General features: G+C 55.6%; 54 protein-coding genes, 4 tRNA genes and 1 rRNA gene (1 of these 59 running past the window's edge). 25 read left to right on the top strand and 34 right to left on the bottom strand.

What is annotated here, in order from left to right:
- Positions 1 to 327: the 5' end (the start) of an esterase gene (yjfP, locus tag ACNQ0T_RS14675; RefSeq protein WP_063148057.1), read on the bottom strand. 396 nt of this gene lie to the left of the window's left edge; the window shows 327 of its 723 coding nt (coding positions 1-327); its start codon is at positions 325 to 327; the stop codon falls past the left edge of the window.
- A gap of 137 nt (positions 328 to 464) precedes the next feature.
- Between yjfP and bsmA the strand changes: the two genes are divergently transcribed.
- The 3 genes from bsmA (at position 465) to ACNQ0T_RS14660 (ending at position 3320) form a co-directional block, all read left to right on the top strand.
- Positions 465 to 794 (top strand): biofilm peroxide resistance protein BsmA, encoded by a 330-nt coding sequence (gene bsmA / locus ACNQ0T_RS14670; protein ID WP_003856011.1) that lies wholly within the window; start codon positions 465 to 467, stop codon positions 792 to 794.
- A gap of 148 nt (positions 795 to 942) precedes the next feature.
- Positions 943 to 1218, top strand: a complete 276-nt coding sequence (yjfN, locus tag ACNQ0T_RS14665) for a DUF1471 family protease activator YjfN (protein ID WP_017694671.1) — start codon at positions 943 to 945, stop codon at positions 1216 to 1218.
- Between the two features lie 170 nt (positions 1219 to 1388).
- Positions 1389 to 3320, top strand: a complete 1932-nt coding sequence (locus ACNQ0T_RS14660; RefSeq protein WP_417930191.1) for a methyl-accepting chemotaxis protein — start codon at positions 1389 to 1391, stop codon at positions 3318 to 3320.
- Here the strand turns inward: ACNQ0T_RS14660 and ACNQ0T_RS14655 are convergent.
- Positions 3317 to 4939 (bottom strand): isovaleryl-CoA dehydrogenase, encoded by a 1623-nt coding sequence (locus tag ACNQ0T_RS14655; RefSeq protein ID WP_063148055.1) that lies wholly within the window; start codon positions 4937 to 4939, stop codon positions 3317 to 3319. The two genes, ACNQ0T_RS14660 and ACNQ0T_RS14655, sit on opposite strands and share 4 nt — an antisense overlap.
- Before the next feature lie 195 nt (positions 4940 to 5134).
- Between ACNQ0T_RS14655 and ACNQ0T_RS14650 the strand changes: the two genes are divergently transcribed.
- Positions 5135 to 6409: an MFS transporter gene (locus tag ACNQ0T_RS14650; RefSeq protein ID WP_023299137.1), complete on the top strand. Its 1275-nt coding sequence runs from the start codon at positions 5135 to 5137 to the stop codon at positions 6407 to 6409.
- A gap of 91 nt (positions 6410 to 6500) precedes the next feature.
- Here the strand turns inward: ACNQ0T_RS14650 and rlmB are convergent, their stop codons facing one another.
- From rlmB to nnr, 14 genes are all read right to left on the bottom strand, one after another.
- Positions 6501 to 7232 carry a 23S rRNA (guanosine(2251)-2'-O)-methyltransferase RlmB gene (rlmB, locus tag ACNQ0T_RS14645; RefSeq protein WP_003856001.1) on the bottom strand — a complete coding sequence of 244 codons (732 nt, stop codon included), beginning with the start codon at positions 7230 to 7232 and terminating at the stop codon, positions 6501 to 6503.
- Between the two features lie 64 nt (positions 7233 to 7296).
- Positions 7297 to 9738 (bottom strand): ribonuclease R, encoded by a 2442-nt coding sequence (gene rnr, locus ACNQ0T_RS14640; protein WP_023299135.1) that lies wholly within the window; start codon positions 9736 to 9738, stop codon positions 7297 to 7299.
- Between the two features lie 38 nt (positions 9739 to 9776).
- Complete coding sequence (gene nsrR, locus ACNQ0T_RS14635) at positions 9777 to 10202, bottom strand: nitric oxide-sensing transcriptional repressor NsrR (protein ID WP_003855998.1); 426 nt, start codon at positions 10200 to 10202, stop codon at positions 9777 to 9779.
- A 192-nt stretch (positions 10203 to 10394) separates the two neighbouring features.
- A complete protein-coding gene (locus ACNQ0T_RS14630; RefSeq protein WP_032621775.1) occupies positions 10395 to 11693 on the bottom strand; it encodes an adenylosuccinate synthase in 1299 nt (432 codons plus the stop codon).
- Between the two features lie 104 nt (positions 11694 to 11797).
- Positions 11798 to 11995, bottom strand: coding sequence for a DUF2065 domain-containing protein (locus ACNQ0T_RS14625; protein ID WP_003855996.1), 198 nt, complete (start codon positions 11993 to 11995; stop codon positions 11798 to 11800).
- Between the two features lie 71 nt (positions 11996 to 12066).
- On the bottom strand, positions 12067 to 13071 hold the full coding sequence (gene hflC / locus ACNQ0T_RS14620; RefSeq protein ID WP_022646821.1) for a protease modulator HflC: 1005 nt from the start codon (positions 13069 to 13071) through the stop codon (positions 12067 to 12069).
- 2 nt (positions 13072 to 13073) lie between these two features.
- Entirely contained in the window at positions 13074 to 14333 is a 1260-nt protein-coding gene (gene hflK, locus ACNQ0T_RS14615) for an FtsH protease activity modulator HflK (RefSeq protein WP_022646820.1), read from the bottom strand.
- A gap of 56 nt (positions 14334 to 14389) precedes the next feature.
- The gene (hflX, locus tag ACNQ0T_RS14610) at positions 14390 to 15670 is read right to left on the bottom strand and encodes a ribosome rescue GTPase HflX (protein WP_003855991.1); all 1281 of its coding nucleotides are present in this window, start codon (positions 15668 to 15670) and stop codon (positions 14390 to 14392) included.
- 74 nt (positions 15671 to 15744) lie between these two features.
- On the bottom strand, positions 15745 to 16056 hold the full coding sequence (gene hfq, locus ACNQ0T_RS14605) for an RNA chaperone Hfq (protein ID WP_006810391.1): 312 nt from the start codon (positions 16054 to 16056) through the stop codon (positions 15745 to 15747).
- A gap of 85 nt (positions 16057 to 16141) precedes the next feature.
- Positions 16142 to 17092 (bottom strand): tRNA (adenosine(37)-N6)-dimethylallyltransferase MiaA, encoded by a 951-nt coding sequence (gene miaA / locus ACNQ0T_RS14600; RefSeq protein ID WP_063163224.1) that lies wholly within the window; start codon positions 17090 to 17092, stop codon positions 16142 to 16144.
- Complete coding sequence (gene mutL / locus ACNQ0T_RS14595) at positions 17085 to 18929, bottom strand: DNA mismatch repair endonuclease MutL (RefSeq protein WP_417930189.1); 1845 nt, start codon at positions 18927 to 18929, stop codon at positions 17085 to 17087. The genes miaA and mutL overlap by 8 nt, the downstream gene beginning before the upstream one ends.
- 9 nt (positions 18930 to 18938) lie before the next feature.
- On the bottom strand, positions 18939 to 20279 hold the full coding sequence (amiB, locus tag ACNQ0T_RS14590; protein ID WP_022646817.1) for an N-acetylmuramoyl-L-alanine amidase AmiB: 1341 nt from the start codon (positions 20277 to 20279) through the stop codon (positions 18939 to 18941).
- Between the two features lie 16 nt (positions 20280 to 20295).
- Positions 20296 to 20757 carry a tRNA (adenosine(37)-N6)-threonylcarbamoyltransferase complex ATPase subunit type 1 TsaE gene (gene tsaE, locus ACNQ0T_RS14585; RefSeq protein ID WP_003855970.1) on the bottom strand — a complete coding sequence of 154 codons (462 nt, stop codon included), beginning with the start codon at positions 20755 to 20757 and terminating at the stop codon, positions 20296 to 20298.
- A complete protein-coding gene (nnr, locus tag ACNQ0T_RS14580; protein ID WP_038415132.1) occupies positions 20750 to 22273 on the bottom strand; it encodes a bifunctional ADP-dependent NAD(P)H-hydrate dehydratase/NAD(P)H-hydrate epimerase in 1524 nt (507 codons plus the stop codon). The genes tsaE and nnr overlap by 8 nt, the downstream gene beginning before the upstream one ends.
- Between nnr and queG the strand changes: the two genes are divergently transcribed.
- Entirely contained in the window at positions 22272 to 23411 is a 1140-nt protein-coding gene (gene queG / locus ACNQ0T_RS14575; protein ID WP_015572463.1) for a tRNA epoxyqueuosine(34) reductase QueG, read from the top strand. The two genes, nnr and queG, sit on opposite strands and share 2 nt — an antisense overlap.
- A gap of 270 nt (positions 23412 to 23681) precedes the next feature.
- Here the strand turns inward: queG and ACNQ0T_RS14570 are convergent.
- From ACNQ0T_RS14570 to orn, 4 genes are all read right to left on the bottom strand, one after another.
- Positions 23682 to 23757 (bottom strand) — tRNA-Gly (locus tag ACNQ0T_RS14570).
- 45 nt (positions 23758 to 23802) lie between these two features.
- Positions 23803 to 23878, bottom strand: a tRNA-Gly gene (locus ACNQ0T_RS14565).
- Between the two features lie 45 nt (positions 23879 to 23923).
- Positions 23924 to 23999: transfer RNA gene (locus tag ACNQ0T_RS14560), tRNA-Gly, on the bottom strand.
- Between the two features lie 196 nt (positions 24000 to 24195).
- Complete coding sequence (orn, locus tag ACNQ0T_RS14555; RefSeq protein ID WP_003855965.1) at positions 24196 to 24741, bottom strand: oligoribonuclease; 546 nt, start codon at positions 24739 to 24741, stop codon at positions 24196 to 24198.
- A 107-nt stretch (positions 24742 to 24848) separates the two neighbouring features.
- On the opposite strand from orn, the gene rsgA reads away from it, so the two are divergent.
- From rsgA to mscM, 3 genes are all read left to right on the top strand, one after another.
- Positions 24849 to 25901 (top strand): small ribosomal subunit biogenesis GTPase RsgA, encoded by a 1053-nt coding sequence (gene rsgA / locus ACNQ0T_RS14550; protein WP_072202591.1) that lies wholly within the window; start codon positions 24849 to 24851, stop codon positions 25899 to 25901.
- Positions 25902 to 25998: 97 nt separating this feature from the next.
- Positions 25999 to 26967, top strand: a complete 969-nt coding sequence (gene asd, locus ACNQ0T_RS14545; protein ID WP_022646813.1) for an archaetidylserine decarboxylase — start codon at positions 25999 to 26001, stop codon at positions 26965 to 26967.
- Positions 26968 to 26986: 19 nt separating this feature from the next.
- Complete coding sequence (mscM, locus tag ACNQ0T_RS14540; RefSeq protein ID WP_022646812.1) at positions 26987 to 30310, top strand: miniconductance mechanosensitive channel MscM; 3324 nt, start codon at positions 26987 to 26989, stop codon at positions 30308 to 30310.
- Between the two features lie 39 nt (positions 30311 to 30349).
- Here mscM and yjeM read toward each other — a convergent pair whose 3' ends face one another.
- Positions 30350 to 31849 (bottom strand): glutamate/gamma-aminobutyrate family transporter YjeM, encoded by a 1500-nt coding sequence (gene yjeM, locus ACNQ0T_RS14535; RefSeq protein ID WP_032625184.1) that lies wholly within the window; start codon positions 31847 to 31849, stop codon positions 30350 to 30352.
- A gap of 178 nt (positions 31850 to 32027) precedes the next feature.
- Positions 32028 to 33005: an elongation factor P--(R)-beta-lysine ligase gene (gene epmA, locus ACNQ0T_RS14530; protein WP_003855960.1), complete on the bottom strand. Its 978-nt coding sequence runs from the start codon at positions 33003 to 33005 to the stop codon at positions 32028 to 32030.
- A gap of 310 nt (positions 33006 to 33315) precedes the next feature.
- Between epmA and frdA the strand changes: the two genes are divergently transcribed.
- From frdA to frdD, 4 genes are read left to right on the top strand one after another with little or no spacing between them, the layout of a single operon-like run.
- Positions 33316 to 35106 (top strand): fumarate reductase (quinol) flavoprotein subunit, encoded by a 1791-nt coding sequence (frdA, locus tag ACNQ0T_RS14525; protein ID WP_023305293.1) that lies wholly within the window; start codon positions 33316 to 33318, stop codon positions 35104 to 35106.
- Positions 35099 to 35833: a succinate dehydrogenase/fumarate reductase iron-sulfur subunit gene (locus ACNQ0T_RS14520; RefSeq protein ID WP_022646809.1), complete on the top strand. Its 735-nt coding sequence runs from the start codon at positions 35099 to 35101 to the stop codon at positions 35831 to 35833. Before frdA ends, ACNQ0T_RS14520 begins: the two co-directional genes overlap by 8 nt.
- Positions 35834 to 35843: 10 nt before the next feature.
- The gene (gene frdC, locus ACNQ0T_RS14515) at positions 35844 to 36239 is read left to right on the top strand and encodes a fumarate reductase subunit FrdC (protein WP_003855953.1); all 396 of its coding nucleotides are present in this window, start codon (positions 35844 to 35846) and stop codon (positions 36237 to 36239) included.
- Positions 36240 to 36249: 10 nt separating this feature from the next.
- Positions 36250 to 36609 (top strand): fumarate reductase subunit FrdD, encoded by a 360-nt coding sequence (gene frdD, locus ACNQ0T_RS14510; RefSeq protein WP_000609653.1) that lies wholly within the window; start codon positions 36250 to 36252, stop codon positions 36607 to 36609.
- Positions 36610 to 36638: 29 nt separating this feature from the next.
- Here the strand turns inward: frdD and ampR are convergent, their stop codons facing one another.
- Positions 36639 to 37514: a LysR family transcriptional regulator AmpR gene (gene ampR, locus ACNQ0T_RS14505; protein ID WP_038415122.1), complete on the bottom strand. Its 876-nt coding sequence runs from the start codon at positions 37512 to 37514 to the stop codon at positions 36639 to 36641.
- 132 nt (positions 37515 to 37646) lie between these two features.
- On the opposite strand from ampR, the gene blaACT reads away from it, so the two are divergent.
- Positions 37647 to 38792 (top strand): ACT family cephalosporin-hydrolyzing class C beta-lactamase, encoded by a 1146-nt coding sequence (gene blaACT / locus ACNQ0T_RS14500; RefSeq protein WP_417930184.1) that lies wholly within the window; start codon positions 37647 to 37649, stop codon positions 38790 to 38792.
- 157 nt (positions 38793 to 38949) lie between these two features.
- Positions 38950 to 39480, top strand: coding sequence for a lipocalin family protein (locus tag ACNQ0T_RS14495; RefSeq protein ID WP_032625173.1), 531 nt, complete (start codon positions 38950 to 38952; stop codon positions 39478 to 39480).
- Here ACNQ0T_RS14495 and sugE read toward each other — a convergent pair.
- A complete protein-coding gene (gene sugE / locus ACNQ0T_RS14490) occupies positions 39477 to 39794 on the bottom strand; it encodes a quaternary ammonium compound efflux SMR transporter SugE (RefSeq protein WP_015572453.1) in 318 nt (105 codons plus the stop codon). The genes ACNQ0T_RS14495 and sugE overlap by 4 nt on opposite strands.
- A 262-nt stretch (positions 39795 to 40056) precedes the next feature.
- On the opposite strand from sugE, the gene ACNQ0T_RS14485 reads away from it, so the two are divergent.
- A complete protein-coding gene (locus tag ACNQ0T_RS14485) occupies positions 40057 to 40656 on the top strand; it encodes a helix-turn-helix transcriptional regulator (protein WP_023299123.1) in 600 nt (199 codons plus the stop codon).
- Positions 40657 to 40693: 37 nt separating this feature from the next.
- Here the strand turns inward: ACNQ0T_RS14485 and ecnB are convergent, their stop codons facing one another.
- The 3 genes from ecnB to efp form a co-directional block, all read right to left on the bottom strand.
- Positions 40694 to 40840, bottom strand: a complete 147-nt coding sequence (gene ecnB / locus ACNQ0T_RS14480; protein ID WP_006178941.1) for a lipoprotein toxin entericidin B — start codon at positions 40838 to 40840, stop codon at positions 40694 to 40696.
- Positions 40841 to 40948: 108 nt separating this feature from the next.
- Positions 40949 to 41080: an entericidin A/B family lipoprotein gene (locus ACNQ0T_RS14475; protein ID WP_006810410.1), complete on the bottom strand. Its 132-nt coding sequence runs from the start codon at positions 41078 to 41080 to the stop codon at positions 40949 to 40951.
- A gap of 57 nt (positions 41081 to 41137) precedes the next feature.
- Complete coding sequence (efp, locus tag ACNQ0T_RS14470; protein ID WP_003855940.1) at positions 41138 to 41704, bottom strand: elongation factor P; 567 nt, start codon at positions 41702 to 41704, stop codon at positions 41138 to 41140.
- Positions 41705 to 41744: 40 nt separating this feature from the next.
- On the opposite strand from efp, the gene epmB reads away from it, so the two are divergent.
- Positions 41745 to 42773, top strand: a complete 1029-nt coding sequence (gene epmB / locus ACNQ0T_RS14465) for an EF-P beta-lysylation protein EpmB (RefSeq protein ID WP_157508530.1) — start codon at positions 41745 to 41747, stop codon at positions 42771 to 42773.
- 65 nt (positions 42774 to 42838) lie between these two features.
- Here epmB and ACNQ0T_RS14460 read toward each other — a convergent pair whose 3' ends face one another.
- Entirely contained in the window at positions 42839 to 43192 is a 354-nt protein-coding gene (locus tag ACNQ0T_RS14460; protein WP_046620972.1) for a DUF4156 domain-containing protein, read from the bottom strand.
- A 234-nt stretch (positions 43193 to 43426) separates the two neighbouring features.
- Here ACNQ0T_RS14460 and ACNQ0T_RS14455 point away from each other — a divergent pair, with 234 nt between their 5' ends.
- Positions 43427 to 44074: a nucleoside recognition domain-containing protein gene (locus ACNQ0T_RS14455; protein ID WP_038415111.1), complete on the top strand. Its 648-nt coding sequence runs from the start codon at positions 43427 to 43429 to the stop codon at positions 44072 to 44074.
- The gene (locus ACNQ0T_RS14450) at positions 44071 to 44532 is read left to right on the top strand and encodes a YjiG family protein (RefSeq protein ID WP_022646800.1); all 462 of its coding nucleotides are present in this window, start codon (positions 44071 to 44073) and stop codon (positions 44530 to 44532) included. Before ACNQ0T_RS14455 ends, ACNQ0T_RS14450 begins: the two co-directional genes overlap by 4 nt.
- A gap of 141 nt (positions 44533 to 44673) precedes the next feature.
- On the opposite strand, the gene groL is transcribed toward ACNQ0T_RS14450, so the two are convergent.
- Both groL and ACNQ0T_RS14440 read right to left on the bottom strand, forming a co-directional pair.
- Positions 44674 to 46320 (bottom strand): chaperonin GroEL, encoded by a 1647-nt coding sequence (groL, locus tag ACNQ0T_RS14445; RefSeq protein ID WP_006810416.1) that lies wholly within the window; start codon positions 46318 to 46320, stop codon positions 44674 to 44676.
- A gap of 39 nt (positions 46321 to 46359) precedes the next feature.
- Positions 46360 to 46653, bottom strand: a complete 294-nt coding sequence (locus ACNQ0T_RS14440; RefSeq protein WP_003855929.1) for a co-chaperone GroES — start codon at positions 46651 to 46653, stop codon at positions 46360 to 46362.
- A 178-nt stretch (positions 46654 to 46831) separates the two neighbouring features.
- Here ACNQ0T_RS14440 and yjeH point away from each other — a divergent pair, with 178 nt between their 5' ends.
- The gene (yjeH, locus tag ACNQ0T_RS14435) at positions 46832 to 48079 is read left to right on the top strand and encodes an L-methionine/branched-chain amino acid transporter (RefSeq protein ID WP_023299120.1); all 1248 of its coding nucleotides are present in this window, start codon (positions 46832 to 46834) and stop codon (positions 48077 to 48079) included.
- 23 nt (positions 48080 to 48102) lie between these two features.
- Here the strand turns inward: yjeH and ACNQ0T_RS14430 are convergent, their stop codons facing one another.
- The gene (locus ACNQ0T_RS14430) at positions 48103 to 48567 is read right to left on the bottom strand and encodes an FxsA family protein (RefSeq protein ID WP_003855925.1); all 465 of its coding nucleotides are present in this window, start codon (positions 48565 to 48567) and stop codon (positions 48103 to 48105) included.
- Positions 48568 to 48902: 335 nt separating this feature from the next.
- On the opposite strand from ACNQ0T_RS14430, the gene aspA reads away from it, so the two are divergent.
- From aspA to ACNQ0T_RS14405, 5 genes are all read left to right on the top strand, one after another.
- Positions 48903 to 50339, top strand: coding sequence for an aspartate ammonia-lyase (aspA, locus tag ACNQ0T_RS14425; protein ID WP_003855923.1), 1437 nt, complete (start codon positions 48903 to 48905; stop codon positions 50337 to 50339).
- 116 nt (positions 50340 to 50455) lie between these two features.
- Positions 50456 to 51757 carry an anaerobic C4-dicarboxylate transporter gene (locus ACNQ0T_RS14420; protein ID WP_008502949.1) on the top strand — a complete coding sequence of 434 codons (1302 nt, stop codon included), beginning with the start codon at positions 50456 to 50458 and terminating at the stop codon, positions 51755 to 51757.
- A gap of 113 nt (positions 51758 to 51870) precedes the next feature.
- Positions 51871 to 52194: a divalent cation tolerance protein CutA gene (gene cutA, locus ACNQ0T_RS14415; RefSeq protein WP_003855908.1), complete on the top strand. Its 324-nt coding sequence runs from the start codon at positions 51871 to 51873 to the stop codon at positions 52192 to 52194.
- Positions 52170 to 53873 carry a protein-disulfide reductase DsbD gene (locus ACNQ0T_RS14410; protein ID WP_063841696.1) on the top strand — a complete coding sequence of 568 codons (1704 nt, stop codon included), beginning with the start codon at positions 52170 to 52172 and terminating at the stop codon, positions 53871 to 53873. The genes cutA and ACNQ0T_RS14410 overlap by 25 nt, the downstream gene beginning before the upstream one ends.
- Positions 53874 to 53922: 49 nt before the next feature.
- Positions 53923 to 54498: a transcriptional regulator gene (locus ACNQ0T_RS14405; protein ID WP_022646797.1), complete on the top strand. Its 576-nt coding sequence runs from the start codon at positions 53923 to 53925 to the stop codon at positions 54496 to 54498.
- Here ACNQ0T_RS14405 and ACNQ0T_RS14400 read toward each other — a convergent pair.
- Positions 54495 to 55085 (bottom strand): LysE family translocator, encoded by a 591-nt coding sequence (locus ACNQ0T_RS14400; RefSeq protein ID WP_023299118.1) that lies wholly within the window; start codon positions 55083 to 55085, stop codon positions 54495 to 54497. The genes ACNQ0T_RS14405 and ACNQ0T_RS14400 overlap by 4 nt on opposite strands.
- A 35-nt stretch (positions 55086 to 55120) precedes the next feature.
- A complete protein-coding gene (locus ACNQ0T_RS14395) occupies positions 55121 to 55966 on the bottom strand; it encodes an AraC family transcriptional regulator (RefSeq protein ID WP_046620959.1) in 846 nt (281 codons plus the stop codon).
- Between the two features lie 169 nt (positions 55967 to 56135).
- Between ACNQ0T_RS14395 and ACNQ0T_RS14390 the strand changes: the two genes are divergently transcribed.
- Positions 56136 to 56211, top strand: a tRNA-Phe gene (locus ACNQ0T_RS14390).
- A 244-nt stretch (positions 56212 to 56455) separates the two neighbouring features.
- Here the strand turns inward: ACNQ0T_RS14390 and rrf are convergent.
- Positions 56456 to 56549: ribosomal RNA gene (rrf, locus tag ACNQ0T_RS14385) — 5S ribosomal RNA — on the bottom strand; the annotation flags it as partial.

Raw genomic sequence — 56549 nt, 5'->3', positions numbered from 1 at the left:
CAGCCGTTTCCCCTCCACCAGCCCGGCCTGTAAAAGCGCGTCACGCAGCCCGGCGAACTCGGTCAGATTGCCGTGCAGCGTTTGCCAGAACAGCCCCAGCCGCGCCTGTTCATCGCCCGTAAAGCGTGCCCCATGATTCGGCGCATCAGGCATGACCACCCGGAAACCGGCCTGCGCCAGCGCGACGGAAAAATAGCTGTAGACCAGCTTTGAGGAGAGAAAGCCATGATAGAAAACTACCGTCGGCAGCGGCTGTTCACCTTTACCAGCCGGAAAAGCATGGATGATTTCATGCTCACTAAGCAGGCGAGTTTCAATTTCAATCATTGTCGATCCTGTGCTGATGAATGATTCATAATGTTGAGAGCTGGATTACGGTTTCACGATATTTTCATTCGAAATCTACGTCCCAGATAACACTTCGGGAACATTCCCCCAAAACTAAATTCGCAGACCACTACACTATGGCTATCAGGAAAAGAGACAGGTTTATGCGCAGGCTTACCGCTTTATTGCTGGTCTCACTGCTCAGCGGATGTTCCGTATTGCAGGGTACGCCAGAACCGGCACCGCCGGTTACCGATCATCCTCAGGAAATTCGTCGTAATCAGACGGAAGGATTACAACGCCTGGGAACCGTATCCGCGATGGTTCGCGGTTCACCGGATGATGCAGAAGACGCAATTGAAGCACAGGCCGTTGCCGCAAAAGCAGATTATTACGTCATCACGATGATTGATGAAACCATTATTACGGGACAGTGGTATGCACAAGGCATTTTGTACCGTAAGTGAGCATCATCATTTGAACGACCTTTACACTGCTTTGCGTCCGTAGACATTTTCCTGTCCACAATAAACTCCATGCCAGCAACAATGGAAATGAGTTTATTCGCGAAGGATTGCCCGGCGGATACCGGAGACACGTGAAAAGGAGCTGACGATGAAACGAACCCTTGCTTTAACGACGCTATTGCTTTCAGCGGGCCTGCTGAGCACCACGGCGCAGTCGGCTGAATTTGCCAGCGCGGATTGCGTCACGGGCCTGAATGAGATTGGTCAGATCTCCGTCAATAATATCACGGGGAGTCCGCAAGACGTTGAACGTGTCGTCGCCCTGAAGGCCGATGAACAGGGCGCATCCTGGTATCGCATCGTCCAGATGCAGGAAGATAACCATGTTAATCACTGGCGCGTGCAGGCTATTCTTTATGCATAATCCCCTCCGATAAAAGCCACTTAATTTTAGTGGCTTTTCACTTTTGCAAATTTTTTATCTCTCCCGAAACTCAATAAAAACAAACACGTAACATTCAGTTACATTAAACAGATAAACGTTCTCTCCGCTCTGCCGTTGAACAGCCATCACTTTTCAATAATGAGCAATATATGATCACCTTTTTCCGCCGGGCAGGACTGGGCACGAAGCTATCGCTGCTAACAGGTGTAAGTGTCGCTACGCTTTTTTTGCTGTTCACTTTCCTGTTGAGCCACAACGCCAGCCAGCAGCTTGAAGATCTTGCGGTTGAAGACCTGCATAACCAGTCCACCGGCATGGTGGATATGGTAGAGATGTTCAACACCAGCCTGAGCGAAGAGGTTGAAAGCTATACCCGTCTGTTCACCACCTTTTTGCCACAGCCATTAAACAGCGACAGCAGCCAGAGCCGGACCATAAATGGGCTTACCGTTCCTTTGCTGAAAGGCGGCGAAACGGAGTTGCATGAAAACAATACGCTTTCTGATGACTTCCTGAGCCGAACGGGAGCCATCTCGACGCTGTTTGTCCGCAGCGGTAACGATTTTGTCCGCGTGGCGACGTCGCTGCGCAAAGAGAATGGCGACCGCGCCATCGGAACCGTTCTTGATACCACCAGCCCGGCATTTGCCGCCGTCACTAAAGGGGAGGTCTATCGTGGCCTCGCGCTGCTGTTCGGCAAGCGCTATATCACGCAGTACCAGCCTGTTAAGAATGCGGAAGGCCAGGTTATCGGGATTATCTTTGTCGGCGTGGACATCACCCATTCGTGGAACGTCATGCGCGAGAAAATCCTTAACCGTCGTCTGGGCGAGAGCGGTCACTTCTTTGTACTGGATCGCAGTAGCGGCAAAACGCGCGGACAGTATCTGTTCCATGCCAGCGAAGAGGGCAAACTGCCTAACTGGGACACGGCGACACAGCAGCAGCTTCTGAGTGATAAAGCCGGCATGCTGGAACGCGTGAGCGCGGATGGCCGTACGCTCAAAGTTGCCTACACGCCGCTGCCGGGCTGGAACTGGACCATCGTGGGTGAAGTGGATAAAGCCGTACTGCTTTCAAGCGTCACCACACTGCGCGATCGCTTCCTGATGGCGGGCGTGGTGCTATCCGCTCTCTTCGCGGGCCTGTTCGTTATCCTCATTCGCCGGATGCTAACCCGCCCACTGCGCGAGGTGATCGCGCTTGCCCGGCAGTATGCCGCAGGCGATCTGCGCGCCAGCCTGCCGGTTACCCGCCAGGATGAAGTCGGCCAGCTGATTGACGCCATCAACGGGATCGGGGAAGGCCTGCAAAAAATTGTGTTGCAGGTCCGCGAGGCCGCAAGCGAGATCCATCTGGGGACTAACGCGCTGGCTTCAGACACCGGCGAGATCTCTGAACAGATCAACAAGCAGGCCAGCAGCGTTGAGGAGACCTCCGCCAGCATGGAGCAATTAGCCGCCACCGTGCAGCAAAATGCCGCCAACATGGAGCAAACGCAGCAGCTGGTGGGTGAAACCTCGCGCGCGGTGCATCAGGGTGGAGAGACGGTGACCCACGCAGTCTCCACCATGGATGATATTCGCGATGCATCGAAACGCATTGAAGACATCACCCGCGTGATTGAGTCCATCGCTTTCCAGACCAATATCCTGGCGCTCAATGCGGCGGTTGAGGCGGCGCGGGCGGGCGAGCACGGGAAAGGTTTCGCAGTGGTGGCGCAAGAGGTACGCGCCCTGGCCGCACGCAGCGCCAACGCGGTAAAAGAGATTGAACAGCTGATTGGGGATACGCTGAACAAGGTGAGCGAAGGCCATGCGCTGTCTGAGCAGACGCGTCTGGCGATGGATGCCATCATTGTTCATATCGATAACATCAGCCAGCTTGTCACCGAGATCAACCACGCCTCCCGCGAGCAGTCGGCGGGAATTGGCCAGGTGAATCTGGCGATGACGCACATCGGTGAGGCATCGCACATCAATGCCGATCGCATCTCACGCAGCGAGCAGACAGCACAGACGCTGCGCGAGAAGGGTTCACATCTCACCCGGCTGGTGAGCCTGTTCCAGCTGAAGGCTTAACCGACCCGGCCCGTGGCGCGCAGCAGCAGGTCGTTTTGCACCTGCTCGCTCATCAGCGTGCCGCCCCGGGTATCCAGCATCATGCGGCACCACGCCTGCGCCACGGGCGGCGATGCGTGCCGCAGCATTTGACTTCCGGCCCCGAGTAAAAAGAGCTGCTGCGCGATCTCCCTGCCCTGCGCTTCCTGCGGTTTCCGCAGCTTCTGCTGTAGCTGACGCCAGCTGCGATCGAAGTGCCTGTCCTGACCTTTGACCTGCGCGAAATCATCGGCGAGCAGGTCGAGAATGCCCGGCTGCTTCGCCAGCACGCGCAGTACATCCAGGCACATAATATTGCCAGAGCCTTCCCAGATGCTGTTGACGGGCATTTCACGGTACAACCGCGGAAGCTCACTCTCTTCGCAATAGCCTGCACCGCCCAGCACCTCCATTGCCTCTGCCACAAACGGTATGCCCGCTTTGCAGACGCTGTATTTTGCCGCCGGAGTGAAAAGCCGCGCCCATGCGGCTTCCTGTGGGTCGTTGCGGTTGTCCCACGCCCGGGCGAGTCGGAACAGCAGTGCCGTGTGTCCCTCCAGCACCAGCGCCATACGGCTTAGCACGTCGCGCATTAACGGCTGGTCGATCAGATTTTTGCCGAAGGTCTGCCGCTGATGGGCATGATAAAGCGCCACCGAGAGCGCACGGCGCATCAGTCCGTGACTGCCCAGCGCGCAGTCAAAGCGCGTCAGCCCGCCCATCTTCAGAATTTGCCGGACGCCTTCCCCCTCTTCGCCCAGCAGCCAGCCGGAAGCATCAAGAAATTCAGCCTCACTGCTGGCATTTGAGCGGTTGCCGAGCTTGTCCTTCAGACGCTCAAGGCGCACGGCATTACGTTGCCCGTCGGGTAAGAAACGCGGGACAAAAAAGCAGGACAACCCGCCCTTCGCCTGCGCTAGCACCAGATGCGCATCGCTCTGCGGCACGGAGAAAAACCATTTGTGCCCCACCAGCCGGTAACGGCCATCGCTGCATTTCTCTGCTTTGGTAGTATTACTGAGTACGTCCGAACCGCCCTGCTTTTCCGTCATCCCCATGCCGATCAGCAGGCCGCGCTTTTGCGCCCCCGGCGCGAGATGGGGGTCGTAGCGATCGCTCATTAGCGGCGTTAACCACTCATGAAACGGTTTGGGCAGCGACTGTTGCAACAGCGGCGTAGCCGCAAAGGTCATGGTCACCGGGCAAAGCGTTCCCGCCTCCACCTGAGCATGAAGTACGAAACGCGCGGCCCTGGCGACGAACGATCCTTTCCGCGCCTCCTCCTCCCACGCCAGGTTGTGCACCCGGTTGGCGCAAAGCCCCTGCATCAGAAGATGCCATGCCGGATGAAAGCGGACGTCATCCAGCCTCGCTCCCGTGGCGTCATAACGCAGCAGCTCCGGCGGATTAACGTTCGCCAGTCTGCCCAGCTCCAGCGACTCTGCCGTACCCAACTGCTGGCCGATGCTGGCAAGAAGATCCACATCCCACTCAGCCCCTTCGCGCGCTACCGCATCGCGCAGGGCGCAATCAGAGAGAAAAAGGTTGCTGTTCGATAGCGGTGCAGGTTGATTAAAAACGGTATGTGTCTGCCAGTGCATGCTGTCTCCCTCCTTTCATTGGCAATAAAGATAAGTATGGACAGAGGGCATGCACGCTGCATGGGAGGGGGGTCACACGATGACGATCGTGTTGATATCATTCGTGAAATAGCTCACAGAACATAAGAATAAACTATTTCCTTACCTCACTAATGCTGAATAATTTATTCTTACCCCGTTTTTGTGAGGATCGTTATGCAACAGGATGCGCACAAGCGTGCATTAATTGCAGGCTCCATCGGTAATTTCATCGAGTGGTATGAATTTGCGGTCTATGGTTTTCTGGCAACGGTGATTGCCAGAAACTTCTTCCAGCTTGAGGGGGAAGCGGAGCTCACCAGCCTGATCCTCACCTGGGCCTCATTCGCCATCGCTTTCTTCTTCCGCCCGCTGGGTGCGGTGGTCTTTGGCCGCATTGGCGACAGGATTGGCCGTAAACCGACGCTGATTATTGTGCTGGTATTGATGACGCTCGCCACCGCTGCCATCGGTATTGTGCCGGTCTACGCCAGTATCGGGATTGCCGCGCCGCTGATCGTTACACTCCTGCGTATTCTGCAAGGACTGTTTGCGGGCGGTGAGTATGGCGGCGCGGTCTCGTTGATGACGGAGTTCGCCCCGCGCGGCAAGCGCGGTCTTTACGGGGCATGGCAGTCCTTCACCGTGGCGCTCGGGCTGTTAGCAGGCGCAGGCATTGTCGCGTTGCTCTCTGCCCTTCTCTCCCCTGAAGCCTTGCACGACTGGGGCTGGCGCATTCCGTTCTTCCTGGCGTTGCCGATGGGTGCGGTCGCGCTATGGTTGCGGGTAAGCATGGAAGAGACACCGAGCTTTGTGCAGCAACGGGAAAAACCGGTTGTTACTCAGGCCAGCACCGCCGCCACGTTCAAAACCATTCTGATGGGCATTGGTCGCGTGATGGTCTGGTCTGCGGCGGGTTATACCTATCTGGTGATTATGCCGACCTATCTGCAATCTGCGCTGCACACCGGTTTTAACCAGGCGCTGCTGATTGCGGTGATTTCTAACATTGGGTTTGCGCTCACGATCATTCCGTCGGGCATACTGAGCGACAGGATCGGGCGGCGGACGGTGATGATTATCGCCACCGTGCTCCTGCTGATCCTCGCCCTGCCGCTGCTGAAAATTTTGCAGGCGGAGTCCAGCACGTTGGCTGTCAAAGCGATTGTGGTGTTGATTGCGGGGGGTTTGGTTGGGATGCTGGCAGGGCCGGGGCCGGCAATGCTGTCTGAGATGTTCCCGACGCGCGTGCGTTATACCGGGCTGGGGCTGGCCTATTCTCTGTCGAATGCGATCTTCTCGGGCTGTGCGGGGCTGATCATTACCGGGCTGATTAAAGAGACGGGCAATCTGGATATTCCGGCCTACTACGTGATGGCAACGGCGGTGGTGAGTATTTTCGCGCTGATGACGTTGAGGAAGGATGACCATTTACGGTCGTTAGAGGAGTGAGATTGTTGCCCGGTGGCGCTGCGCTTACCGGGCCTACGGTACCATGCTTTTGTAGGCCGGGTAAGGCGAAGCCGCCACCCGGCACAACAGGCTACCCGCGCTGACGCACCGCTTCAAACAGGCAGATACCCGTCGCAACAGAAACATTCAGGGACGACACGCTGCCCGCCATCGGAATGCTGATCAGCTCATCGCAGTGCTCGCGGGTCAGGCGACGCATGCCTTCACCTTCTGCCCCCATCACCAGCGCCATACGGCCGGTCATTTTGCTCTGATACAGGGTGTGATCCGCTTCACCGGCTGTGCCGACGATCCAGATATTTTCTTCCTGCAACAGACGCATGGTGCGCGCCAGGTTAGTCACACGGATCAGCGGAACGTTTTCCGCCGCGCCGCAGGCCACTTTTTTAGCGGTAGCGTTAAGCTGCGCGGAACGATCTCTTGGCACAATTACCGCATGCACGCCTGCTGCATCGGCGCTACGCAGGCACGCGCCCAGGTTGTGCGGGTCGGTTACGCCATCGAGGATCAGGAAGAACGGGTTATCCAGCTCAGCGATCAGATCCGGCAGATCGTTCTCTTGATACTGACGGCCCGGCTTCACGCGCGCGATAATGCCCTGGTGTACAGCACCTTCGCTTTTCTCATCCAGATACTGACGGTTCGCCAGCTGGATCACGACGCCCTGCGCTTCCAGCGCGTGGATCAGCGGCATCAGACGTTTGTCTTCACGCCCTTTCAGAATAAAAACTTCCTGAAAACGCTCCGGCGCGCGCTCCAGCAGGGCCTGCACCGCGTGGATGCCGTAAATCATTTCACTCATTGATGGTTCTCGTAATAAATATTGTCCCTCTCCCCGTTGGGGAGAGGGTCAGGGTGAGGGGAAATTACTCCGCCTGCTGTTTCTTCGCCGCGCGCTTCGCTTTGGTTGCGGCCGCTATTTTTTGGGTCTTGGTCGACGGTTTTTTCGCTTTACGAGCGTCTTTTTTCGCCGCCTTGGGCTTCTGCTGCTTCTCGCCACGGAAGGCGCTGTCTGGCTCAAAGTTTACTCTTTTACCTGCCTGACGTCGCTTGCCGCCCGCTTTACCGTTGCCGCCTTTTTTCGCTTTCTCACGCTCGGTTTTCCCGACGTTACGCGGAGCCCGTTCGCTGGAGATGAGGCTGAAGTCGATTTTACGGTCATCCATATTCACGGCTTCTACCTTCACTTCCACCCGATCGCCCAGACGGTAGGTCTGACCGCCGGATTCACCGATCAGACGTTGTCCGACCTGGTCGAAGCGGTAGTAATCGTTATCAAGGCTGGAAACGTGCACCAGACCGTCGATAAACAGCTCATCCAGACGTACGAAGAAGCCAAAGCCGGTGACGCTGGCAATCACACCTTTAAAGACGTTACCCACCTGATCCAGCATAAAGTCACACTTCAGCCAGTCCGCCACGTCGCGCGTTGCTTCATCCGCACGACGCTCGGTCATGGAACAGTGCTGGCCCAGTTGCAGCATCTCTTCCATGGAGTAGTGATACCCACCGGTTTCGGTCGTATTGCCTTTGTGACCTTGCTCGTGCGCCAGCAGATACTTGATCGCACGGTGCAGGGACAGATCCGGATAACGGCGAATCGGCGAGGTAAAGTGCGCATACGACTGTAACGCCAGACCAAAGTGGCCCCGGTTTTCCGGATCGTAAATCGCCTGCTTCATGGAACGCAGCAGCATGGTTTGCAGCATTTCCGCGTCAGGACGATCGCTGATGGATTCCAGCAGCTCGGCATAATCGCGTGGCTCAGGCTTATTGCCGCCAGGCAGTTCCAGGCCGAGTTCGGCCAGCACGGAACGGAACGAGGTTACGGCTTCCGTGGTTGGCTTATCGTGAATACGGAACAGCGCAGGCTCTTTGGCTTTCTCAACGAAACGTGCCGCCGAGATGTTCGCCAGGATCATACACTCTTCAATCAGCTTGTGCGCATCGTTACGCTGAGTCTGCTCGATTCGCTCGATACGACGCTCAGCGTTAAAGATGAATTTCGCTTCTTCACTCTCAAACGAGATCCCACCGCGCTCTTCGCGCGCCTGATCCAGCGTTTTGTAGAGGTTGTGCAGCTCTTCGATGTGTTTGACCAGCGGCGCGTACTGTTCGCGAAGATCCTGATCGCCCTGCAACATATGCCAGACCTTGGTATAGGTCAGGCGCGCATGAGAACTCATCACCGCTTCGTAGAACTTATAGCCCGTCAGACGTCCCTTGCTGGAGATGGTCATTTCGCAGACCATACACAGGCGGTCCACCTGCGGGTTGAGGGAACACAGGCCGTTCGAGAGCACTTCTGGCAGCATCGGTACAACCTGCGACGGGAAGTAGACCGACGTACCGCGGCTGCGCGCTTCGTTATCCAGCGGCGTGTGTGGACGTACGTAATAACTCACATCCGCGATAGCCACCCACAGACGCCAGCCACCACCGCGTTTTTTCTCACAGTACACGGCATCATCGAAGTCACGGGCGTCTTCACCATCAATGGTGACCAGCGGCAGATCGCGCAGATCCACGCGGCCTGCTTTGGACTCTTCCGGCACTTCTTCACGCAGGTTTTCGATCTGGTCTTCAACCGCTTTCGGCCAGACGTAAGGAATTTCATGGGTGCGCAGCGCCATATCAACGGCCATGCCGGTGCCCATGTTATCGCCCAGCACTTCGACGATTTTACCTACCGCTTTGGTACGGCGGGTCGGGCGCTGGGTAAGTTCAACCACTACCACAAAGCCCATGCGTGCGCCCATCACCTCTTCAGGCGGGATGAGAATGTCGAAGCTCAGACGGCTATCGTCCGGCACCACAAAGCCTACGCCCGCATCGGTAAAGTAACGGCCTACAATCTGGCTGGTTTTCGGCACCAGCACGCGGACCACGCGCGCTTCGCGGCGGCCTTTACGATCTGCACCCAGCGGCTGCGCCAGGATCTGGTCGCCGTGAATACACATCTTCATCTGTTCGGATGAGAGGTACAGGTCGTCTTTACGGCCTTCCACGCGCAGGAAGCCGAAGCCATCGCGATGACCAATAACGGTGCCTTTCAGCAGATCGAGGCGTTCTGGCAGCGCGTAGCACTGGCGACGAGTAAAGACCAGCTGGCCGTCGCGCTCCATGGCGCGCAGGCGGCGGCGAAGGGCTTCAATTTGCTCTTCACCCTCAATGTTTAATTCAACGGCAAGTTCTTCACGATTGGCGGGTTTTTCGCGTTTTGTTAAGTGTTCAATGATGAACTCGCGGCTGGGGATAGGATTCGCGTATTTTTCGGCTTCGCGTTCCTGGAAAGGATCTTGTGACATGTCGGTTCCTCCGTTGTCAGCTCCGGTGGAAATTTTCTTCATTCCACCAGCAATAATTTATAAAGCGGTTGATTCTCTTCAACCAAATCGGCCAGCGTGTAGTTATCCAGTTCCTTGAGAAAACTTTGCACGGCCTTTGAAAGCGCCTGTTTCAGGCGGCAAGCGGGCGTAATGTGGCAAAACGCGCTGCTACAGTTCACCAGAGATAGCGGCTCCAGTTCACGTACCACATCGCCGATACGGATACTCTGTGCCGGTTTACCGAGACGGATCCCTCCATTCTTCCCGCGGACGGCAGCAACGTATCCGGCACGACTAAGTTGATTGATTATTTTGACCATATGATTACGGGACACACCGTACACCTCTGTGACTTCAGAGATGCTGGTCATCTTCCCATCGGGTAACGACGCCATGTAAATCAGCGCGCGTAAGCCGTAATCGGTGAAACTTGTTAACTGCACATCAACCTCAGGAAAAAGGGAAAACGCGGTCAAACCGCAGAGATATTCATTAATGATGATAAACCAGCCAGATAGTTAGCGGCTAATTTATTTGACAGACGGGGCGAAAAAGCGGAGATCCAGGAGCGGTCGCCGGATGGCGCTGCGCTTATCCGGCCTACGGGTTTCCCCGCAGGCCAGCAGTCACGAAGATTATGCGTCGAACGGGTCGCGCAGGATCATCGTTTCAGTACGATCCGGGCCGGTAGAAATAATATCGATCGGCACTTCGGTCAGTTCTTCAATACGCTTAATGTAGTCCAGCGCAGCTTTTGGCAGGCCACTACGTTCTTTCACACCGAAGGTGGTCTCAGACCAGCCCGGCATGGTTTCGTAGATTGGCTCAATGCCTTCCCAGTCGTCAGCGGCCAGCGGAGTGGTAGTCACTTCGCGACCATCTGGCAGACGATAGCCCACGCAGATTTTCACTTCTTTCAGGCCGTCCAGTACGTCCAGCTTGGTCAGGCAGAAGCCAGACAGGGAGTTGATCTGCACAGCACGACGCACGGCAACGGCGTCCAGCCAGCCGGTACGACGACGACGACCGGTGGTTGCGCCAAACTCGTTACCCTGCTTGCAGAGGAACTCGCCGGTTTCATCAAACAGCTCGGTCGGGAATGGACCCGCACCCACGCGAGTGGAGTACGCTTTGATGATGCCCAGAACGTAATCCACATAACGTGGGCCCAGGCCGGAGCCGGTTGCCACGCCACCCGCGGTGGTGTTAGAGGACGTTACGTACGGATAGGTACCGTGGTCGATGTCCAGCAGGGTACCCTGCGCACCTTCAAACATGACGAAATCGCCACGCTTGCGCGCCTGGTCCAGCAGATCGGACACATCAACAACCATGCCGGTCAGAATGTCAGCAATCGCCATGACGTCATCCAGCACTTTCTGGTAGTCAACGGCTTCGGCTTTATAGAAATTCACCAGCTGGAAGTTGTGATATTCCATCACTTCTTTCAGTTTTTCAGCGAAGGTCGCTTTGTCGAAGAGGTCGCCCACGCGCAGACCGCGACGAGCCACTTTATCTTCGTATGCCGGGCCGATGCCACGACCGGTAGTGCCGATCGCTTTCGCGCCACGCGCTTTTTCACGCGCCACGTCCAGCGCCACATGATAGTCCAGGATCAGCGGGCAGGCTTCGGAGAGCAGCAGACGCTCACGAACAGGGATACCACGGTCTTCCAGACCTTTCATCTCTTTCATCAGCGCAGCTGGAGACAGCACAACGCCGTTACCGATGATGCTAGTGACGTTTTCGCGAAGAATGCCTGATGGAATAAGATGGAGGACGGTTTTTTCACCGTTGATTACGAGAGTATGGCCTGCGTTGTGACCGCCCTGGTAGCGTACAACATATTTAGCCCGTTCAGTCAGAAGATCGACAATCTTCCCTTTACCTTCGTCACCCCATTGGGTGCCCAGTACGACGACGTTGTTACCCATTTTTTTCAAAATCACCGTTTGCTTAAAAATGGATTCTACCATCGCTTTTTCAGATATACAGCACTTTTTGACCCTAAAATATGCCGATTGCGGTTAGTTTTTGATCAGCCAATCGTTTTCCTCAACATGTAGTAGATAACGATACCGGCAACCACAAGACCACCGCCAAAACGACGCAAAATATTGTCCGGAAGTTGGCTCATGGTCGCGATCATCCGTCGCCATGCGCGTGGATAGAGCATCGGGCCGAGGCCTTCCAGCACCAAAACCAAAGCCAGTGCGAGCCAGATCGTTGAATTCATTTTTCATCCTTATAAAAGAAAACCACCGCTCCGTGAAGAGCGGTGGTTTGAATACTCAAACGAGCCTGAGTTTATCGCGTTGCGTTAGTCGGCGTCTTCATATAACGGAAGAAATCGCTGTCCGGGCTGAGTACCATCACATCCTGGTTGCTCTGGAAGCTATTCTCGTAAGCACGCAGGCTACGGATAAAGGCGTAGAAGTCGGGATCCTGGCTGAAGGCATCGGCAAACAGCTTCGCGGCTTCGGCATCGCCTTCACCACGCAGGATACGGCCCTGACGCTCAGATTCCGCCAGCGTCTTGGTTACTTCGTAGTCCGCTGCGGCACGCAGTTTCTCGGCCTCTTCCTGACCCTGTGAACGGTGACGACGGGCTACCGCTTCACGCTCGGCGCGCATACGGTTGTAGATCGCCTCGGACACCTCCGCTGGCAGGTTGATCTGCTTGATACGCACGTCAACCACTTCGATACCCAGTGCAGCCATACTGTTCGGGTTGATCACCGGTACTTTACCGTTGGTTTCAGCCTGAACGCGTTCAGCCGCTTTGGCAATCGCGTCATCCGCTGCCGGTGTTTCCACTTCGTCTTCGGTACCCGCTGTACCTGAGTTCAACGCATCACGCACTTCCAGGGTCAGACGACCACGGGAGTCGGTCACGATGTCTTTTACATCCAGACGACCAATTTCAGAACGCAGACGGTCAGAGAACTTACGTTTCAGCAGCACTTCTGCCTGAGAAACGTCACCACCGCCGGTTGCCAGGAAGTAGCGGCTGAAGTCGCTGATACGCCATTTGATGTAGGAATCAACGATCAGGTCTTTCTTCTCTTTAGTCACGAAACGGTCGGCCTGGTTATCCATGGTCTGGATACGTGCGTCGAGCGTTTTGACTGACTGAATGAAAGGCACCTTGAAGTGCAGACCCGGCTCGTAGATCACCGGACGCTTGTCGCCGTCACGCACGACGCTGCTAAACTGGAACTTGATCCCACGTTCGCCCTCTTTCACCACAAAGATGGAGGTGTAGAGCACGACCAGTGCGATGATGATGATCGCAATAACTGACTTACGCATCCTTATTCCCCCTGACGCTGGTAGTCGTTACGCTGCGCGTTAGCACGGCGTTGGTCCATAATGTCACCATCGTTCGAAGAAGGCGTTGTGTTCGCGCTGGAGCTACCAGACGAGGCTGGCGGCAGACGCAGCAGGTTGTTGGCTCCGCTGTTGTCTTTTGCTGCCGGTGCAGAACCGCCTTTAAGCATCTGATCCAGCGGCAGGACCATCAGGTTTCCGCCTTTGTTGTCGTTAACCAGCACTTTACGCGTATGGCTCAGCACTTTTTCCATGGTCTCGATATAGAGACGCTCACGGGTAATTTCCGGCGCGGCTTTATATTCCGGCAGGATCTTCGCGAAGCGAGCCACTTCACCCTGTGCTTCCAGGATGGTCTGGGTCTTATACGCGCGCGCTTCTTCCAGAATACGCTGCGCCTGACCGTTTGCACGCGGCTGAACTTCGTTGGTATACGCTTCCGCTTCACGGATGTACTGCTGTTCGTTTTCACGCGCGGCAATCGCATCGTCAAACGCCGCTTTCACCTCTTCCGGCGGACGTGCAGCCTGGAAGTTGACGTCCAGCAGGGTGATACCCATGTTGTACGGACGGATGGTCTCTTCCAGCTCGCGCTGGGTATCGCTACGAATAACGGTACGACCTTCGGTCAGGATACGGTCCATGGTGTATTTACCGATCACGCCACGCAGGGCGCTGTCGGTCGCCTGACGCAGGCTGTCATCCGCGCTGGTCACGCTAAACAGATAACGCTCAGGATCGGTCACGCGGTACTGGACGTTCATCTCAACGCGCACCACGTTTTCGTCAGAGGTCAACATCACGCCAGACGCCGCCAGTTCACGGACGGACTCCACGTTCACTGCGGTCACGTTATCAATGAAGGTCGGTTTCCAGTTCAGGCCCGGCTCAACCAGATGGCTGAACTTACCGAAACGGGTTACCACGCCGCGCTCTGCTTCTTTAATGGTGTAGAACCCGCTGGCTGCCCAGATGATGACTACCGCCGCGGCCACAATACTTACTACGCGGCCACCCATAGGCGGGCGCGGACTCTGAGTGGAGTTGCCACCCGAGCCAGAACCTTTTCCTCCGCCAAGGCCACCAAGCTTTTTGCTCAGTTTGCGGAAGATATCATCCAGATCCGGCGGCCCCTGCTCGCGACCACCTTTGTTGCCATTTCCCCCAGAGTTGCCGCCTTGATTATTGCTGCTTCCCCACGGGTCGCGGTCTTGTCCGTTATTACCGGGCTGATTCCACGCCATGTATATGCTCCATATTTGTTATGCAAGGGCGAATTTTTCAGGCTTCCCCTTTCTGATCAGACGATATAGTCCGCCAGCGCAGGTTCTTGTTTACAGAGGCGACGCCAGTCAACGATCGGCATACGCACCTGCATCCCCACGCTGCCGTCATCCTCCATCCACTCTTTTTCTATCGCCTGAAGCTGATAAAACCGGCTACGCAGCCTGCCTTCCTGTGGCGGCAGTCGCAGCGTGTGCTGAGCTACCTCACCGGAAAGACGTTCTGTCAAAGCCTGGAAAAGCAGTGGCACACCAATCCCGGCCTGAGCAGATAGCCAGACCCGAATTGGTTTGTTCTCTTCATCTCGGTCAATACGCGGTTCGAAATCGTCCAGCATATCGATCTTGTTCATCACCAACAAAGTGGGAATTTCGTGGGCGTCAATCTCTTCGAGCACCACATTCACCGCGTCGATGTTCTCCTGCACGCGTACGTCAGCCGCATCAATCACGTGCAGCAGCAGGGTCGCCTGACGCGTCTCCTGCAACGTCGCTTTAAACGCCGCCACCAGATCGTGCGGCAGATGGCGGATAAACCCTACGGTATCCGCCAGTACCGTTTCACCGACGTCTGCGACGTCAATACGGCGCAGCGTAGGGTCCAGGGTCGCAAACAGCTGGTCTGCGGCATACACCTGGGCCTCGGTTATCTGGTTAAACAAGGTGGATTTACCGGCGTTGGTATAGCCCACCAGCGACACCGTTGGGATGTCGGCTTTGGTTCGCGCCCGACGCCCCTGTTCGCGCTGTTTCTCGACACGCTCCAGACGAGAAAGGATCTGGGTTATACGGCCACGCAGCAAACGACGGTCGGTTTCGAGCTGGGTTTCACCCGGGCCACGTAAACCAATCCCGCCTTTTTGTCTTTCAAGGTGTGTCCAGCCACGCACCAGACGCGTCGCCAGATGGCGCAACTGCGCCAGCTCAACCTGCAACTTACCCTCGTGGGTACGCGCACGCTGAGCAAAAATATCTAAGATCAACCCCGTGCGATCGATAACACGGCATTCGCAGAGAGCTTCCAGGTTACGTTCCTGAGCCGGAGACAGCGCATGATCAAACAGCACGACTGATGCGCCGGTTGCTTTTACGGCATCCGCAATTTCAACTGCTTTACCTTCACCAACAAAGTACTTCGGGTGCGGCGCTTTACGGCTACCGGTAATCACCTGCATTGCTTCGACACCGGCGGAAGAGACCAGAGATTCAAACTCCTGGAGGTCTTCCATATCTTTGTCTTGCGAAAAATAGATGTGTACCAGCACCGCCTGCTCACCGGCGTCATAACGGTCAAACAAGCGTAAACCTCTCTAAAAAGATCAGCGGGGAACGCAGGATCCCTGGCTCCCCGTGTGGAAAACAGCCCAAAACCTTATTCGGTTTCTTCGCTGTCCTGCGCAGGAGCAGATGAACCCTGCGCGTTGCTGCCATGATGGTAGTTACTGCCAGTGCCGCCGCCAGCGTTATTGCTGTGATGAGATACCGGACGGGACGGAACAACAGTAGAAATCGCGTGCTTATAGACCATCTGGCTGACCGTGTTTTTCAACAGGATCACGAACTGATCGAAAGACTCAATCTGACCTTGCAGCTTAATACCATTCACCAAATAAATAGAAACTGGAACACGCTCCCGACGCAATGCGTTCAGGAACGGATCTTGTAAAGATTGCCCCTTAGCCATTCTATCTTTTCCTTATATGCTTGTTTTGTACTTAGAACCTTGCGATTCTGAAAAATTGCGCACGATACGGCTTAATTGTACACATTCAGTCAGCGATATCACCAATAACCTCAATCACTTCGTTTAACGCCTGTTGTGGTTTTTCACTGTCTAACCAGTGAACCCCCTCCCAACCGCGCAACCAGGTGATCTGGCGCTTCGCTAACTGTCTCGTGGCGCAAACACCTCGATAAACCATTTCATCGTATGAAATCTCGCCTTCAAGATACGACCACATCTGGCGGTATCCCACACAACGAATGGAAGGCATGTCCGTATGCAAATCTCCACGGGCAAAAAGCGCCCGCACTTCTGCTTCAAAATCTGAAGCCAACATCTGATGAAAACGCTGCTCAATTCGTTGATGGAGCAGTTCACGGCTCGCCGGGGCGATGGCGAACTGATGCACCTGATACGGCAGAGCGTCTCCTGACGTTTGCGTCAGTTCCGTTAAAGTTTTACCCGAAATGAAAAAAACTTCCAGTGCCCGGGAAAGCCTTTGCGGATCGTTTGGGTGGATCCGCGCTGCGGCAACCGGGTCAATCTCTTCCAGTTGCCTGTGCAAAACGTCCCACCCCTGCTCTGCCGCCTGCCGCTCAATCTCCGCTCTCACTTCCGGATCGGCCGATGGCAGAGGCGATAACCCCTCCAGCAGCGCCTTAAAGTAGAGCATCGTGCCGCCAACTAACAGCGGTATGCGTCCCGCGGCGGTAATCTCGGCCATCTCAGCTAAGGCGTCGCGGCGAAAATCTGCTGCGGAGTAAGCCTGTGCCGGGTCGAGAATATCCAGTAAACGGTGCGGTGCCGCACGCAGTTCGTCTGCGTTGGGCTTCGCCGTGCCGATGTCCATTCCTCGGTAAATGAGGGCTGAATCAACGCTAATCAACTCTACTGGCAAAACTTTACGTAACTCAATGGCTAACGCCGTTTTACCGGAGGCCGTTGGCCCCATTAAAAAAATCGCCTTTGGCAGGCTCGCCTTACTTACATCAGTCATGTTTCAGGGCGGTCATCGCCGTTTTTAAATCAACAGGTTGTAACAAACCACCTGGCGGCGCTTTCACCAGCTGTGGACAGAGGCGTTCCACCTCTGCCAGAACGGTAATCGCCTGCGCCATACTCCACGGCGAATGTTCGCTGGCCAGATGGCGGGCGATCCACTGCGCGGTATCGGCGGCATCAAACGTCGTTTGTTGCGCCAGGTAGCCTATCAGTTCGGGAATCAAGTTTTGTAAATTTTGTTGGCGTAAGGGTAAAGGCACTGCGCGAATTGTCACATGCTGCGCGTCCAGTACGATTTCAATCCCCATTTCGGCAAGAAGCGCCTGGGCACGCTGCAAAACCCCTGTTTCCTCATGGTTTATTTTCAACCGAACCGGGATCAGTAACGGCTGAGCGCAGGCGGCGTTTTCCCCTGGCGTCAGTTGCGCCTGTTTAAGCCAGCGTTCCGCTACCGGCAACGCCAGCAGCATCAATTTCCCCTCACGTTCAAGCAGTGCCATGTCCGGGGCGACAATCGTCAATACCCGGCCAAAACTCTGGCTATGTCCGTCAAGGGAAGACGGCGATACCTCAATATGTTCTTTCCGTTCCACGGCTGGGGTGTCCAGCAATTTACGGTATAACGCACCTTGCTGCTTTTGATACCCCGGCTGGGCATTTGGGTAGTTGGCGCCCGTCGGGCGCGGTGCGCTTCCCGCTGACGAAAAACGCGGAGCCACTGGTTCGCGCGCGACTGCGGGTTCAGCGAAATGGTTACGTCCGGCCGCCACGCGATTTTCTGGCAGCGATCGCGGTGCAGGAACGTCGTTTTCCAGCGGCAGCGTTGGCTCAGCCTGCTTCTGCAAAACGCTAACGACGCCCTGATAGATAAAATCATGCACCAGACGCGACTGGTGGAAACGCACCTCGTGCTTGGCGGGGTGCACGTTAACGTCAACCTGATGCGGGTCGATCTCCAGATAAAGCACAAAGGCGGGCTGTTGATCGGTGCCGAGCTTATCTTCACAGGCCTGGCGAATGGCGTGGTTAATCAGACGGTCGCGCATCATTCGACCGTTGACGTAGCAGTACTGAATCTCAGCAAACGCGGCGCTACTGGCGTTCGGATCGGCAACCCAGCCGCGCAGGGCCAAATCGCCATGCTGCCACTCAATGGCCAGCGCTTTTTCCAGGAACGGCGTGCCGCAGATGGCGCCCAGCCGACGCTCCTTTTGCCCGCCTTCCGCCACTGCCCGGTACTGACGCATCACCTTACCGTTATGACTGAGGTTAAGAGTGACATCAAAGCGTGCCAGCGCGATGCGGCGGATGATCTCGTCGATATGTCCGAATTCGGTCTTCTCGGTTCGCATAAACTTGCGCCGGGCGGGCGTGTTATAGAAAAGATCTAGCACTTCAAGCGTGGTGCCTACCGGGTGCGCCGCTGGTTTAACCGTGACGTCCATATCGCGCCCTTCGGCGTAGGCCTGCCAGGCTTCCTGCTGGTCGACCGTGCGGGAAGTCAACGTTAAGCGGGAAACGGAGCTGATACTGGCCAGCGCTTCGCCGCGAAAACCCAGGCTGATAATCGCTTCCAGATCGTCAAGTGACGCAATTTTACTGGTGGCATGACGCGCCAGCGCCAGCGCCAACTCGTCCTTTTTGATGCCACTGCCGTTATCACGAATGCGGATAAGCTTTGCGCCCCCGCGTTCAATATCGATATCAATGCGGGTCGCCCCTGCATCGAGGCTGTTTTCCACCAGCTCTTTCACCACCGATGCAGGGCGTTCCACCACCTCACCGGCGGCGATTTGGTTCGCGAGCTGCGGCGGTAGAACCTGAATCGGCATGAACTCTCCTTAATTAGTCGCGGTCATCTCACCCGGCAGCGCGGCGCTTGCCGTCTGGGCTGCCCCGCCCTGCGGCGCAGACTGAAGCGGATGCGCGTCAAAGTATTTACGCAGACCGTTATAAATCGCTTCAGCAATTTGCTGCTGATAGCTGTCGCTTCCCAGTAAACGCTCTTCACCGTGATTACTGATAAAACCCGTCTCTACCAGAATCGACGGAATATCCGGCGAACGCAGGACACCGAGGCTCGCATGTTCCGGACGACGCTTATGCAGCGATCCGACGCTTTGCAGCTGGTTGAGTACGTTAGTGGCGACATCATACCCGACGCGCTGAGAATGACCGAACTGTAAATCCAGTACCGCCTGGCTGAGATACGGATCGGCCTGGCTGTTTGCCAGCACATCGCCTGCCCCGCCTAACAGTTCAGACTGCTTCTCGTGCTCTTCAAGCCAGTTCGCCATTTCACTGTTGGCACGACGGTTCGACAGCACCCATACCGACGCGCCGGTGGCGTTACGGTTCGGCGCAGCATCCGCGTGAATCGACACCAGGAAGTTGGCGTTTTGCTTACGCGCCACATCCGAGCGTCCCATCACTGAAATAAAGTAATCTCCGTCGCGGGTCATGACCCCTTTAAACATCGGATCGTCATTCAGAAGCGCACGCAGCTTACGGGCAATGGCGATAGTGACGTTTTTCTCCCGCGTGCCGCCCGGGCCAATCGCGCCAGGATCTTGCCCGCCGTGTCCGGCGTCGATGGCGATAATCACTTTGTCGCCACTGACCGGCGTTCGCCGCGCGCTGACCGCCGGACGCGTCACCGTGTTGCTGCTGGTCACGGCGGTAAGTCGGTCATTTTGTGATTTAAACGGATTACGGGCTGGCTCAGACGGCCTTGGGGTATAAACCGGCGCTTCTACGCGTTTTGCTACCACAGGTGCAGGCGGTGGCGGCGGCGGAACATCAGCATTAATGGTAAAAACCACCGTATAACTGGCGCCGTTTTGCTGCTTAACCGCCTTCGTTTTGCCCTTTTCGGTGAGATCGACCACCAGACGCAGAGACTGCGCATCCTTCGGCGTCCCCGAACGGATGCTTTTCACCAGATTGTTGCCGCTGAACTGGAGCGGCAGCCCCTGGATCACCCCGGACTGTTTAATATCGAGCGCCACGCTGCGGCTGTCGATTTGTGAGAAAGCATATTCAGGATCGCCCATAAAGCTGAAGGTAATGCGGGCCTGGCTATCGCCATTCGACACCTGAATATCCGAGAGGCTGGCCGCACCGGCCTGCGCGCACAGCAGAACCGTGGCTGCCAAAATCCAACCTTTAACGCGATTAATCATCCCGTTATCCCTACGCTCAACCGGCTAAACGCGCCAGTAAGGAACAGCCTGATGAGGAAACCGCACTGATGCGCGCCTCACGCCCTTGTGCCTGATAATCCAAGTGAATTTCGACATCCGGGTCAGGCAGCACACCCGCACCTTGTTGCGGCCACTCCACCAGGCAAATGGCGTCGTTGGCAAAGTAATCGCGGATCCCCATAAATTCCAGCTCCTCAGGATCCGCAAGACGATATAAATCAAAGTGGTACACCATGATATTTTCAAGCGTGTACGGTTCTACTAGCGTATAAGTCGGGCTTTTTACGTTCCCGTTATGGCCTAACGCCTGCAAAAAACCACGGCTGAAGGTTGTTTTACCCGCGCCTAAATCACCATACAGATAAATGACGGTCGCCCCCTGACAGGCCTGCGCCACGCGCTTGCCGAGATCTAAAGTGGCTTGTTCATCAGGTAAAGGAATCGCTCGATTAGTCATTTTCTACGTCAATCACATCCGGGTTAACAACACGCCGCAGCGTGCAAAAAAGATCGGTGGCCAGCATACCGCGCGTTCCGTAACGAGCAGCCAGCCTGTCAGCCGCCGCACCGTGGGCCACGCAGCCAGCACAGGCTGCATCATAAAGGGGAAGTTTCTGTCCGAGCAATGCGCCAATGATGCCAGAGAGCACATCACCCATGCCGCCGCTCGCCATGCCTGCATTACCGGCATCAACGATGCCCATCGCATCATCGCTGGCGATAACGGTCCCCGCCCCTTTCAAAACGGCAACACCTCCGTAACGTTTTACCAGACGTTGGGCTGAAAGTAAGCGATCGCTTTCAATTTCTGCCACGCTACAGTTAAGCAGCCGTGCGGCTTCGCCGGGGTGTGGCGTCAGAATGCGATTGTGACGCTTATCCGGGTTTATTGCCAGAAGGTTAAGCGCGTCGGCATCCCAGAGCATCGGCTTACGAAAATTCTCGGCCTTTTGCAGGGCCTGTTTACCCCACTCCTGCTGACCCAAGCCCGGACCAATGACTACCACGTCCGCCCACTCAAGACCCTCTTCAATCGCCTGTGGGGCAAGCTCGTGGACCATCAGCTCCGGCCGCGCGGTAATAATCGGCGGAATGTTTTCGCTGCGGGTCAGCACGCGTACTAATCCGGCACCGCTGCGCAACGCGGCCTCTCCTGTCATGCGAATCGCACCTGCCGTGCCATGATCGCCACCGATAATCAGCAGCCGGCCATGATCACCCTTATGGGATGTGGGGCGGCGCGGAGGCAGCCACTGAGCAAGCAGGGAGGCATCAAAGCGGGTGATGTGGGTATCCTGTCCAGCCAGCCAGTTTTCCAGCCCCAGTGCGTTGTGATGTAACGTCCCCACGACATCCCGCGCTTTACCGGTAAGCAAACCCGGCTTCAGGGCGATAAAGGTCACGGTGTGCGCAGCCTCAATCGACACGCCCGGCGTCGCGCCGGTTTGCGCCATCAGGCCGGAGGGAATATCCAGCGCCACCACCGGGGCGGGGTGCGCATTAGCGTGGGTAATCAGCGCGGCGACGTCATCGCGAGGCGCGCGCATCAGCCCCGTCCCCAGCAGACCATCAACAATCACGTCGACATCCTCGGGCCAGATAATATCAGGCGCATGAATAATGCCCCCCGCATTCAGCCAGGCCTCTCTCGCCATGCCAGCCTCTTCCGGTAGCGGCTTGTCGCTCTCCAGCGCCAGCAGGGTAACGCGCAGCCCCGCCGCCACCGCAAGACGAGCCACCACATAGCCATCGCCACCGTTATTGCCGTGCCCGCACAGAATCAGGTAGTGCGAGGCATCCGGATAAGCCGTGCGCGCTACGTTAAACGCCGCCTCGCCCGCGCGCTGCATCAGTTCATAAAGGGTAACGCCCAGGCTATCTGCGGCCTCTTTTTCGGCCCGACGGAGGTCATCCGCATGCCAGATGGAATGTGGTATACTTGCGGGGTTTTTCTTCACAGTATGGTCCGTCATGTCACAGCCCCTCGATCTCAATGAATTAGCGCAAAAAATAAAACAGTGGGGTGCTGAACTGGGCTTCCAGAAGGTCGGTATTACCGATACCGACCTCTCTGCCAGCGAGCCTAAGCTACAGGCATGGCTGGATAAACAATACCACGGCGAGATGGAGTGGATGGCGCGTCACGGTATGATGCGTGCCCGCCCCCACGAGCTGTTGCCGGGTACGCTGCGCGTCATTAGCGTACGCATGAACTATCTGCCCGCTAACGCGGCCTTTGCGCGCACGCTAAAAAATCCTTCGCTGGGTTACGTCAGCCGATACGCGCTGGGACGTGATTACCATAAACTTCTGCGCAACCGTCTAAAAAAGCTCGGGGAAACCATTCAGCAGCACTGTGTTTCGCTGAATTTTAGACCCTTTGTCGATTCTGCGCCTATTCTTGAGCGCCCGATCGCCGAAAAAGCCGGGCTTGGCTGGACAGGTAAGCACTCACTTATCTTAAGCCGCGACGCGGGCTCATTCTTTTTCCTGGGTGAACTGTTGATTGATTTACCCCTGCCGGTAGACGGTCCGGTGGAAGAAGGGTGTGGCCGCTGCGTGGCCTGTATGACCATCTGCCCAACGGGCGCTATCGTTGAACCCTATACCGTTGATGCGCGCCGCTGTATCTCTTATCTCACCATCGAGCTGGAAGGTGCTATTCCAGAGGAATTTCGTCCGCTTATTGGCAACCGCATCTACGGCTGTGATGACTGCCAACTGATTTGTCCGTGGAACCGTTATTCACAGTTGACGGACGAAGAAGACTTCAGTCCCCGCAAGGCGTTACATGCCCCGCAGTTGATCGAACTGTTCGCCTGGAGCGAAGCCTGGTTCCTGAAGGTGACGGAAGGTTCCGCCATACGTCGTATCGGCCACCTGCGCTGGCTGCGTAATGTGGCTGTTGCGCTGGGTAATGCCCCATGGGATGAAGCCAATCTTCAGGCGCTTGAAAGCCGCAGAGGTGAGCACCCACTTCTTGATGAGCACATAGAATGGGCGATTGCGCAGCAAATTGAGAAGCGAAATGCCGGCGTGGTTGAAGTGCAGTTACCGAAGAAACAGCGCCTGGTCAGGGTGATTGAAAAAGGGCTGCCACGGGATGTGTGATATATTCACAGGCTGTGAATAAAAATAAGAATTCAGGCGCAATAAGGTTTAGCAAACAGGTCAAGTGATCTCAATAACATTTTGAAATCAAATTTTCTTCATAGATTACAGTTAATTACGAAGATATTATTCACCCTGCTAACATTTTGCACAACTGGGATTTATCACAGTTTCTGTGGATAACTCTGTTTACAAGAGTGTTTCAGATACAATAGAAAACGTCCCCAACGAAGCATTTCGCTGTGGATAATTTAGGAAAGAAGAAGAATTTGGAGCGGGAAACGAGACTCGAACTCGCGACCCCGACCTTGGCAAGGTCGTGCTCTACCAACTGAGCTATTCCCGCTTGGGTATTCTGGTGCTGTGCGTATCTTGCGATACTTTCAAATTTTGGAGCGGGAAACGAGACTCGAACTCGCGACCCCGACCTTGGCAAGGTCGTGCTCTACCAACTGAGCTATTCCCGCTTGGGTGTTCTGGTGCTGGCGTATCTTGCGATACTTTTCAAATTTTGGAGCGGGAAACGAGACTCGAACTCGCGACCCCGACCTTGGCAAGGTCGTGCTCTACCAACTGAGCTATTCCCGCAAATCTGTACTGCTTTTGTTGCTGTCGTAACGTGTAATTCTCTGTCGTTACGGGAGGCGCATTATACGAGAAATCCGTTTAGCTGCAACCCCCCTCAAAGCGATTTTTTTGAAATTCAGTTCAAGTGCTTATTTAATCGGCAAGCTGAACAATTTAGCGACAAAAACCCGGCCACGCAAGGCGCCGGATCGCAAAATTAAAGCTTAATAAAGTTTTCGCGATAGTACGCCAGCTCCGCAACAGACTCACGGATGTCGTCCATTGCCTGGTGCGTCCCCTGCTTTGTGAAGCCGTCGAGAATTTCCGGTTTCCAGCGGCGAGCCAGCTCTTTTAAGGTGCTCACATCCAGATAGCGGTAGTGGAAGTAGGACTCCAGCTCCGGCATGTACTTAAACAGGAAACGACGATCCTGCCCAATGCTGTTGCCACAGATAGGCGATTTTCCTGCCGGCACCCACTGCTTCAGAAACTCAAGCGTCGCCAGTTCCGCTTCGCGGTCGCCCAGAGTGCTGGCCTTCACGCGTTCCACCAGCCCGCTGCCAGTATGGGTACGCACGTTCCACTCATCCATCAGCGCAAGCTGGTCATCGGACTGGTGCACGGCAATCGTTGGGCCTTCCGCCAGAATATTGAGGTTGGCATCGGTGACCAGTGTGGCGATCTCAATAATGCGATCGCGCTCGGGATCCAGGCCGGTCATCTCCAGATCGATCCAAATCAGGTTGTTTTCGTCCGCGCTCATGTTATTTTCCACCCTTCTCGCTTAACCGGCAGTAGCAGGTTAACTAGTATTAATTAGAGTGTATCATAGAGGTTTTGCCCGCTATGGGCGACCAGGAGCCAGCGCGATTGAGTAAAAATAAACTCTCCAAAGGGCAGCAGCGCCGCGTGAATGCAAATCACCAGCGCCGTCTTAAAACCACTACGGAGAAGCCCGATTACGACGACAACCTGTTTGGCGAAGCGACGGAAGGCGTGGTGATTAGCCGCTTCGGTATGCATGCCGATGTCGAGTCTGCCGACGGGGACATCCACCGTTGCAATATCCGTCGCACCATCCGTTCCCTGGTGACCGGTGACCGCGTGGTCTGGCGTCCAGGCAAAGCGGCTGCGGAAGGGGTAACGGTTAAAGGTATCGTTGAAGCCGTGCATGAACGCACGTCGGTTCTGACCCGTCCTGATTTCTACGACGGCGTAAAGCCCATTGCCGCCAATATCAACCAGATCGTGATCGTTTCAGCGATTTTACCCGAACTTTCGCTCAACATTATTGACCGTTACCTGGTGGCCTGCGAAACGCTACAGGTTGAGCCGCTCATCGTGCTGAATAAAATCGATCTGCTGGATGACGAGGCCATGGCCTTTGTGAATGAGCAGATGGATATCTATCGCAATATTGGTTATCGCGTTTTGATGGTTTCCAGCCGCACCAAAGATGGCCTGAAGCCGTTAGAAGATGCGCTGACCGACCGCATCAGTATCTTTGCAGGGCAGTCTGGCGTGGGTAAATCGAGCCTGCTTAACAACCTGCTCGGCCTTCAGCAAGAAATCCTGACCAACGATGTGTCGGACGTCTCCGGGCTGGGCCAGCACACCACCACCGCCTCACGTCTCTATCACTTCCCGCACGGCGGCGATGTGATTGACTCCCCGGGTGTGCGTGAATTTGGTCTCTGGCATCTCGAGCCGGAACAAATCTTTAACGGATTTGTCGAATTCCATGACTATATAGGCGCTTGCAAATACCGCGACTGTAAACATGACAACGATCCGGGCTGCGCCATCCGCGAAGCGGTGGAGAACGGTGAAATAGCGGAAACCCGTTTCGAAAATTACCATCGTATTCTCGAAAGCATGGACCAGGTAAAAACGCGTAAAAACTTTTCTGATTCTGATAACTGACAACTAAGCTAAGCGTCGCTAAAATCGTCCCCTTTTTTCAGGTTCCGGCAGCGTACTGCCGGATCAGGAACGACAAAACAATGGCCTGGAGGCTACCTTGTTAAACTCATTTAAACTTTCGCTTCAATACATTCTGCCTAAACTGTGGCTCACTCGCCTGGCGGGCTGGGGCGCGAGCAAACGAGCGGGCTGGCTGACCAAACTGGTCATCGACCTGTTCGTGAAATACTACAAGGTCGACATGAAAGAAGCGCAGAAACCGGATACGGCAAGCTACCGCACCTTCAACGAATTTTTTGTGCGTCCGCTGCGCGACGAAGTGCGTCCGCTGAATACCGACCCGAACGTGCTGGTGATGCCTGCTGACGGCGTGATCAGCCAGCTGGGTAAAATTGAAGACGACAAAATTTTGCAGGCGAAAGGCCATAACTACAGCCTGGAAGCGCTGCTGGCCGGTAACTACATAATGGCGGATCTGTTCCGCAACGGGACTTTCGCGACCACCTATCTCTCCCCACGCGACTACCACCGCGTTCATATGCCGTGTAACGGCATCCTGCGCGAGATGATCTACGTGCCGGGGGATCTGTTCTCTGTAAACCACCTGACGGCGCAAAACGTCCCTAACCTGTTTGCCCGTAACGAGCGCGTCATCTGCCTGTTTGATACTGAATTTGGCCCAATGGCGCAGATTCTGGTAGGTGCTACCATTGTGGGCAGCATCGAAACCGTCTGGGCGGGCACCATTACGCCGCCACGCGAAGGCGTGATCAAGCGCTGGACCTGGCCTGCCGGGGAAGAAGAAGGTTCTGTGGCCCTGCTGAAAGGTCAGGAGATGGGCCGCTTCAAGCTGGGCTCAACGGTAATCAACCTGTTCGCACCGGGCAAAGTTAACCTTGTCGACGAGCTGGAAAGCCTGTCCGTGACCAAACTCGGCCAGCCTCTGGCAGTATCGACGGAGGTCTTTGCAACGCCAGACGTTGCGCCAGCCCCGTTGCCGGAAGAAGAGATCAAAGCCGAGCACGATGCCAGCCCGCTGGTTGACGACAAAAAAGACGAAGGTTAACAACAGAAGGATCGCTGACGTGCGCCCGATTATCGTATTACTGATGGCCTGGTGCCTCAGCATGGGGGCGTACGCAGCGACGGCCCCCGACGCCAAACAGATTACCCAGGAGCTGGAGCAGGCAAAAGCGGCGAAACCCGCTCAGCCGGAGGCCGTTGAGTCGCTCCAGTCTGCACTGAACGCACTTGAGGAACGAAAGGGTTCTCTTGAGCGCGCCCAGCAATATCAGCAGGTTATCGACAACTTCCCCAAACTCTCTCAAACCCTGCGCTCGCAGTTAAACAGCCTGCGTGATGAACCACGCCAGGTACCCGCAGGGATGACGTCCGAGGCGCTGAATCAGGAGATCCTGCAAGTCAGCAGCCAGCTGCTGGAAAAAAGCCGTCTGGCACAGCAGGAGCAGGAACGGGCGCGTGAAATTGCCGACTCTCTCAGTCAGCTTCCACAGCAGCAAACCGATGCCCGCCGTCAGTTAAATGAGGTGGAACGCCGCATTGGGACGCAGACCGGCAACACCCCGCAGAATCAGGCCCAAAATCTTGGGCTACAGGCGGAATCCGCCAGACTAAAAGCGCTGGTTGATGAACTGGAGTTGGCACAGCTTTCTGCTAATAACCGCCAGGAGCTGTCACGGATGCGTTCGGAACTGGCGCAGAAGCAGAGCGAACAGCTGGATGCGTATCTCCAGGCGCTGAGAAATCAACTCAACAGCCAGCGTCAGCGTGAAGCTGAACGTGCGCTGGAAAGCACCGAGTTGTTGGCCGAAAACAGCGCTAACCTGCCCGACAGCATCGTCGCCCAGTTTAAGGTTAACCGAGAGCTTTCTGCCGCGCTGAATCAGCAGGCGCAGCGCATGGATTTGGTGGCCTCGCAGCAGCGTCAGGCCACTAATCAAACCCTCCAGGTTCGTCAGGCTCTCAACACGCTGCGTGAACAGTCCCAGTGGCTTGGCTCGTCTAACCTGTTGGGCGAAGCGTTACGCGCACAGGTGGCTCGTCTGCCAGAGATGCCAAAACCGCAGCAGCTTGATACGGAGATGGCGCAGCTGCGCGTTCAGCGTCTTCATTATGAAGACCTTCTTAATAAGCAGCCGCAAATCCGCCAGATCCGTCAGGCTGACGGACAGCCGCTCACCGGCGAGCAAAGCCGTATTCTGGAAGCGCAGCTGCGCACCCAACGCGAACTGCTCAATTCCCTGTTGCAGGGGGGCGATACGCTGATCCTCGAGCTCACCAAGCTGAAAGTCTCAAACAGCCAGCTGGAGGACGCGCTGAAAGAGGTCAACGAAGCCACGCACCGTTACCTGTTCTGGACATCCGACGTGCGGCCGATGACCTTCGCCTGGCCGATTGAGATCGTGCAGGATCTGCGCCGCCTCATTTCGCTGGACACCTTCAGCCAGCTGGGTCTCGCCAGCGTGATGATGCTCACCAGTAAGGAGACCATCTTCCCGCTGCTGGGGGCACTGATTCTGGTGGGTTTCAGTATTTATTCCCGTCGCCACTTCACCCGTTTCCTTGAGCGCTCCAGCGCCCGGGTGGGGAAAGTGACACAGGATCACTTCTGGCTGACGCTGCGTACAGTGTTCTGGTCAATTCTGGTCGCGTCTCCGCTGCCGGTGCTGTGGATGACGCTCGGATACGGCCTGCGTGAAGCCTGGCCCTATCCGCTTGCCGTCGCAATTGGCGATGGCGTGACCGCCACCGTTCCGCTGCTGTGGGTGGTGATGATTTGCGCCACGTTTGCGCGGCCAAATGGTCTGTTCATCGCTCACTTTGGCTGGCCGCGTAATCGCGTGGCGCGGGCGATGCGCTATTACCTGATGAGCATCGGGCTGATTGTGCCGCTAATTATGGCGCTGATCATGTTCGATAATCTCAATGACCGGGAGTTCTCCGGCTCGCTGGGACGGCTGTGCTTTATGCTGATCTGCGGGGCATTAGCGGTAGTGACGCTCAGCCTGAAGCGCGCCGGGATCCCGCTCTATCTCGACAAGTCCGGCAGTGGCGATAACATGTTTAACCGTCTGCTGTGGAACCTGCTGCTTAGCGCACCGCTGGCGGCGATGCTGGCGGCGGCTGTCGGTTATCTCGCCACATCGCAAGCGCTGCTCGCACGACTGGAAACGTCAGTAGCTATCTGGTTCCTGCTGCTGGTGGTCTACCATGTTATTCGCCGCGGCATGCTGATCCAGCGTCGTCGTCTGGCGTTTGACCGTGCCAAACATCGTCGCGCAGAAATACTGGCCCAGCGCGCGCGGGGTGAGGAAGAGCCGAACCACGTCAACAGCACCGAAGGGACTTCAGACGCCGATGACGTCGAACTGGATCTCGATGCGATCAGTACCCAGTCCCTGCGGCTGGTACGCTCAATTCTGATGCTGGTTGCCCTGCTGTCGGTGATCTTCCTGTGGTCGGAAATCCACTCTGCGTTTGGCTTCCTGGAGAACATCTCTTTGTGGGATGTGACGTCGACGGTGCAGGGGGTCGAAAGCCTGGAGCCCATCACCTTAGGGGCCGTGCTGATTGCGATTCTGGTACTAATTATCACCACACAGCTGATCCGTAACTTCCCTGCCCTGCTGGAGCTGGCGCTGTTGCAGCATCTGGATTTAACCCCCGGCACAGGCTATGCGATCACCACCATTACCAAGTATTTAATCATGCTGTTTGGTGGGCTGGTTGGCTTCTCGATGATTGGTATCGAATGGTCAAAACTGCAATGGCTGGTTGCCGCCCTGACCGTAGGCCTGGGCTTTGGTTTACAGGAGATCTTTGCCAACTTCGTCTCGGGTCTGATCATTCTGTTTGAAAAGCCGATTCGAATTGGCGATACGGTGACCATCCGCGATCTGACCGGCAGCGTCACCAGGATCAACACCCGCGCCACCACCATCAGCGACTGGGACCGTAAAGAGATCATCGTCCCGAACAAAGCGTTTATCACCGAGCAGTTTATCAACTGGTCGCTGTCTGACTCCGTCACGCGTGTGGTGCTGACCGTACCCGCTCCGTCGGATGCCAACAGCGAAGAGGTGACGCAGATCCTGTATACGGCTGCTGAACGCTGTTCGCTGGTCATCGACAACCCGCCGCCGGAAGTCTTCCTGGTTGATTTGCAGCAGGGGATCCAGATTTTCGAGCTGCGTATCTACGCCGCCGAGATGGGACACCGTATGCCGCTGCGCCATGAGATCCACCAGCTGATCCTGGCTGGCTTCCGCGAGCACGGAATTGATATGCCGTTCCCACCTTTCCAGATGCGTCTGGAAACGCTGGACGGACGTAAGACGGGAAGAACGTTGACGTCTGCGGCGCGTTCGCGCCCGGCGGGAAGTTTATAATCCATTTCCCCCTCCCTTCCGGGAGGGGTTTTTCATCCGCTATGCCACTTCTGCCACGCAGGTCATCATGCGGCGGCGGTAGTTCTCATAAATCCCCATTGCCAGCAGCGAGAAGAAGATCGGTCCGCCAACCATCCACAGCGTGCTGCTCCAGTCATTTGCCTCAACCACGGGCTGAATGACGGTAAAGATGTTGGCGAACGCGACGACCAGCACCACAACAGTGGTCGCCAGCAGCGTCGCCACGCGGGTTTTGAAGATCACAAACGGTCGCTCCAGATCCCGCTTCGCCTTAAAGAACGGGAACGCCAGCGCCAGGAATAGGTACGGAAGCGTCATCGATACGTTTGCCATCAGGGTCAGCTTGTTATAGAACGCCGACGCGGTATCGCCGCCAAAGGACACCAGCAGAATGAACACGCACACCAGCAGGCACTGCATCCACATCGCGTTGGCAGGCATACCGGCAGCATTCAGCTGCGTCATACGTGCGGGCCACAGCGCCTTTGGCGTCCCCTGAATAATCGCTTTCAGCGGCGAGTAGATCAGCGTGAAGAACGCGCCAGTATAGGCGAGGAACATCGACAAACCGGTAATCCGCGCAAACCAGATCCCCAGGGTGGCCGACGTTTCCGGCGCGAGATCCATGGCGTTGCCCAGCGTCACCCCCAGGCTTTTCATCAACACGTAGGTAATGTTGCCGAGGTTGGTGGTGTTATTGCTCAGTACCTGCTGCCAGTTGGTGCTGACGCCCCAGAGGAAAATCGCCAGCGAGTAGCCAATGGAAATGACGATGGCGGCAAAGATAATGCCTTTGGCGAAGTTCTTTTCCGGGTTTTCGGTTTTATCGACCAGCCCGCCCACGGCTTCAATTCCACCGTAAGCAAAGATGGCAAACACCACGAAGGAGAGCATGGCCAGCCCGGACTGGTAACCCGGATTAGGCGATGAAACGAAGTTGACTTCCTGTGCGAAATGCCCGCCGTTCAGGCACAGAATAGCGATACTGACCAGCAGCAGCACCAGGTTCAGGCACATCACGGAAATTCCGCCAACGGCAGTGATACGGGCAATTTTGTTGATGCCTTTCGAGGCCACCCGCGTGACAACCACCATCCAGCACACCGCCAGAATACCGACCACCTGTGTGGAACTCAGCCCCGCCAGAGACCAGACCTGCGTTTTATCCGCACCGAAGAGAAACGTTGAGAACGGCACCCAGACCTTGGCCGCCGTGCTGACCATCCAGACGACATAGGATGAAAACCACATGAACGTACCGATAAACGCATAACGCGGACCGACGCTGTTGTTCATCCACGAATAGATGCCGCCTTCTTCTTTCCTGTACGCCGACCCCATCTCCGCCATCATTAGCGCAAACGGAATAAAGAAGAACAGCGCGGAAACGATATAAAACGGCGTCGCGCTGTAGCCCATCAGATAAAACGCGGACGGGCTATTGGCAAAGCCAAAAACTGACGTAAAAATCATCAGGATGAGCCCGGTAAGGGTCATTTTTTTGAGTGAGTGAGACATATAACCATCCGAAACGGAATTAAACTGCGCGGATGGTAGCAGATGACCAGACAAATATTGTGGCTATCCGAGTCAAATTAAGAAAAAGACCCGTGCATAGAGAAGATAGTAGTTTTTAATGTGGCAGAGTTAAATGACCAAGTAGGCCGGGTAAGCGACAGCGCCACCCGGCAATCCTTTATGCGCGATCGACCGTAAAGGCAATCACATCGCCCAGTTGTTCTGCGCCTAGCGCCAGCATGACCAGGCGATCCACACCCAGCGCCACGCCGGAGCAGTCCGGCAGACCGGCTTTAAGCGCTTCCAGCAGGTTGGTGTCAATCGGCTGCTGCGGCAGACCGCGCGCGTTGCGCTTGCGGTTATCCTGCTCGAAACGCTGTTGCTGTTCGCGCGCGTCGGTCAGCTCATGGAAACCGTTCGCCAGCTCGATGCCTTTAAAGTACACCTCAAAGCGCTCCGCCACGCGGTGATCTTCGGTGCTGATCTGCGCCAGTGAAGCCTGGCTGGCCGGGAAGTGATAGACAAACGTCGGACGATCTTTGCCAATCTGCGGTTCAACACCAAAGGTGAACAGCAGTTGCAGCAGCGTGTCGCGATCCTCTTCGTTATCCGCCACGTTGCTCAAATCCAGTTTTGCCGCCACTTCACGCAGCTGTGTTTTATCAGCCGACAGCGGATCAATTTCCAGATGACGCTGGAAGGCCTGCTGATAGGAGAGCGTTTCAGCTTCCGCGCAATCCAGCACCTGTTGGAGCAGATCGTCGACTTCGTTCATCAGACGATACATGTCGTAGTGCGGGCGGTACCACTCCAGCATAGTGAATTCCGGATTATGGTGTCTGCCCATCTCTTCATTACGGAAGCTACGGCACAGCTGATAGACCGGACCACACCCGGCCGCCAGCAGACGCTTCATATGGTATTCCGGGCTGGTCATCAGATACAGATTCATGCCCTGAGAGTGGCCTGGGCCAACAAAACGGGTTTCAAACGGGACCAGATGAATATCCGTGACCGTCGCCTGACTCATGCACGGCGTTTCCACCTCCAGGACACCGCGATCCGCAAAGAAGCGGCGGATCTCCGCCATAATTGCTGCGCGCTTTAGCAGGTTTGGAATGGATGCGCTCGGCTGCCAGGTGGCCGTTTCGCTCATGAGTTATTTCTCCGTTTTCAGACAAGGGCACGAAGTCTACTCGCAAGCCGGGGCAGAGACAAATTTTGCACAGTAAAAGCCCCTTTTCATTGCACAGAGAAATACTGTGACGTCATTCATTAATCACGATGATAAATCACCGCACAGAACAGCAAAAAAATCGAACACGTCAAATTTCCCTCACTTCTACGCGGTTATACTGTTTTACCCATAAAGGAGCAGTGGAATCGCTTCCGCAATCGTCCGTTTGGGCAGGTGAACGTCCTTTAGCTCATCACGTTGCGGGAAAACCAAAATCTGGAGGAATGTCGTGCAAACTTTTCAAGCCGATCTTGCCGTAATAGGCGCTGGCGGGGCTGGATTACGCGCTGCAATTGCTGCGGCACAAGCCAATCCGAACGCCAAAATCGCATTGATTTCAAAAGTCTATCCGATGCGCAGCCACACGGTAGCCGCAGAAGGAGGATCCGCCGCCGTCGCGCAGGATCATGACAGCTTCGAATACCATTTCCACGACACGGTTGCAGGGGGCGACTGGCTTTGCGAACAGGATGTCGTTGATTACTTCGTACACCATTGCCCAACGGAAATGACCCAGCTGGAACAGTGGGGATGTCCTTGGAGCCGCCGTCCGGACGGGAGCGTCAACGTCCGCCGCTTCGGTGGCATGAAGATCGAACGCACCTGGTTTGCCGCCGATAAGACCGGCTTCCACATGCTGCACACCCTGTTCCAGACCTCCCTCCAGTTCCCACAAATCCAGCGCTTTGACGAACATTTCGTTCTCGACATTCTGGTCGACGACGGTCATGCGCACGGACTGGTAGCAATGAACATGATGGAAGGCACGCTCGTCCAGATCCGCGCTAAGGCGGTGGTGATGGCAACGGGCGGTGCGGGCCGCGTATACCGCTACAACACCAACGGCGGCATCGTCACCGGTGACGGTATGGGCATGGCGCTCAGCCACGGCGTCCCGCTGCGTGATATGGAGTTCGTCCAGTATCACCCAACCGGCCTGCCGGGCTCCGGTATTCTGATGACGGAAGGCTGCCGCGGCGAAGGCGGTATTCTGGTCAACAAAAACGGCTATCGCTATTTGCAGGATTACGGCATGGGTCCGGAAACCCCGCTTGGCGAGCCGAAAAACAAATACATGGAACTCGGCCCACGCGACAAAGTCTCTCAGGCTTTCTGGCACGAATGGCGCAAAGGCAACACCATCTCAACGCCGCGCGGCGACGTGGTACATCTCGACCTGCGTCATCTCGGCGAGAAGAAACTGCTGGAGCGTCTGCCGTTTATCTGCGAGCTGGCGAAAGCCTATGTGGGCGTCGACCCGGTGAAAGAGCCGATCCCGGTGCGTCCAACCGCGCACTACACCATGGGCGGTATCGAAACCGACCAGCAGTGCGAAACCCGCATCAAAGGGCTGTTTGCGGTGGGTGAGTGTTCCTCCGTCGGTCTGCACGGCGCAAACCGTCTGGGCTCGAACTCGCTGGCTGAGCTGGTGGTCTTTGGTCGCATGGCGGGCGAACGCGCGATGGAGCGTGCCGCAACGGCAGGTGAAGCTAACAGCGCGGCGCTGGATGCGCAGGTTGCAGACATCGAAAAACGCCTGAAAGGCCTGGTGAACCAGGAAGGTAACGAAAACTGGTCGAAGATCCGCGACGAAATGGGGCTGTCGATGGAAGAAGGCTGCGGGATCTACCGTACGCCAGAGCTGATGCAGAAAACCGTCGACAAGCTGGCGGAACTCCAGGAACGCTTCAAGCGCGTGCGCATCACCGACACCTCCAGCGTCTTCAATACCGACCTGCTCTATACCATTGAACTGGGCCACGGCCTGAACGTCGCAGAGTGTATGGCCCATTCCGCCCTGGCGCGTAAAGAGTCCCGCGGCGCACACCAGCGCCTGGATGAGGGCTGCACCGAACGTGACGACGTCAATTTCCTTAAACATACTCTCGCCTGGCGCGATGCGGATGGTACCACCCGTCTGGACTACAGCGACGTGAAAATCACTACGCTGCCACCGGCGAAACGCGTGTACGGTGCAGAAGCAGAAGCCGCCGATAAGAAGGAGAAGGCGAATGGCTGAGATGCAAAAACTGAAAGTTGAAGTGGTGCGCTACAACCCGGAAGTGGACGCCGCGCCGCACAGCGCTTTCTATGAAGTCCCTTACGACGAGCAAACCTCCCTGCTGGATGCGCTCGGCTATATCAAAGATAACCTGGCCCCGGACCTGAGCTACCGCTGGTCCTGCCGCATGGCAATCTGCGGCTCCTGCGGCATGATGGTCAACAAAGTGCCGAAGCTGGCGTGTAAAACTTTCCTGCGTGATTACACCAAAGGCATCAAGGTTGAAGCGCTGGGCAACTTCCCGATTGAGCGCGATCTGGTGGTCGACATGACCCACTTTATCGAAAGCCTCGAAGCGATTAAGCCGTACATCATCGGCAACCCGCGCACGCCGGATCAGGGGCCAAACACCCAAACGCCCGCGCAGATGGCGAAATACCATCAGTTTTCCGGCTGCATCAACTGCGGCCTGTGCTACGCCGCCTGTCCACAGTTTGGCCTGAACCCTGAGTTTATCGGCCCGGCCGCCATTACTCTGGCGCACCGCTATAACGAGGACAGCCGCGACCACGGCAAAAAAGAACGTATGGCACAGCTTAACGGCCAGAACGGGGTCTGGACCTGCACGTTTGTCGGTTACTGCTCCGAAGTCTGTCCGAAGCATGTCGACCCGGCCGCCGCTATTCAGCAGGGAAAAGTGGAAAGTTCGAAAGACTTTCTTATCGCTACCCTGAAACCACGCTAAGGAGTGCATGATGACGACTAAACGCAAAGCCTACGTGCGACCAATGCCGTCCACCTGGTGGAAAAAACTGCCGTTTTATCGCTTCTATATGCTGCGTGAAGGCACGGCTGTTCCCGCGGTCTGGTTCAGCCTCGAACTGATGTACGGGGTGTATGCCCTCAAGCACGGCCCGGAAGCCTGGGCCAGTTTTGTGGGTTTCCTGCAAAACCCAATCATCGTGGTTCTGAATCTGATTGTGCTCGCAGCCGCGCTACTGCATACCAAAACCTGGTTTGAACTGGCGCCAAAAGCAGCGAACATCATTGTAAAAGGCGAAAAAATGGGGCCAGAGCCGGTTATTAAAGGGCTCTGGGCAGTGACGGCAGTTGTCTCTGTGGTCATTCTGTTTGTCGCACTGTTCTGGTAAGGAGACTACTGTGATCAATCCAAATCCAAAACGTTCAGATGAGCCGGTCTTCTGGGGGCTGTTTGGCGCAGGCGGCATGTGGAGCGCCATTATTGCCCCGGTCATTATCCTGCTGGTCGGTATTATGCTGCCGCTGGGGCTGTTTCCGGGCGATGCGCTGAGCTATGAGCGCGTACTGGCCTTTGCGAGCAGCTTTATTGGCCGGGTGTTCATCTTCCTGATGATCGTCCTGCCGCTGTGGTGTGGTCTGCACCGTATCCACCATGCGATGCACGATCTGAAAATCCATGTGCCAAGCGGTAAATGGGTCTTCTACGGTCTGGCAACCATTCTGACGGTCGTCACGTTGATTGCCGTGGTCACCATCTGACTGAACAGGCCCGCCATCCGGCGGGCTTTTTACTTTTTCATCTTCTCCACCAGCCACCGGGAAAATTCGCGCATGGCAGGCGTTTCTGCCCGGGACTGCAATCGGGTCAGCCAGTAACTGCCGAGTTCAATCTGCGTTGCAAAGGGCTGCACAATGCGCTCGCTGGCTAACAGATGGGTAAACATATCGACAGGCGCAATGGCAATACCTACCCCTGCCTGAGCGGCCTCCAGCATGGTCACGGACGAATCAAATACCATCACACGGTGCGTTGGCGAAGGGGGATGTTCGCCGGCCGCCTGCATCCACGCGGTCCACTCGTCGCGTCGGTAGGAGCGCAGCAGCGTAAACCTGAGGATGTCGGCCGGACTGTGCAGACTGGCGGCGATATCGGGCGTACACAGCGGCGCGAGCGGCGCATGACAAAGAAATTCAGCCTCGGTGCCATGCCACGCCCCGCCACCGTAGCGGATCGTATAGTCAAGCCCTTCGGCAGCCGGATCAACGCGGTTGTTATGGGTGGAAAGCTGAAGATCGATGTGCGGATAGCCACGGCGAAAATCGTCCAGCTGTGAGAATAAAACCCCGATGGCAAACGTACCCACCACGCCGATTTTCAGCTTCTCCTGCGCACGATGGTTAGCGAAGCGATCCAGCATTCCGGCTATACGATCGAACGAATCATTCAGTACCGGCAGTAAGTTTTCTCCCTCGGTAGTCAACATCAGCCCGCGCGACACGCGAACGAACAGCTGACAGTTCAGGTGCTGCTCCAGCGTTTTCACATGCTGGCTAATGGCTGAATGGGTCACGTTCAGCTCAATGGCCGCATGCGTAAAGCTGAGATGTCTCGCGGCGGCTTCAAAGGCTCGAAGCGAATTGAGGGGGAGATAGCTTCGCGTCATGGTCTCTTCCGTTAGAAAAATTAACAGCTAATGCTAAATTTAACCGTTTGTCAGGCACAGTCAAATCCAACAGACTACGCCTGTCTGACGGGCCCGGACATCCCCTTGACTCGCTATTACGGAAGATTACTGATGATGAAAAAATCTCTTTGCTGCGCCCTGCTGCTCGGCATCTCTTGCTCTGCTCTCGCCGCGCCAGTGTCAGAAAAACAGCTGGCGGAGGTGGTCGCGAATACGGTTACCCCGCTGATGAAAGCCCAGTCGATTACAGGCATGGCGGTGGCCGTTATTTATCAGGGTAAACCGCACTATTACACGTTTGGCAAAGCCGATATCGCGGCCAGCAAACCCGTTACGCCTCAGACTCTGTTCGAGCTGGGTTCTATAAGTAAAACCTTCACCGGGGTTTTAGGAGGGGATGCCATTGCTCGCGGTGAAATTTCGCTGGACGATCCGGTGACCAGATACTGGCCACAGCTAACGGGCAAGCAGTGGCAGGGGATTCGTATGCTGGATCTCGCAACCTACACCGCTGGCGGCCTGCCGCTACAGGTACCGGATGAGGTCACGGATAATGCCGCCCTGCTGCGCTTTTATCAAAACTGGCAGCCGCAGTGGAAGCCTGGCACAACGCGTCTTTACGCCAACGCCAGTATCGGTCTTTTTGGCGCGCTGGCGGTCAAACCTTCCGGCATGGGCTATGAGCAGGCCATGACGACGCGGGTCCTTAAGCCGCTCAAGCTGGACCATACCTGGATTAACGTTCCGAAAGCGGAAGAGGCGCATTACGCCTGGGGCTATCGTGACGGTAAAGCGGTGCGCGTTTCGCCGGGAATGCTGGATGCACAAGCCTATGGCGTGAAAACCAACGTGCAGGATATGGCGAACTGGGTCATGGCAAACATGGCGCCGGAGAACGTTGCTGATGCCTCACTTAAGCAGGGCATCTCGCTGGCGCAGTCGCGCTACTGGCGTATCGGGTCAATGTATCAGGGTCTGGGCTGGGAGATGCTCAACTGGCCCGTGGAGGCCAACACGGTGATCGAGGGCAGCGACAGTAAGGTGGCGCTGGCACCGCTGCCCGTGGCAGAAGTGAATCCACCGGCTCCCCCGGTCAAAGCGTCCTGGGTCCATAAAACGGGCTCTACTGGCGGGTTTGGCAGCTACGTGGCCTTTATTCCTGAAAAGCAGATCGGTATTGTGATGCTCGCGAATAAAAGCTATCCGAACCCGGCACGCGTTGAGGCGGCATACCATATCCTCGACGCGCTACAGTAAAACATTGCGGGTGGCGCTGCGCTTACCCGGTCTACACAACGCATGAACTTTGTAGGCCGGGTAAGGCGAAGCCGCCACCCGGCAAAACACCCTGCACAATCTCCCGCATTTTCCCTGCTGTCATCTACACTTAACAAAAAACAGTAAGGAAACTCCTATGCGCATTCTGCCTGTTATTGCCGCAGTAACAGCCGCGTTTTTAGTGGTTGCTTGCAGTTCTCCTACTCCTCCGCCTGGCGTCACGGTAGTCAGTAATTTCGACGCACAGCGCTTCCTCGGCACCTGGTATGAAATCGCCCGACTGGACCATCAGTTCGAACGGGGCTTAGAAAAAGTCACGGTCAGCTACAGCGCGATGGATGACGGCGGGATCCGGGTCATTAACCGCGGCTATAACCCGGATCGCCAGATGTGGCAGCAGTCAGTTGGTCAGGCCTATTTCACCGGCGCATCTAACCGCGCGGCCATGAAAGCCTCTTTCATCGGCCCATACTACGGCGGGTATAACGTCATTGCGCTGGACAGAGAGTACCGCCACGCGCTGGTCTGTGGGCCGGATCGCAACTATCTGTGGCTCCTCTCCCGCACGCCAACGATCTCGGCGGAAATGAAACAGCAGATGCTGGACATAGCGACCCGGCAAGGGTTTGATGTGACGAAGTTAATCTGGGTAAAACAGCCGCATTAGTGCGTACTGAGTTTTAACCCGATGATACCCGCGACAATCAACGCGAGGCTGGCGATGCGCGCCAGACTCGCAGACTCCCCCAGCAGCAGAATGCCGGTAATGGCAGCCCCTACCGCGCCAATTCCCGTCCAGACAGCGTAAGCTGTGCCGACGGGTAAGGTTCGCATCGCCCATGACAGCATGACGATACTGACAATCATTGCGGCGATAGTGATGACGCTGGGCGTCAGGCGGGTAAAACCGTGGGTGTACTTCAGACCAATTGCCCATACCACTTCGAGCAAACCAGCAATAACAAGAACGATCCAGGACATTTCAGGCTCCTTAACTTAAAGACAAGTTGGGGCCGTCCCCGATGAGTGAAGCGCTTACGGGTCGTCCCGCAAGGCAGAAGTTGCGCCTTATATTTTGGTTAGCGTGGAATTTTTTTTCAAACTTTTTCTGCTGAACACCTTAAAGCAAGAAATAGCCTCAGTAAGGCACGTAGTTCAGGCATTTATGACTCATCCGACTTCTCTATGATGATAGGCTTTCTGATGGCAGGAAGCCAAACCACTAGCCGACTGCGAAAATTTTATGTTCAAAATTCTTTTGATTGACCGTTGTCACTTCACCCGCGCGGGATTTGAAGCATGGGTCAATCATTCAGACCTGTTTTCGGGTCATTTCGTCGTAACCGGGGTAAATAATCTTTTCCTCGCCAGAGAGCATATCCTGCAATGGAAACCTGCGCTGGTCATCGCTGATTTATCTGGCTTCCGGCAGGATTTACACCATTTTCAGCAGCTTTCCTCCCTGCTAATTGCCAGCGAAACACTGCCTTTTATTATGCTGCAATCAGGGCAGGAGCAGGAGATGACTGATTATCTGGCGCAGTTCCCGATATGGTCTTCGCTCTCCAAAAATACCGATCTGGAAGCACTGGCGGCGGTGATAAACGACGCGCTAACGTCATGCGCGAGCGCGGAGCTACCGAAAATGGCGGCACCGTTGCTGACGCGTCAGGAAGAAAGAGTTCTGACCTTGTGGATGGATGGTGCGAGCAACCAGAAAATTGCCAGCAATCTTCGCATTAACGGAAAAACGGTATACACGTACAAACGCAATATCCGCATGAAGCTGCATATGGATACGCGCTACTCGCCGTTTTTATCGCTACAGGAAGTGGAGAATTGACGGTACGGTGTAATAACTTGCCGTACCGTCGCTTACATTAGTTCTGAGCTTTAGTTGCTGCGCCAGAAATCGCGCTACCACCGTCGGAGATATCTTCCCCTACGCCACGGGTGGTGTTACATGCAGTCAGTACCGAAGAAAGCACCAGAACAGAAAAGATCGCTGCAATTGTTTTCTTAACCATAATATCTTCCTTTTATAGCCAAAGTTATTTTGTGTATAGCAACTTAAGAATAGACAAAATCTTGCCGTTTGACGGAAAAGGAAGAATTTTTAGGAAAATTAGACGGAATTAGCTGGCCGCATGGGAAATGATATGGCCGAGATCCTGGATATCTTCACCCACGCCACGCGCGGTGTTGCAGCCGGAGAGAATTGCGCTGGAGAGCGCTAACAGAAGCAGAATTTTAACGGTACGTTTCATCTTCCCTGCCTGCAAAATCAGGCGCAGCGGGCGCTGCGCCTTTAATCATGACGTAAATTACTTCACGCGGGATACGTATTCGCCGGAGCGGGTATCCACTTTGATCACTTCACCGATCTGTACGAACAGTGGCACTTTCACCACAGCGCCGGTAGACAGGGTGGCAGGCTTGCCGCCAGTACCTGCGGTATCACCTTTCAGACCTGGATCGGTTTCAACGATTTCCAGCTCAACGAAGTTCGGCGGCGTAACCGCGATAGGCTGACCGTTCCACAGAGTCACGATGCACTCGGCCTGATCCAGCAGCCACTTGGCGTTGTCGCCAATCGCTTTCGCGTCCGCAGACAGCTGCTCGAAGGTTTCGTTGTTCATGAAGTGCCAGAACTCACCGTCGTTGTACAGGTAAGTCAGGTTCATATCGACAACATCAGCGCCTTCAGCGGAGTCAGTAGATTTGAAGGTTTTCTCAACACGGGTACCGGTCAGCAGGCGGCGCAGCTTAACGCGCGCAAATGCCTGGCCTTTACCTGGTTTAACGAATTCGCTGGCTTCAACCGCGTACGGTTCGCCGTCCATCATGATTTTAAGACCAGCACGAAAATCGTTGCTATAGTACGTTGCCATAAGGCCCTCTAAATTTGTTAACTGGTAGCTAAGCCACAAAATGGCGCATATTGTAACCCTAAACACCCCGTCCAGAGAAGATTGGTTATCGCAACTTGCCGATGTAATCACCAGTCCTGATGAATTGCTGCGTCTTTTAGACCTCGAACAGCACGAAGCGTTGCGTGCAGGCCGTGAGGCGAAGCGCCTTTTCGCCCTGCGCGTTCCCCGCGCGTTTGTTGCCCGAATGGAAAAGGGTAACCCTGATGATCCATTATTAAAACAAACGCTGACCTCTCAGGATGAGTTTATTACCGCCCCCGGATACAGCACCGATCCGCTGGAAGAGCAGAACAGTGTTGTACCGGGTTTACTGCATAAATACCGCAATCGTGCCCTGCTGCTGGTTAAGGGCGGGTGCGCGGTAAATTGCCGCTATTGCTTCCGTCGCCACTTCCCGTACGCCGAAAATCAGGGTAATAAGCGCAACTGGCAGGTGGCGCTGGACTACATCGCAGCGCATCCGGAACTGGATGAAATCATCTTTTCCGGCGGCGACCCGCTGATGGCAAAAGATCATGAGCTGGACTGGCTGCTGACTCAACTTGAGACCATCCCGCACATTAAGCGTCTGCGCATTCACAGCCGTTTACCGATCGTCATCCCGGCGCGTATCACCGACGCCCTGGTCACGCGCCTGGAGCAGTCCCGTTTACAGGTGCTGCTGGTAAACCATATCAACCATGCGAATGAAATTGACGCGGACTTTCGTGCGGCGATGACGCGTATGCGAATGGCAGGCGTGACGCTGCTCAACCAGAGCGTATTACTGCGCGGCGTGAACGACAGCGCCCACGTGTTGGCCGCTCTCAGCAATGCCTTATTTGATGCGGGCGTAATGCCCTATTACCTGCATGTTCTGGATCGCGTCCAGGGCGCGGCGCACTTCATGGTGACGGATGAAGAGGCCCGGAAGATTATGCGCGAGCTGTTAACGCTGGTTTCAGGTTATATGGTGCCGAAGCTGGCACGTGAGATTGGCGGAGAGCCGAGTAAGACGCCGCTGGATTTGCAGCTGCGGCAGCAGTAAAAAAAGCAGGTGGCGCTACGCTTACCTGCCTACAGGTAAAGCGGCAGCGCCATCAAAATGTTATATCAGTTCGGGCACTTATAGACCTGGCCGTTCATCTGGCTGGCGGTTGGCACAAAGCTGGACAGCATACCCTGCGTCGGGCTGCTCACCCCGTAAATCACGTTGCCGCCCATTGCCGCAGCCTGATTACGCAGGGCATTGGCCGCACCGCGCATAGAGCCGCCCTCCTCGCCGTGCTGCCCTGACATCCAGTTGCTTTGCTCGCCAGAGGCGGTGCCTAACAGCTGGCATTCGGTGCCCGGCTTATCTTCCACAAAGCGAACGCTCTGGCCCGCTGCCGTCAGCTCATTGCTGGTGCTACAACCCGCCAGCAGCAATGCTGCACCTACAATCCCTGCACAGACTTTTATGCGCATGTTATTCCTCGTTTTCAATAAGCTGGACAGTAGTTGTCCGCGTGTAAACCTTATACTAAAAAGATGACCAAAAGAAAAATGCTGAGCATTTCTGCGAGCCAGATTCCGCTGGCACTCCTCCGACATCTTAAATGAATTCTGATAATAACCTTTGGGATATCGTGTTTTAGCCCCCGATCGTTTTTAGTGATGCGACGTACAACTTTTGTACGGGACTAAAAAAAAGGGGGTTTCATGAGTGCATCATCCTCAGGAGAGGAAAAAGTAACCTGGGTGGGCTATCTGGCGTTCGTGCTCACCATCGTATTTTTCTCAGGTTTTTTCGCCAAAAGTACTGAATGGTGGCGCGTGCTGGATTTTACCGTCCTGAACGGCAGCTTTGGACCGGTGAACGGCGCCCTAACGTTTCGCGGCGAGGGTGGCACAGGAGCGAAAGACGGTTTTTTGTTTGCCCTTGAACTGGCGCCCTCGGTCATTTTATCGCTCGGGATCATTGCCGTTACCGAGGGGCTGGGCGGGCTGCGCGCCGCACAACAGCTCATGACGCCCATTCTGCGCCCGCTGCTCGGCGTGCCGGGCATCTGCTCTCTGGCGCTTATCGCCAACCTGCAAAATACCGATGCAGCCGCAGGGATGACCAAAGAGTTGACCGACGAAGGGGCGATTACTGACCATGAACGCGCCATTTTCGCCACCTTCCAGACCAGCGGTAGCGCCATTATTACCAACTATTTTTCTTCCGGTGCCGCACTTTTTACCTTTATTACCGTCCCGGTGATCGCGCCGCTTGCCGTCATTCTGGTGTTCAAATTCGTTGGCGCGAACTTCCTGCGACTGTGGATCGCCCACATGGAAGTTCGTCGCGTTCAGGAGGAAAAATGATCGCCCAGACGCGTAAAAATATCATGGACTTGTTTATCGATGGCGCCCGCCGCGGCTTTACCATTGCCACCACCAGCCTGCTGCCGAACGTGGTCATGGCGTTTGTCATCATTCAGGCGCTTAAGGTGACCGGCCTGCTGGATATTGTCGGCAGGGTATGCGAGCCCATCATGGCCCTGTGGGGGCTTCCGGGTGCGGCGGCAACGGTACTTCTGGCCTCGGTGATGAGCATGGGCGGCGGCGTGGGGGTTTGCGCCAGCCTGGTCGTCGCCGGCACGCTCAGCGGCCATGATGCCACCATCCTGCTGCCCGCCATCTACCTGATGGGCAATCCGGTGCAAAACACGGGCCGTTGCCTGGGCACTGCAGGCGTCAACCCGAAGTATTATCCGCACATCATCGCTGTCTGCGTCATCAACGCCCTGCTCTCGATGTGGGTGATGCAGCTACTCTTCTGAGGAGATAAAAATGGATTTTTCAGTGCTGGAACCGCATCTCTTCCGCCATGCACATCTTGTTTGAGTAACGGCTCGACGGGCAATAAAAAACCCCGGGCATCGCTGCCCGGGGTTCATTCTGAGAGGTTCAGAACAACATGATTACATCATGCCGCCCATGCCACCCATGCCGCCCATACCACCAGCAGCACCTAAGTCAGGCGCGTCGCCTTTAGGCATGTCGGTTACCATGCATTCGGTCGTGATCATCAGGCCAGCTACAGATGCCGCGTACTGCAGAGCAGAACGGGTAACTTTAGTTGGGTCCAGGATACCGAAGTCGATCATGTTGCCGTATTCTTCAGTTGCTGCGTTGTAACCGTAGTTACCTTCGCCCGCTTTCACGTTGTTCGCAACTACTGATGGCTCTTCACCGGCGTTGGACACGATCTGACGCAGAGGGGCTTCCATTGCGCGAAGCGCAACTTTGATACCTACGTTCTGGTCTTCGTTCTGAGCGGTCAGGCCAGCCAGTTTAGCGGCTACACGCACCAGCGCGACACCACCACCAGCAACTACGCCTTCTTCTACCGCAGCACGGGTCGCATGCAGGGCATCGTCAACGCGTGCTTTCTTCTCTTTCATTTCAACTTCGGTCGCAGCACCAACTTTGATTACCGCAACGCCGCCTGCCAGTTTCGCTACGCGCTCCTGCAGTTTTTCACGGTCGTAATCGGAAGTTGCTTCTTCGATCTGCTTACGGATCTGACCAACACGGCCCTGAATAGCGGCTTCTTCACCCACACCGTCGATGATGGTGGTAGTGTCTTTGTTGATCACAACGCGTTTCGCCTGGCCCAGGTCTTCCAGGGTCGCTTTTTCCAGCTCCATACCAATCTCTTCAGAGATCACGGTACCGCCGGTCAGGGTAGCGATATCCTGCAGCATCGCCTTACGACGATCGCCGAAGCCAGGTGCTTTAACCGCTGCCACTTTCACGATGCCACGCATGGTGTTAACCACCAGAGTCGCCAGCGCTTCGCCTTCAACGTCTTCAGCAATGATTACCAGCGGCTTGCCTGCTTTCGCAACGGCTTCCAGCACTGGCAGCATTTCGCGGATGTTGGAGATTTTCTTGTCAGCCAGCAGGATGAACGGGCTTTCCAGCTCAACAGCGCCAGTTTCTGGCTTGTTGATGAAGTATGGGGACAGGTAACCGCGGTCGAACTGCATACCTTCAACCACATCCAGTTCGTCTTCCAGACCAGTACCGTCTTCAACGGTGATCACGCCTTCTTTACCGACTTTATCCATCGCTTCAGCGATCAGTTTACCTACGGTTTCGTCGGAGTTAGCGGAGATAGTACCAACCTGAGCAATGGCTTTAGAGTCAGAGCACGGTACGGACAGCGCTTTTAGCTCTTCAACAGCAGAGGCGACAGCTTTGTCGATACCACGTTTCAGATCCATTGGGTTCATGCCCGCAGCAACGGCTTTCAGGCCTTCGGTGATGATCGCCTGCGCCAGTACGGTCGCGGTGGTGGTACCGTCACCAGCAGCGTCGTTCGCTTTAGAGGCAACTTCTTTCACCATCTGTGCGCCCATGTTTTCGAACTTGTCTTCCAGCTCGATTTCACGTGCAACAGAAACACCATCTTTGGTGATGGTTGGCGCGCCGAAGGATTTGTCCAGCACGACGTTACGGCCTTTCGGGCCCAGAGTGACTTTCACTGCGTCTGCCAGTACGTTTACGCCGCGGAGCATTTTTACACGAGCGTCGTTACCGAATTTTACGTCTTTAGCTGCCATGTTCTTATTTCCTCAAATTCGTACAGTTTCGTGCGTTAATTACGCTTCAACAATTGCCAGAATGTCGCTCTCGGACATGATCAACACTTCTTCATTGTCGATCTTCTCGGATTTCACGCCGTAGCCATCGTTGAAAATGACGATGTCACCAACTTTAACGTCCAGTGGCTGCACAGTTCCGTTTTCCAGGATGCGGCCCTTACCGACAGCGATGATTTCGCCACGCGTTGATTTTGCTGCTGCTGAACCGGTCAGAACGATGCCGCCAGCAGACTTGGTTTCAACTTCTTTACGTTTGACGATCACACGATCATGTAACGGACGAATACTCATTGATAGCTCTCCTTTGAGAAAGTCATTATCAGTTATGGATGACGCCGGTCCGCATGCGGTTTTCCGGCTAGTGCCCTGAGAGATGGGGATAGCTTTTTACCCCTTCAAGGGGTAATCGAAAAAAAATTTGCGAAAGTGTTACCATCCACTCTCTTTTGATGGTGGCGGGACGAGGTAAATGAGTGGACTCAGGCAGGAGTTGGGGCTGGCGCAGGGCATTGGCTTACTCTCAACGTCTTTGTTAGGCACGGGCGTTTTTGCGGTTCCCGCGCTGGCGGCGTTGGTTGCCGGCAATAACAGTCTTTGGGCATGGCCGGTGCTGATCGTGCTGGTGTTTCCGGTGGCGATTGTCTTTGCCATACTCGGGCGGCACTTCCCGAGCGCAGGCGGCGTAGCGCATTTTGTCGGCATGGCGTTTGGGCCGCGAATGGAACGCGTCACCGGCTGGCTATTTTTGTCGGTGATACCCGTTGGCCTTCCGGCAGCCCTGCATATCGCAACCGGCTTCGGACAGGCGCTGTTTGGCTGGCACGATGAACAGCTGCTGCTGGCTGAACTCGGTACGCTGGCGATTATCTGGTGGGTTGGCTCACGCGGGGCCAGTTCCAGCGCCAACCTGCAAACGCTGGTCGCCGTGTTAATCGTCGCGCTGATCGTCGCCATCTGGTTTGCGGGTGACATTACGGTGGCGGATATTCCTTTCCCCGCGATTAATGACATCGACCACACACAGCTTTTCGCTGCACTATCCGTCATGTTCTGGTGTTTCGTCGGTCTGGAGGCGTTCGCTCATCTGGCATCCGAGTTTAAACAGCCCGAGCGTGATTTTCCCCGCGCCCTGATGATTGGCCTGCTGCTGGCGGGCACCGTGTACTGGGCCTGTACCGTACTGGTGCTGCACTTCAACGCGTTCGGTGAAGAGAAAGCCGCCGCCGCGTCGCTGCCGGGCATCGTGGTGCAGCTGTTTGGCGTTAAGGCCCTGTGGGTAGCCTGCGTGATTGGCTATCTCGCCTGCTTTGCCAGCCTCAACATCTATATTCAGAGCTTCGCCCGGCTGGTGTGGTCTCAGGCACTTTATAAACCGGATAGCCCCCTCTCACGCCTGTCAAAGCGTCAGCTTCCGGTGAATGCGCTGAATACCGTACTGGGCTGCTGCGTGGTGAGTTCCCTGGCCATTTATCTCCTCGACATCAACCTTGACGCGCTGATTATCTACGCCAACGGTATTTTCATCATGATCTATCTGTTGTGCATGCTGGCGGGCTGTCGGCTACTGAAAGGACGCTTTAAGGCGCTGGCGGCTATCGGGTGTGTCCTGTGCCTGCTGCTGCTGGCGATGGTGGGATGGAAGAGTGTGTACGCCATCGTCATGCTGGCAGGGCTGTGGGTGTTTTTACCGAAGCGGCAAAATCCGCAGGCCCGGTGAGCGAGCGCCACCGGGCAAGAAACTTACCGATCGTCTTTATGATCTAACCGGTCGCGCTGCTCATCCTTACGCTGATATTCCCCTTCAAAGGTATCCCCCGGGCCGGTGCTGAAACCACCGCCTGGCATACGGCTGAAACGCAGATGCGGCAGCAGCTTCATGGTCAGATGCTTCTGCACCGGCGGCAACAGCAACAGCAGGCCGAGGAAGTCTGTAAAGAAGCCCGGCAGGATCAGCAGCAGGCCAGCAATAATCAGCGACACGCTTTTGATCATCTCGGCGGCCGGGCTTTCACCTGCGGCCATCTTCTGCTGCATTAACAGGAAATTTTTGAAACCCTGATTGCGCACCAGCGACATGCCGATGACGGAGGTGAAGATCACCAGAATCAGCGTCAGCAGGACGCCCAGCACATGGGCAACCTGGATGAAAATCGAAATCTCAATGTAAACATAAAGAAAGAAAGCAATAAATGGTATCCAGCGCACTGGCATCTCCTGTGTGGCAGGTGCCCTCTGGCCCCTGACTGAATGTGTTCGCGAAGCGCGTAGATAAGAAATGGTGACGGTTAGCCAAAATTCAATCGGTTTGCACGGATATTTTTTCTGGAAATATTAAAGCGGTGACATATTTCACAGATTAATAATTATCATGAAATCGGGTCGATAATAAGTGATCCAGCTTACGGCAATTCGCTATCATCAGCATATGATCTCGAACATCTGGCCGATTGAGGGAATAATCGTCGGTCATAAAATATTCAAAACCACATATCTACTGTGTGTTTAGTACAATCCATCGGCAGCTTGAAAAGAAGGTTCACATGTTAAACAACATTCGTATCGAAGAAGATTTGTTGGGTACCAGGGAAGTTCCAGCGGATGCCTACTATGGTGTTCACACTCTGAGAGCGATTGAAAACTTCTACATCAGCAACAGCAAAATCAGCGACATCCCTGAATTTGTGCGTGGCATGGTGATGGTAAAAAAAGCCGCGGCTCTGGCAAACAAAGAGCTGCAAACCATTCCTAAAAGCGCTGCAAATGCGATTATCGCCGCGTGCGATGAAGTGCTGAACAACGGCAAATGCATGGATCAGTTCCCGGTTGACGTCTATCAGGGCGGCGCAGGCACCTCCGTCAACATGAACACCAACGAAGTGCTGGCAAACATCGGCCTGGAGCTGATGGGTCATCAGAAAGGTGAATACCAGTACCTGAACCCGAACGACCACGTTAACAAATGTCAGTCCACCAACGACGCCTACCCAACCGGCTTCCGCATCGCGGTGTATGCCTCTGTCGTCAAACTGGTCGACGCGATTAATCAGCTGGGTGATGGCTTCCAGCGTAAAGCCGTTGAGTTCCAGGACATCCTGAAAATGGGTCGTACCCAGCTGCAGGACGCGGTGCCAATGACCCTCGGCCAGGAGTTCCACGCGTTTAACGTGCTGTTGAACGAAGAGACCAAAAACCTGCTGCGCACGTCCGAACTGCTGCTGGAAGTGAACCTGGGCGCTACCGCCATCGGTACACGCCTGAACACCCCGGATGGCTATCAGCAGCTGGCGGTACAGAAGCTGGCTGAAGTGTCCAACCTGCCGGTTGTGCCTGCAGAAGACCTGATTGAAGCCACCTCAGACTGCGGCGCCTACGTGATGGTGCACAGCGCATTGAAACGTCTGGCGGTGAAACTGTCCAAAATCTGTAACGACCTGCGCCTGCTCTCCTCCGGTCCGCGCGCTGGCCTGAATGAAATCAACCTGCCAGAGTTGCAGGCGGGTTCATCCATCATGCCAGCTAAAGTGAACCCGGTGGTGCCAGAAGTGGTGAACCAGGTTTGCTTCAAGGTGATTGGTAACGATACGACCGTCACCATGGCCTCCGAAGCCGGTCAGCTCCAGCTGAACGTAATGGAGCCGGTGATTGGCCAGGCGATGTTTGAATCTATCCACATTCTGACAAACGCCTGCTACAACCTGCTGGAAAAATGCATTAACGGCATCACCGCGAATAAAGAAGTGTGTGAAGGCTACGTCTATAACTCCATCGGCATCGTCACCTACCTCAACCCGTTCATCGGCCACCACAACGGCGATATCGTCGGGAAGATTTGTGCCGAAACCGGTAAGAGCGTGCGCGAGGTGGTTCTCGAGCGAGGATTGTTGACCGAAGCCGAACTGGACGATATCTTCTCCGCCCAGAACCTGATGCACCCGGCATATAAAGCGAAACGATATACCGATGAAAGCGAACAGTAACCGTTCAGGCTAAGCTTCCGAAAGGCACGTCACTTGTGACGTGCCTTTTTTCTTTATGGCCGTTACCAAAACACAACAATTCAATATCAACTTGTTAATAAGCAAGGCAGGTCTTTATGTTTGGAGCAGAACTCGTCATCGTCCTGTTGGCGATTTATTTGGGCGCACGACTCGGGGGTATCGGCATCGGCTTTGCCGGCGGTCTCGGCGTGCTCGTACTTACCCTGATCTTTCAGATTAAACCCGGCGCAATCCCTTTTGACGTTATCGAAATCATCATGGCGGTTATCGCTGCCATTGCGGCCATGCAGGTCGCTGGCGGTATGGACTACCTGGTGAGCCTGGCGGAGCGTATGCTGCGTCGTCATCCAAAATACATCACCTTCCTTGCGCCACTGGTGACCTGGTTTATGACCATTCTCGCCGGTACTGGCCATACCGCTTTCTCCACGCTGCCGGTCATCACCGAAGTGGCGAAAGAGCAGGGTATTCGCCCGTCTCGCCCCCTTTCTATTGCTGTAGTCGCCTCCCAGATTGCGATCACCGCCTCGCCCATTTCCGCGGCAGTGGTCTTTTTCGCGGGTATTCTCGAGCCGATGGGCGTAAGTTATCTGACGCTGCTGGCGATCTGTATTCCGGTCACGCTGATTGCGGTAATGATCACTGCCGTGCTGTGTAACTTCCTCGGCGCCGAGCTGAAAGACGATCCGGTTTACCAGGAGCGCCTGGCAAAAGGTGAAGTGAGCCTGCGCGGTAGCCAGGTCTTTGAGCTGAAGCCGCATGCAAAACGCTCCGTGCTGCTGTTCCTGATTGGTATCGTCGCCGTGATGTTCTACGCGACCGCCATCAGCGATACGGTAGGTCTGATCCAGAACCCGGTTCTGCCGCGTAACGAAGCGATTGTGGTATTTATGCTGACCATCGCGACGCTGATCAGTATCACCTGTAAAATCGACACCAGCGAAGTGCTGAACGCCAGCACCTTCAAATCCGGTATGAGCGCCTGCGTGTGCGTGCTGGGTGTGGCGTGGCTCGGTGACACCTTCGTGAAAGCGCACATCAGCGATATCCAGACAGTTGCAGGCGACCTGCTGCACAACTATCCGTGGCTACTGGCGGTGGTGCTGTTCTTTGCCGCAACGCTGCTGTACTCCCAGGCTGCGACCACCAAAGCGCTAATGCCTGCGGCACTGATGCTGGGCGTGACGCCGCTGACGGCGATTGCCTCTTTCGCGGCGGTTTCCGCCCTGTTCGTGCTGCCAACCTACCCAACCCTGCTGGCCGCGGTTGAGATGGATGACACCGGCTCGACCCGTATCGGTAAATACGTGTTTAACCACGCGTTCCTCATCCCGGGCGTGGTGGCGATTACGCTCTGCGTGGTCCTCGGCTTTATCATCGGCGGCATTGTGCTGTAAACGGTTAGCCGTTGTAAAAATAGTTAAAAACGGGCCGCGCTGCGGCCCGTTTCATTAATGACCAATCACATGGCGTGATATAGTGAAGACTTTCGTGATGAGGAGGTCGACTTGTGAACACGCCTGATGCTGTTGTTGTACTGTGTACCGCCCCTGATGAAGCTTCTGCCCAGGATCTCGCCGCCAAAGTGCTGGCCGAAAAACTGGCTGCCTGCGTCACGCTACTTCCCGGCGCCACCTCCCTTTATTACTGGGAAGGCAAGCTGGAGCAAGAGTACGAAGTCCAGATGTTGCTCAAAACCAATCTGACCAACCAGCAGGCGCTCCTCGACTGCCTCAAGTCTCATCATCCTTACCAAACCCCGGAGCTGCTGGTGCTGCCAGTGGTCCACGGCGATAACGATTATCTCTCATGGCTCAACGCTTCTTTACGCTGATCCTGCTGCTGTGCAGCACGTCAGTTTTTGCCGGGTTGTTTGACGCGCCCGGCCGTTCGAACTTTATTCCTGCCGACCAGGCATTCGTTTTCGACTTTCAGCAAAACCAGCACGATCTCAGCCTCACCTGGCAGGTGAAAGAGGGTTATTACCTCTATCGCAAGCAGGTCAGCATCACGCCGGCAAAGGCTGACGTCGGCGCATTGCAGATGCCCGCTGGCGAATGGCACGAGGACGAGTTCTACGGTAAAAGTGAAATTTATCGCCAGCGCTTAAGCGTGCCCGTCACGGTGAATCAGGCGGATAAAGGCGCTACCCTGACGGTGACGTATCAGGGTTGCGCCGATGCGGGCTTCTGCTATCCTCCTGAAACAAAGGTCGTTCCGCTTAGCGAAGTGAAAGCGGCGGCCTCCCCTCTCCCCTCAGGGGAAATGGCCAGTGTGAGGGGTGAAGGCGAAGCCGCTTCAGACCTTCCGTTCTCAGCGCTTTGGGCGTTATTGATTGGTATCGGCATCGCCTTTACGCCCTGCGTACTGCCTATGTACCCGCTTATCTCTGGCATCGTGCTGGGTGGTAAGCAACGCCTTTCCACCGCCCGCGCGCTGTTGCTGGCCTTTATCTATGTGCAGGGCATGGCGTTAACCTATACGGCGCTCGGCCTCGTGGTCGCCGCTGCCGGGTTGCAGTTCCAGGCCGCCCTTCAGCACCCCTATGTGCTTATCGGACTGTCAGCAGTGTTTATTCTGCTGGCGCTGTCGATGTTTGGCCTGTTCACTCTGCAACTGCCCTCTTCCCTGCAAACCCGTCTGACGCTAATGAGCAACCGTCAGCAGGGGGGCTCTGCGGGCGGCGTGTTCGCCATGGGTGCCATCGCCGGGCTGATTTGCTCCCCTTGCACCACCGCGCCGCTGAGCGCCATCCTGTTATACATTGCCCAGAGCGGCAACCTTTGGCTCGGCGGCGGCACGCTGTACCTTTACGCGCTCGGCATGGGTCTGCCGCTGATCCTTGTGACGGTATTTGGCAATCGTCTGCTGCCGAAGAGCGGCCCGTGGATGGAGACGGTGAAAACCGCGTTTGGTTTTGTCATTCTGGCGCTACCGGTCTTCCTGCTGGAACGCATCATCGGTGATGTATGGGGTACGCGTCTGTGGGCTATGCTCGGCGTGGCCTTCTTCAGCTGGGCATTTATCGTGAGTCTGGGTGCGAAGAAACCGTGGATGCGCCTGCTACAGATCCTTCTGCTGGCGGCCGCGCTGGTGAGCGTCCGTCCGCTACAGGACTGGGCGTTTGGCACCCCGACAGGTCAAACGCAGGCTCATCTGAATTTTATACAGATTAAGAACGTGGACGATCTCAACCGCGCCCTGGCGCAGGCGAAAGGAAAACCGGTCATGCTCGATCTCTATGCCGACTGGTGCGTGGCCTGCAAAGAGTTTGAAAAATACACCTTCAGCGATCCGCAGGTACAACATGCGCTGAGCGATACCGTTCTGCTCCAGGCGAACGTTACCGCCAACAGCGCGCAGGATAAGGCTCTGCTGAAGCAACTTAACGTGCTCGGGCTGCCTACCATCCTATTCTTCAATGAACAGGGGGAAGAACAGCTGACGCAGCGTGTAACCGGGTTTATGGACGCGACGGCATTCAACGCGCATTTGCGCAATCGCCAACCGTAAACAACACTTTAGACGGGATAAACCGTTGGGAATAGCGGAGGAGATAACCGTGCAACGCGAAGACGTACTGGGACAAGCCCTGCAATTACTTGAGATTCAAGGGATCGCCAGCACCACGCTTGAGATGGTAGCCGACCGTATCGATTACCCTCTGGATGAACTTAAGCGCTTCTGGCCGGATAAAGAGGCGCTGCTGTATGATGCCCTGCGCTATCTCAGCCAGCAGGTGGATATCTGGCGCAGGCAATTGATGCTGAATGAAGAGCTGACCACCGAGCAAAAGCTGCTGGCACGCTATACCGCACTGACGGAGTGTGTCACCAACAACCGTTACCCAGGCTGTCTGTTTATCGCCGCCTGCACCTACTTCCCCGATCCCGGACACCCCATCCATCAGCTGGCAGATCAGCAAAAACGAGCCGCGCACGAGTTCACACACGAGCTGCTGACCACACTTGAAGTGGATGATCCGGCAATGGTCGCGAAGCAGATGGAGCTGGTGCTGGAAGGTTGCCTGAGCCGCATGCTGGTGAACCGTAGCCAGGCGGATGTGGATACGGCGCACCGTCTGGCGGAAGATATTTTGCGGTTTGCGCAGTGTCGTATGGGTGGTGCACTGACCTAAGCCAGCATTCCCGTCCAGGCGGAAATAAACAAACACAGCGCCATTGCACGTTGAAATCGCACCATCGCCACGGTGGTGCGGAAAATCCGGTTCACCGCCTTCCCCAGCCACGCCCAGCACAACAAACAGACCACTGAGATCGCCAGAAACCATAGCGCCATCAGCGAAATATCCCGTAATGCATGGTCGCTTGCCGGAGCAAACAGGCTGACGACGGCCAGCGCCATCATCCAGGTTTTTGGGTTTACAACCTGTAATAACGCCGCTGCCCGCGCGGTAAATCGGACATGACGCCTGGAGGAGAGATTCGCGGCCGGGGCGCTAAACAGCTGCCAGCTCATCCAGGAAAGCCACAGCACACCCGCCCAGCTCATCACCTGACGTATCAGCGGGTACTGGCGTAACACTTCTCCTGCCCCAGCGCCTGAAACCAGAACAATAGCGCTGGCGGCAATACACCCACCCAGGATCGCAGGAATCGTATTTTTTACGCCAAAGTGCTGACTGTTAGCCAGTACCAAAATATTGGTTGGCCCCGGCGTAATCGAGGCGACAAATGCAAACAGCAGGAAGGGTATTAAATTCACAGGTGGCTCCTTTTAGTAGAGCCATGAATGTGCCGTTATTTTCTGGAAACGTCTGGAAGGTTTGTGCACAACCGACGGTAGTGTGCCGGAGAAATACGGTACGCCCGCTGGAACCAGCGACCAAGATGGCTTTGATCGGCAAAACCTACTGCCGTCGCCACATCAACAGGCAGTTCCCCATACGCCAGCATCTGTCGGGCCTTTGCCAGGCGCAGCTGGATAAGCCAGGCGTGCGGCGCAAGGTGAAATTCACGCTTAAAGCAGCGGGTGAGCGTAAAGCGATCCGTCCCCGTCTCCCGCGCAAGGTCTGACAGCCCCACGTTCTCGCCGATATGCGCATAGAGATAGTCGCGGGCACGATGCGCCACAGCGGAGCTTTGTAACTGCGACGGGAGTTTCTTCCGCCAGTGGCAGTGGGCTGTAATCTTAGTGAGCAGGTTATCCATTGTGCTCTGTTGTACGATCTTCATCTCATCGTTATGCAGCGAGGCAAATGTATCACCGATAGCGCGCACCAGCTGAGGCTCTCGCGTCAGCGTTTGGGCAAAGTGGAGGGTGTAACTCCCGGGAGTAGAGTTATACAGCCCTTGAAGCGTACGGGTGAGCCAGTGTTCATCCAGATAAAAGGTCAGATAAGTAAAGCCACCCTCTACCGGTGCATCACCGTCATGTATTTCACCAGGCTCAAGTAAAAAAGCATCGCCCGGCTGGCTACGGTGGCGTTCACGGCGACAGTGGAACTGCTGCGTACCGGAAAGGGTTATTCCGACCAGATAGCTATCATGCCAGTGGGGATCAAAGGCATGTCCTTCGAAATGCGCCTTAATTGTCTCAATACCTGTTTCTGCATGCTGACGCAGCTCAAGCCAGTCGTTTGCCATACTGCCCTCCTCTTACCGTCAGCATTGTCACATCTTGCCTGAACTGTCTGGAAGATTTGTGCATTTTCAGCGCACAAACGGACAGATTGCCGCAAACTTAAGCAGTTGAACAGCTTTTCCCGAAATAATGTTGACGATCGCGCGCGATTGCGGTTTAATGCGCTCCGTTGCCCGGATAGCTCAGTCGGTAGAGCAGGGGATTGAAAATCCCCGTGTCCTTGGTTCGATTCCGAGTCCGGGCACCACTATTTAAAGAACCCAGCCTATGGCTGGGTTTTTGCTTTTCTGCGCTTATCAAAACCTTACCTAAATTTTATTCCTGTATCTCTTCCCGATGAGGTCGTGCGGCCGGCATTGCCCGGTGGCGCTGCGCTTACCGGGCCTACAAAACCCGCAGGCCAGATAAGGCGAAGCCGCCATCCGGCATGTTTTTCCGCGCACAAAGCAAAAAACCCCGCACCTTCCGGTACGGGGTTCTTCCTGATTGATGCCTGGCAGTTCCCTACTCTCACATGGGGAGACCCCACACTACCATCGGCGCTACGGCGTTTCACTTCTGAGTTCGGCATGGGGTCAGGTGGGA

It is taken from the genome of Enterobacter cloacae complex sp.6700776 (assembly GCF_048284255.1).
In the GTDB taxonomy this organism is placed as follows: Bacteria; Pseudomonadota; Gammaproteobacteria; order Enterobacterales; family Enterobacteriaceae; genus Enterobacter; species Enterobacter intestinihominis.
The sequence above is the reverse complement of the archived record's forward strand: the minus strand, read 5'-3'. Positions and strand labels throughout refer to the sequence as shown.

Excerpts from the sequence above, each read along its gene's own strand:
- ACNQ0T_RS14495 (WP_032625173.1), top strand. The coding sequence starts at position 38,950 with ATGCGCATTCTGCCTGTTATTGCCGCAGTAACAGCCGCGTTTTTAGTG.
- yjeM (WP_032625184.1), bottom strand. The coding sequence starts at position 31,849 with ATGTCTCACTCACTCAAAAAAATGACCCTTACCGGGCTCATCCTGATG.
- yjfN (WP_017694671.1), top strand. The coding sequence starts at position 943 with ATGAAACGAACCCTTGCTTTAACGACGCTATTGCTTTCAGCGGGCCTG.
- ACNQ0T_RS14655 (WP_063148055.1), bottom strand. The coding sequence starts at position 4,939 with ATGCACTGGCAGACACATACCGTTTTTAATCAACCTGCACCGCTATCG.
- queG (WP_015572463.1), top strand. The coding sequence starts at position 22,272 with ATGTCACAGCCCCTCGATCTCAATGAATTAGCGCAAAAAATAAAACAG.
- ACNQ0T_RS14460 (WP_046620972.1), bottom strand. The coding sequence starts at position 43,192 with ATGCGCATAAAAGTCTGTGCAGGGATTGTAGGTGCAGCATTGCTGCTG.
- tsaE (WP_003855970.1), bottom strand. The coding sequence starts at position 20,757 with ATGACTAATCGAGCGATTCCTTTACCTGATGAACAAGCCACTTTAGAT.
- bsmA (WP_003856011.1), top strand. The coding sequence starts at position 465 with ATGGCTATCAGGAAAAGAGACAGGTTTATGCGCAGGCTTACCGCTTTA.
- ACNQ0T_RS14440 (WP_003855929.1), bottom strand. The coding sequence starts at position 46,653 with ATGAGTATTCGTCCGTTACATGATCGTGTGATCGTCAAACGTAAAGAA.
- rnr (WP_023299135.1), bottom strand. The coding sequence starts at position 9,738 with ATGTCACAAGATCCTTTCCAGGAACGCGAAGCCGAAAAATACGCGAAT.
- mutL (WP_417930189.1), bottom strand. The coding sequence starts at position 18,929 with ATGCCGATTCAGGTTCTACCGCCGCAGCTCGCGAACCAAATCGCCGCC.
- ACNQ0T_RS14450 (WP_022646800.1), top strand. The coding sequence starts at position 44,071 with ATGATCGCCCAGACGCGTAAAAATATCATGGACTTGTTTATCGATGGC.
- epmB (WP_157508530.1), top strand. The coding sequence starts at position 41,745 with ATGGCGCATATTGTAACCCTAAACACCCCGTCCAGAGAAGATTGGTTA.
- amiB (WP_022646817.1), bottom strand. The coding sequence starts at position 20,279 with ATGATTAATCGCGTTAAAGGTTGGATTTTGGCAGCCACGGTTCTGCTG.
- blaACT (WP_417930184.1), top strand. The coding sequence starts at position 37,647 with ATGATGAAAAAATCTCTTTGCTGCGCCCTGCTGCTCGGCATCTCTTGC.
- groL (WP_006810416.1), bottom strand. The coding sequence starts at position 46,320 with ATGGCAGCTAAAGACGTAAAATTCGGTAACGACGCTCGTGTAAAAATG.
- ACNQ0T_RS14410 (WP_063841696.1), top strand. The coding sequence starts at position 52,170 with ATGGCTCAACGCTTCTTTACGCTGATCCTGCTGCTGTGCAGCACGTCA.
- epmA (WP_003855960.1), bottom strand. The coding sequence starts at position 33,005 with ATGAGCGAAACGGCCACCTGGCAGCCGAGCGCATCCATTCCAAACCTG.
- ACNQ0T_RS14630 (WP_032621775.1), bottom strand. The coding sequence starts at position 11,693 with ATGGGTAACAACGTCGTCGTACTGGGCACCCAATGGGGTGACGAAGGT.
- ACNQ0T_RS14650 (WP_023299137.1), top strand. The coding sequence starts at position 5,135 with ATGCAACAGGATGCGCACAAGCGTGCATTAATTGCAGGCTCCATCGGT.
- yjeH (WP_023299120.1), top strand. The coding sequence starts at position 46,832 with ATGAGTGGACTCAGGCAGGAGTTGGGGCTGGCGCAGGGCATTGGCTTA.
- hfq (WP_006810391.1), bottom strand. The coding sequence starts at position 16,056 with ATGGCTAAGGGGCAATCTTTACAAGATCCGTTCCTGAACGCATTGCGT.
- aspA (WP_003855923.1), top strand. The coding sequence starts at position 48,903 with ATGTTAAACAACATTCGTATCGAAGAAGATTTGTTGGGTACCAGGGAA.
- ACNQ0T_RS14520 (WP_022646809.1), top strand. The coding sequence starts at position 35,099 with ATGGCTGAGATGCAAAAACTGAAAGTTGAAGTGGTGCGCTACAACCCG.
- sugE (WP_015572453.1), bottom strand. The coding sequence starts at position 39,794 with ATGTCCTGGATCGTTCTTGTTATTGCTGGTTTGCTCGAAGTGGTATGG.
- hflC (WP_022646821.1), bottom strand. The coding sequence starts at position 13,071 with ATGCGTAAGTCAGTTATTGCGATCATCATCATCGCACTGGTCGTGCTC.
- ACNQ0T_RS14660 (WP_417930191.1), top strand. The coding sequence starts at position 1,389 with ATGATCACCTTTTTCCGCCGGGCAGGACTGGGCACGAAGCTATCGCTG.
- frdC (WP_003855953.1), top strand. The coding sequence starts at position 35,844 with ATGACGACTAAACGCAAAGCCTACGTGCGACCAATGCCGTCCACCTGG.
- nnr (WP_038415132.1), bottom strand. The coding sequence starts at position 22,273 with ATGACGGACCATACTGTGAAGAAAAACCCCGCAAGTATACCACATTCC.
- ecnB (WP_006178941.1), bottom strand. The coding sequence starts at position 40,840 with ATGGTTAAGAAAACAATTGCAGCGATCTTTTCTGTTCTGGTGCTTTCT.
- ampR (WP_038415122.1), bottom strand. The coding sequence starts at position 37,514 with ATGACGCGAAGCTATCTCCCCCTCAATTCGCTTCGAGCCTTTGAAGCC.
- miaA (WP_063163224.1), bottom strand. The coding sequence starts at position 17,092 with ATGACTGATGTAAGTAAGGCGAGCCTGCCAAAGGCGATTTTTTTAATG.
- efp (WP_003855940.1), bottom strand. The coding sequence starts at position 41,704 with ATGGCAACGTACTATAGCAACGATTTTCGTGCTGGTCTTAAAATCATG.
- ACNQ0T_RS14420 (WP_008502949.1), top strand. The coding sequence starts at position 50,456 with ATGTTTGGAGCAGAACTCGTCATCGTCCTGTTGGCGATTTATTTGGGC.
- ACNQ0T_RS14395 (WP_046620959.1), bottom strand. The coding sequence starts at position 55,966 with ATGGCAAACGACTGGCTTGAGCTGCGTCAGCATGCAGAAACAGGTATT.
- ACNQ0T_RS14485 (WP_023299123.1), top strand. The coding sequence starts at position 40,057 with ATGTTCAAAATTCTTTTGATTGACCGTTGTCACTTCACCCGCGCGGGA.
- orn (WP_003855965.1), bottom strand. The coding sequence starts at position 24,741 with ATGAGCGCGGACGAAAACAACCTGATTTGGATCGATCTGGAGATGACC.
- hflK (WP_022646820.1), bottom strand. The coding sequence starts at position 14,333 with ATGGCGTGGAATCAGCCCGGTAATAACGGACAAGACCGCGACCCGTGG.
- ACNQ0T_RS14625 (WP_003855996.1), bottom strand. The coding sequence starts at position 11,995 with ATGAATTCAACGATCTGGCTCGCACTGGCTTTGGTTTTGGTGCTGGAA.
- ACNQ0T_RS14455 (WP_038415111.1), top strand. The coding sequence starts at position 43,427 with ATGAGTGCATCATCCTCAGGAGAGGAAAAAGTAACCTGGGTGGGCTAT.
- rlmB (WP_003856001.1), bottom strand. The coding sequence starts at position 7,232 with ATGAGTGAAATGATTTACGGCATCCACGCGGTGCAGGCCCTGCTGGAG.
- ACNQ0T_RS14475 (WP_006810410.1), bottom strand. The coding sequence starts at position 41,080 with ATGAAACGTACCGTTAAAATTCTGCTTCTGTTAGCGCTCTCCAGCGCA.